This window comes from Malonomonas rubra, from assembly GCF_003247215.1.
Taxonomy (GTDB): Bacteria; Desulfobacterota; Desulfuromonadia; order Desulfuromonadales; family Geopsychrobacteraceae; genus Malonomonas; species Malonomonas rubra_A.
Genome location: NZ_QKAP01000056.1, coordinates 1 through 57671, shown reverse-complemented (window position 1 = coordinate 57671; position 57671 = coordinate 1). Strand labels below are relative to the sequence as shown.

General features: G+C 51.9%; 45 protein-coding genes and 2 pseudogenes (1 of these 47 running past the window's edge). 39 read left to right on the top strand and 8 right to left on the bottom strand.

From position 1 onward, the window contains the following. The 23 genes from Q7J88_RS05225 to coaBC all read left to right on the top strand — a co-directional run. Positions 1 to 2: a 2-nt sliver of a DUF512 domain-containing protein gene (locus Q7J88_RS05225; protein ID WP_303721096.1), read on the top strand. The gene continues 1312 nt to the left of window position 1, outside the view; just 2 of its 1314 coding nucleotides fall inside the window; its start codon lies off the left edge, out of view; the stop codon is cut by the window's left edge — 2 of its three bases fall inside, at positions 1 to 2. Positions 3 to 17: 15 nt separating this feature from the next. Beyond that, on the top strand, positions 18 to 2465 hold the full coding sequence (locus tag Q7J88_RS05220) for a heavy metal translocating P-type ATPase (RefSeq protein ID WP_303721095.1): 2448 nt from the start codon (positions 18 to 20) through the stop codon (positions 2463 to 2465). Beyond that, positions 2465 to 2929, top strand: coding sequence for a TIGR00725 family protein (locus Q7J88_RS05215; RefSeq protein WP_303721094.1), 465 nt, complete (start codon positions 2465 to 2467; stop codon positions 2927 to 2929). The genes Q7J88_RS05220 and Q7J88_RS05215 overlap by 1 nt, the downstream gene beginning before the upstream one ends. Next, on the top strand, positions 2929 to 4002 hold the full coding sequence (locus Q7J88_RS05210) for a bifunctional oligoribonuclease/PAP phosphatase NrnA (RefSeq protein WP_303721093.1): 1074 nt from the start codon (positions 2929 to 2931) through the stop codon (positions 4000 to 4002). The genes Q7J88_RS05215 and Q7J88_RS05210 overlap by 1 nt, the downstream gene beginning before the upstream one ends. 71 nt (positions 4003 to 4073) lie before the next feature. Continuing rightward, positions 4074 to 5156 (top strand): N-acetylmuramoyl-L-alanine amidase, encoded by a 1083-nt coding sequence (locus Q7J88_RS05205; protein WP_303721092.1) that lies wholly within the window; start codon positions 4074 to 4076, stop codon positions 5154 to 5156. Next, on the top strand, positions 5153 to 5890 hold the full coding sequence (rph, locus tag Q7J88_RS05200) for a ribonuclease PH (protein WP_303721091.1): 738 nt from the start codon (positions 5153 to 5155) through the stop codon (positions 5888 to 5890). The genes Q7J88_RS05205 and rph overlap by 4 nt, the downstream gene beginning before the upstream one ends. Then, positions 5887 to 6489 (top strand): XTP/dITP diphosphatase, encoded by a 603-nt coding sequence (locus Q7J88_RS05195; RefSeq protein WP_303721090.1) that lies wholly within the window; start codon positions 5887 to 5889, stop codon positions 6487 to 6489. The genes rph and Q7J88_RS05195 overlap by 4 nt, the downstream gene beginning before the upstream one ends. 74 nt (positions 6490 to 6563) lie before the next feature. Beyond that, complete coding sequence (ndk, locus tag Q7J88_RS05190; RefSeq protein WP_303721089.1) at positions 6564 to 6977, top strand: nucleoside-diphosphate kinase; 414 nt, start codon at positions 6564 to 6566, stop codon at positions 6975 to 6977. Positions 6978 to 7069: 92 nt separating this feature from the next. Then, positions 7070 to 8098, top strand: coding sequence for a 23S rRNA (adenine(2503)-C(2))-methyltransferase RlmN (rlmN, locus tag Q7J88_RS05185; RefSeq protein ID WP_303721088.1), 1029 nt, complete (start codon positions 7070 to 7072; stop codon positions 8096 to 8098). A 38-nt stretch (positions 8099 to 8136) separates the two neighbouring features. After that, positions 8137 to 9009, top strand: coding sequence for an S-methyl-5'-thioadenosine phosphorylase (gene mtnP / locus Q7J88_RS05180; protein WP_303721087.1), 873 nt, complete (start codon positions 8137 to 8139; stop codon positions 9007 to 9009). A gap of 16 nt (positions 9010 to 9025) precedes the next feature. After that, a complete protein-coding gene (locus Q7J88_RS05175; RefSeq protein WP_303721086.1) occupies positions 9026 to 9937 on the top strand; it encodes a PfkB family carbohydrate kinase in 912 nt (303 codons plus the stop codon). Positions 9938 to 9974: 37 nt separating this feature from the next. After that, positions 9975 to 10481 carry a hypothetical protein gene (locus Q7J88_RS05170; RefSeq protein WP_303721085.1) on the top strand — a complete coding sequence of 169 codons (507 nt, stop codon included), beginning with the start codon at positions 9975 to 9977 and terminating at the stop codon, positions 10479 to 10481. 21 nt (positions 10482 to 10502) lie between these two features. Next, positions 10503 to 11312 carry a lipopolysaccharide assembly protein LapB gene (locus Q7J88_RS05165; RefSeq protein ID WP_303721084.1) on the top strand — a complete coding sequence of 270 codons (810 nt, stop codon included), beginning with the start codon at positions 10503 to 10505 and terminating at the stop codon, positions 11310 to 11312. Continuing rightward, positions 11309 to 11602: an MJ0042-type zinc finger domain-containing protein gene (locus Q7J88_RS05160; RefSeq protein WP_303721083.1), complete on the top strand. Its 294-nt coding sequence runs from the start codon at positions 11309 to 11311 to the stop codon at positions 11600 to 11602. The genes Q7J88_RS05165 and Q7J88_RS05160 overlap by 4 nt, the downstream gene beginning before the upstream one ends. Then, positions 11596 to 11823: a response regulator gene (locus Q7J88_RS05155; RefSeq protein ID WP_303721082.1), complete on the top strand. Its 228-nt coding sequence runs from the start codon at positions 11596 to 11598 to the stop codon at positions 11821 to 11823. Before Q7J88_RS05160 ends, Q7J88_RS05155 begins: the two co-directional genes overlap by 7 nt. Further along, positions 11820 to 12635: a purine-nucleoside phosphorylase gene (locus Q7J88_RS05150; protein ID WP_303721081.1), complete on the top strand. Its 816-nt coding sequence runs from the start codon at positions 11820 to 11822 to the stop codon at positions 12633 to 12635. Before Q7J88_RS05155 ends, Q7J88_RS05150 begins: the two co-directional genes overlap by 4 nt. Before the next feature lie 97 nt (positions 12636 to 12732). Next, the gene (locus Q7J88_RS05145; RefSeq protein ID WP_303721080.1) at positions 12733 to 13113 is read left to right on the top strand and encodes a response regulator; all 381 of its coding nucleotides are present in this window, start codon (positions 12733 to 12735) and stop codon (positions 13111 to 13113) included. Between the two features lie 28 nt (positions 13114 to 13141). Then, positions 13142 to 13597, top strand: coding sequence for a universal stress protein (locus Q7J88_RS05140; protein WP_303721079.1), 456 nt, complete (start codon positions 13142 to 13144; stop codon positions 13595 to 13597). A 136-nt stretch (positions 13598 to 13733) separates the two neighbouring features. Further along, positions 13734 to 14936 carry a hybrid sensor histidine kinase/response regulator gene (locus Q7J88_RS05135; RefSeq protein WP_303721078.1) on the top strand — a complete coding sequence of 401 codons (1203 nt, stop codon included), beginning with the start codon at positions 13734 to 13736 and terminating at the stop codon, positions 14934 to 14936. Positions 14937 to 14938: 2 nt separating this feature from the next. Continuing rightward, positions 14939 to 16519: an NAD(P)/FAD-dependent oxidoreductase gene (locus tag Q7J88_RS05130; RefSeq protein WP_303721077.1), complete on the top strand. Its 1581-nt coding sequence runs from the start codon at positions 14939 to 14941 to the stop codon at positions 16517 to 16519. A gap of 12 nt (positions 16520 to 16531) precedes the next feature. Further along, positions 16532 to 17665 (top strand): 3'-5' exoribonuclease YhaM family protein, encoded by a 1134-nt coding sequence (locus tag Q7J88_RS05125; RefSeq protein ID WP_303721076.1) that lies wholly within the window; start codon positions 16532 to 16534, stop codon positions 17663 to 17665. Continuing rightward, positions 17662 to 18282, top strand: coding sequence for an MBL fold metallo-hydrolase (locus Q7J88_RS05120; protein ID WP_303721075.1), 621 nt, complete (start codon positions 17662 to 17664; stop codon positions 18280 to 18282). The genes Q7J88_RS05125 and Q7J88_RS05120 overlap by 4 nt, the downstream gene beginning before the upstream one ends. 13 nt (positions 18283 to 18295) lie before the next feature. Next, positions 18296 to 19498, top strand: coding sequence for a bifunctional phosphopantothenoylcysteine decarboxylase/phosphopantothenate--cysteine ligase CoaBC (gene coaBC, locus Q7J88_RS05115; protein ID WP_303721074.1), 1203 nt, complete (start codon positions 18296 to 18298; stop codon positions 19496 to 19498). On the opposite strand, the gene Q7J88_RS05110 is transcribed toward coaBC, so the two are convergent. Continuing rightward, complete coding sequence (locus Q7J88_RS05110) at positions 19485 to 20393, bottom strand: zinc dependent phospholipase C family protein (RefSeq protein ID WP_303721073.1); 909 nt, start codon at positions 20391 to 20393, stop codon at positions 19485 to 19487. The two genes, coaBC and Q7J88_RS05110, sit on opposite strands and share 14 nt — an antisense overlap. Positions 20394 to 20443: 50 nt before the next feature. Here Q7J88_RS05110 and Q7J88_RS05105 point away from each other — a divergent pair, with 50 nt between their 5' ends. Next, positions 20444 to 21175 carry a uracil-DNA glycosylase family protein gene (locus Q7J88_RS05105; RefSeq protein ID WP_303721072.1) on the top strand — a complete coding sequence of 244 codons (732 nt, stop codon included), beginning with the start codon at positions 20444 to 20446 and terminating at the stop codon, positions 21173 to 21175. Between the two features lie 553 nt (positions 21176 to 21728). Here Q7J88_RS05105 and Q7J88_RS05100 read toward each other — a convergent pair. The 3 genes from Q7J88_RS05100 to Q7J88_RS05090 form a co-directional block, all read right to left on the bottom strand. Next, a complete protein-coding gene (locus Q7J88_RS05100; protein WP_303721071.1) occupies positions 21729 to 22658 on the bottom strand; it encodes an MBL fold metallo-hydrolase in 930 nt (309 codons plus the stop codon). Then, the gene (locus tag Q7J88_RS05095; RefSeq protein WP_303721070.1) at positions 22655 to 23095 is read right to left on the bottom strand and encodes an SseB family protein; all 441 of its coding nucleotides are present in this window, start codon (positions 23093 to 23095) and stop codon (positions 22655 to 22657) included. The genes Q7J88_RS05100 and Q7J88_RS05095 overlap by 4 nt, the downstream gene beginning before the upstream one ends. Positions 23096 to 23188: 93 nt before the next feature. Then, positions 23189 to 23563: a hypothetical protein gene (locus tag Q7J88_RS05090; protein WP_303721069.1), complete on the bottom strand. Its 375-nt coding sequence runs from the start codon at positions 23561 to 23563 to the stop codon at positions 23189 to 23191. Between the two features lie 119 nt (positions 23564 to 23682). Here Q7J88_RS05090 and Q7J88_RS05085 point away from each other — a divergent pair, with 119 nt between their 5' ends. The 9 genes and pseudogenes from Q7J88_RS05085 to Q7J88_RS05045 all read left to right on the top strand — a co-directional run. Continuing rightward, positions 23683 to 24810, top strand: a complete 1128-nt coding sequence (locus tag Q7J88_RS05085) for an exonuclease SbcCD subunit D (RefSeq protein ID WP_303721068.1) — start codon at positions 23683 to 23685, stop codon at positions 24808 to 24810. Then, positions 24810 to 27722 carry an SMC family ATPase gene (locus Q7J88_RS05080; RefSeq protein WP_303721067.1) on the top strand — a complete coding sequence of 971 codons (2913 nt, stop codon included), beginning with the start codon at positions 24810 to 24812 and terminating at the stop codon, positions 27720 to 27722. The genes Q7J88_RS05085 and Q7J88_RS05080 overlap by 1 nt, the downstream gene beginning before the upstream one ends. Positions 27723 to 27860: 138 nt before the next feature. Then, on the top strand, positions 27861 to 30071 hold the full coding sequence (gene katG / locus Q7J88_RS05075) for a catalase/peroxidase HPI (protein ID WP_303721066.1): 2211 nt from the start codon (positions 27861 to 27863) through the stop codon (positions 30069 to 30071). 212 nt (positions 30072 to 30283) lie between these two features. Further along, positions 30284 to 31894 (top strand): FAD-dependent oxidoreductase, encoded by a 1611-nt coding sequence (locus Q7J88_RS05070; protein WP_303721065.1) that lies wholly within the window; start codon positions 30284 to 30286, stop codon positions 31892 to 31894. A 62-nt stretch (positions 31895 to 31956) separates the two neighbouring features. Then, positions 31957 to 34617, top strand: a complete 2661-nt coding sequence (locus tag Q7J88_RS05065; RefSeq protein WP_303721064.1) for a PD-(D/E)XK nuclease family protein — start codon at positions 31957 to 31959, stop codon at positions 34615 to 34617. Continuing rightward, positions 34614 to 37931 (top strand): exodeoxyribonuclease V subunit beta, encoded by a 3318-nt coding sequence (locus Q7J88_RS05060; RefSeq protein WP_303721063.1) that lies wholly within the window; start codon positions 34614 to 34616, stop codon positions 37929 to 37931. The genes Q7J88_RS05065 and Q7J88_RS05060 overlap by 4 nt, the downstream gene beginning before the upstream one ends. A gap of 41 nt (positions 37932 to 37972) precedes the next feature. Next, entirely contained in the window at positions 37973 to 38455 is a 483-nt protein-coding gene (locus Q7J88_RS05055; protein ID WP_303721062.1) for a GFA family protein, read from the top strand. An 18-nt stretch (positions 38456 to 38473) separates the two neighbouring features. Next, the gene (locus Q7J88_RS05050) at positions 38474 to 39238 is read left to right on the top strand and encodes an ATP-binding protein (protein WP_303721061.1); all 765 of its coding nucleotides are present in this window, start codon (positions 38474 to 38476) and stop codon (positions 39236 to 39238) included. A gap of 210 nt (positions 39239 to 39448) precedes the next feature. Then, positions 39449 to 39637 (top strand): annotated as a pseudogene (locus Q7J88_RS05045) (glutaredoxin family protein); the annotation flags it as partial. 53 nt (positions 39638 to 39690) lie between these two features. Here Q7J88_RS05045 and Q7J88_RS05040 read toward each other — a convergent pair. Then, complete coding sequence (locus Q7J88_RS05040) at positions 39691 to 40176, bottom strand: RimK/LysX family protein (protein WP_303721060.1); 486 nt, start codon at positions 40174 to 40176, stop codon at positions 39691 to 39693. 558 nt (positions 40177 to 40734) lie between these two features. Between Q7J88_RS05040 and Q7J88_RS05035 the strand changes: the two genes are divergently transcribed. The 4 genes from Q7J88_RS05035 (at position 40735) to typA (ending at position 49538) form a co-directional block, all read left to right on the top strand. Continuing rightward, complete coding sequence (locus tag Q7J88_RS05035) at positions 40735 to 43101, top strand: AsmA family protein (RefSeq protein WP_303721059.1); 2367 nt, start codon at positions 40735 to 40737, stop codon at positions 43099 to 43101. 275 nt (positions 43102 to 43376) lie between these two features. Continuing rightward, on the top strand, positions 43377 to 45062 hold the full coding sequence (locus Q7J88_RS05030; RefSeq protein ID WP_303721058.1) for a Na/Pi cotransporter family protein: 1686 nt from the start codon (positions 43377 to 43379) through the stop codon (positions 45060 to 45062). Between the two features lie 233 nt (positions 45063 to 45295). Further along, on the top strand, positions 45296 to 47551 hold the full coding sequence (locus Q7J88_RS05025; RefSeq protein ID WP_303721057.1) for an inorganic phosphate transporter: 2256 nt from the start codon (positions 45296 to 45298) through the stop codon (positions 47549 to 47551). 175 nt (positions 47552 to 47726) lie between these two features. Continuing rightward, positions 47727 to 49538 carry a translational GTPase TypA gene (typA, locus tag Q7J88_RS05020; protein ID WP_303721056.1) on the top strand — a complete coding sequence of 604 codons (1812 nt, stop codon included), beginning with the start codon at positions 47727 to 47729 and terminating at the stop codon, positions 49536 to 49538. A gap of 81 nt (positions 49539 to 49619) precedes the next feature. On the opposite strand, the gene Q7J88_RS05015 is transcribed toward typA, so the two are convergent. Together Q7J88_RS05015 and Q7J88_RS05010 are read right to left on the bottom strand one after the other, a co-directional pair. Further along, on the bottom strand, positions 49620 to 50999 hold the full coding sequence (locus Q7J88_RS05015) for a sigma-54 dependent transcriptional regulator (protein WP_303721055.1): 1380 nt from the start codon (positions 50997 to 50999) through the stop codon (positions 49620 to 49622). 252 nt (positions 51000 to 51251) lie between these two features. After that, complete coding sequence (locus tag Q7J88_RS05010; protein ID WP_303721054.1) at positions 51252 to 52007, bottom strand: M48 family metallopeptidase; 756 nt, start codon at positions 52005 to 52007, stop codon at positions 51252 to 51254. Positions 52008 to 52796: 789 nt separating this feature from the next. Between Q7J88_RS05010 and Q7J88_RS05005 the strand changes: the two genes are divergently transcribed. Both Q7J88_RS05005 and Q7J88_RS05000 read left to right on the top strand, forming a co-directional pair. Then, a complete protein-coding gene (locus tag Q7J88_RS05005) occupies positions 52797 to 53363 on the top strand; it encodes a DUF2799 domain-containing protein (protein ID WP_303721053.1) in 567 nt (188 codons plus the stop codon). Between the two features lie 662 nt (positions 53364 to 54025). Further along, the gene (locus Q7J88_RS05000) at positions 54026 to 57478 is read left to right on the top strand and encodes a pyruvate carboxylase (protein WP_303721052.1); all 3453 of its coding nucleotides are present in this window, start codon (positions 54026 to 54028) and stop codon (positions 57476 to 57478) included. Positions 57479 to 57489: 11 nt separating this feature from the next. Here Q7J88_RS05000 and Q7J88_RS04995 read toward each other — a convergent pair. Further along, a pseudogene (locus Q7J88_RS04995) lies at positions 57490 to 57671 on the bottom strand (hypothetical protein); the annotation flags it as partial.

The window sequence follows — 57671 nt, the reverse complement described above, 5'->3', positions numbered from 1 at the left end:
GAAACGGAATGAAGATTATGCCCGAAGAAATACCAGTTTTAGGCATGAAATGCCAGAAATGCGTAGCCCGGGTCACCGGTCTGATCGAAGCTTTTTCGCAGGTAGAAAAGGTCTCTGTCTCGCTTGAGGAGAAGCGGGCGAAAATTTACTTCAACTCCAAAGCGCCTGGTCTCGAGCCGATCCTTGCCGCTTTACACGAGGCCGGATTTTCAACCGAAGCACCACAGATGGTGGCTGAAACCAGTAGTGTACCAGAGGGTATCGAAATCAGCGGACAAACCGAATCATTGCGTTTCTCCATTCAGGGGATGAGCTGCGCCTCTTGTGCGTCGACCATCGAAAAACGATTACTTGAATTGCCCGGGATCGGCCGCGCGGTTGTTAATCTGGCCGGCAATTTCGGGCAGGTTGAGTTCGACTCGACCCTGCTGACAAAAGAAAAAGTTTTTTCCGCTGTCGATGCTGCTGGTTACAAGGCGCTGGCTGAAAAACCGGAAGATTCAGCTGATCCCGATTCCCGTCGGGAGTTGATCAACCTACTGATTGCAGTCAGTTGTGCGCTACCGATCATGTTGCTGATGTTTTTCCCGATGTTCGGCTCGGCGACTTTGCTTGTAAACGCGCTGTTGGCGTCGATCGCGCAGTTTACTGCCGGTATTGGATTTTACACCAGCGCCTGGAAGTCGTTGCGAAATCGATCCGCCAACATGGATGTGCTGGTGTCGCTCGGGATCACTGCGGCTTACGGCTACTCGCTATTAGCGGTATTTGGTCTACTCGGTGCCGGAGCCACGGTTTTCTTCGAAACCAGCGCCATGCTAATCATGTTTATTCGCTTCGGCAAGTGGTTGGAAGCGAGGGCGAAAGGGAGGGCAGGTGCTGCCTTGAAACAGCTGTTGAAGTTGCAGGCCGACCGGGCCGTACTTCTGGATGCTGGACAGGAGCGGGAGGTCGCCGCCAGTGAGGTCAAGCCGGGGGATCTGCTGTTGGTTCGGGCCGGGGAAAAGATCCCGGTCGATGGCGAAGTTGTTGAGGGGACTGCCGCGGTTGACGAAGCGATGATCAGCGGTGAAGCGGTTCCGGTCAACAAGGAGCCTGGCTCTGAGGTGACCGGGGCGACCATCAACAGGACTGGGCGGCTGGTGATTCGTGCTACGCGGGTTGGCGAAGCCACAGTTCTGGCACAGATTGTCCGGCTGGTCGAAGAAGCACAAGGCGACAAAGCGCCGATCCAGCGAATTGCTGACCGGGTTTCCAACTATTTTGTCCCGACGGTGGTGGTGGTCTCACTGTTGACCTTCGTTAGTTGGTACTTGTTGGTGCAAAGCGGTTTTCTGTTTGCTTTTCAGATGGCAATAGCGGTTCTGGTGATTGCCTGCCCTTGTGCGCTAGGGTTGGCAACGCCGACGGCAATCATGGTGGGAAGTTCGGTCGGTCTGGAGCGTGGAATCCTGTTTAAAAAAGCTTCGGTGCTAGAGCAGATTTCTAAATTGCAGATGCTTCTGCTCGACAAGACCGGGACCTTGACCAGCGGTGATTTTCAGTTGGCGGAAATTGTCTGCTATCACGGGTGGAAAGCTGACGAGGTGCTGCAAGCGGCAGCTAGACTGGAAGAGGCAAGTCACCATCCGTTGGCCAAAAGCATTGTCGCTGAGGCCCGACACCGCAACCTGCAATGGGCTGTGCAGCACGATGTCGAAGAGGTCGGCGGCCAAGGAGTCAAGGCGGATGTTGATGGTCGGAGCGCTCTTTGCGGACAGTCCAAACTGCTACTCGATGCCGGGGTTGATCTGTCGTCTGCCGCTGCTGATGTCGAGCGGCTCGCCGCGGCGGGCAATTCGCTGGTGTTTCTCGCCTTTGAAAAACAGTTGGTGGGGGTGGTCGGCTTGACCGACGTGATCAAACCGAATGCGGATAAGATTATTTCCCGCCTGCAGAAGCTCAACATCGATTCGGTACTGCTGACTGGTGACCGACAGGTCGCTGCTGACGCGGTTGCGAAAAAAATCGGCATCGAGCAGGTCGAAGCAGAAGTTCTGCCCGAACAGAAGCTGGAAGTGGTGCGCAAGTATCAGCAGCAAGGCATATTGGTCGGTATGGTCGGTGACGGCATCAATGATGCTCCCGCGCTGGCACAGGCGGATATCGGCATCGCCATCGGCAGTGGTACTGATGTGGCGAAAGAGACCGGCGACCTGATTCTGGTCGGCGGCGATCTCTTCGATATCGAGCGGGGGATCCGACTGGGGAGGCAAACGTTGCTTAAAATCAAACAGAATCTGTTCTGGGCGTTTTTCTACAATATCCTGGGGATTCCTCTTGCGGCGGGTCTGTTTTATCCTCTGTTCGGTCTTTATCTTAAACCAGAGTTCGCCGGACTGGCGATGGCATTTTCCAGTGTTTCGGTCGTGGCGAACAGCCTGCTGTTACGAAACATGAAATCACGCCTTGAGGAATTGGGCTGATGAAAAAGAGGGTCATCGGTGTCATCGGGGCGGGTCAGGTCAGTGCAGCGGGAGCTGAGCAGGCGTATCGGGTTGGTCGCTTGATCGCCGAAAACGGTTGCGTTCTTGTTTGTGGCGGTTTGGGCGGTGTCATGGCAGCGGCGGCTAAGGGATGCTCCGAGGCTGGGGGCGATGTGCTCGGTATTTTACCGGGCGCGACGGCAGAGAGTGCCAACCCCTATGTTAACCTGCCGATCGTGACCAATATGGGGCATGCGCGCAATGTGATTATTGCGCATACCGCTGATGTTTTGATCGCGATTGAAGGTGAGTATGGAACTTTGTCGGAGATGGCAATCAGTTTGAAATTGGGTAAGAGGGTTGTGCAATTGGAAGGCCGTTTCCGTTTTGATGAGGCGGTTGTTGCTGATTCTGCGGAGGAGGCGGTTGCCTTGGCGATGAAATCTTTTGGAGGGTTGGATTGATGGTGAACGAAGCACAGGCGGAAGCACCGAGCTGCCCGCTTTTCTCGAAAGAAGGGGATTCTGTTGCCGAACTGATCGAATGGATCCGGGGGCGGGGTAAGGTGGTGATCGTGACCCACGACAATCCCGATCCCGACTCGATTGCCGCTGCTGTAGGATTACGGCATCTGCTGCTTGTGAAAACCGGACAGGACGCCGTTATCACCTATGGCGGCATCGTAGGACGTGGTGAAAATCGCAGCATGGTTCAGTTGCTGGAAATCCCGCTGGTGCCGATCGCCAAGCTCGACCTGAGTCAATTTGCAGTTTTCTGTATGGTCGACACCCAGCCGAATACCGGCAACAATTCTTTCCCGGTGGGACTACCGGTTCATCTGGTGATCGATCACCATCCGGCGAAATCTGATCTTTCAGCAGTCTGCTGGGTTGATATCCGCAGTAACTATGGCGCTTCGGCGACGATATTATACGAGTACCTCTGTCAACAGGAGGTGTCGCTTAATACCAAGCTGGCAACCAGCCTGTTTTATGCAATCAAGTCAGAAACCCAGGACCTGGGACGTGAATGGTCCAAGGCCGACCGCGAAGCTTATCTTAAGTTGTTGCCGATCTCGAACAATCGGATCCTGTTCGATATCATCCATCCTCAAGTTCCACGCGAATATTTTTCGGCATTTTTGACCGCCATCGAGAACTCGACGCTTTACGGCCCGGTTCTAGTTTTCAACCTGCGCAAGATCGAGAATCCTGATCTGGTCGCCGAGTTGGCAGATTTTCTACTCCGGCAGCAGGGGGTCAAGTATGTTCTCGGAATGGGCTGGTTTGATGGGATGCAGATCCTCTCGATGCGGGCGCTGGCTCCCGATGCCAAACTGGGCCTGGTGATCCAGCAGATAGTTGACGGGCTCGGAACGGCTGGCGGGCACGGTATGATTGCGGGCGGGCAAATTCGTGAGATGGCCGTGGATGAACCGGCTCAGCAGGAGTTGGAGCGGTTGTTGACCCGGAGGTTGTTCAAAGCGCTGGAGCTGCCATCGGTCCCAGGGGAGCCGTTGATTACGGGAAACGAATAATGCTCGGTACTTTCGTTGACAGCAGCTTGACGGCTGGGGTATAACCGAGCGGTTTTCAATATGGAGTCATAATGCGTTTGCTGCTGATACTATTCATCTTTTCTTTTTTTGCTAATCCTCTGCTGGCTGCTGTCGACATCGCTCCGCGTGGAAAACAACCGGCGCGGATTCAAGATGTTTATCAGCAGGGTGGCGTCCCCTACATTGCCATTGAAGATGTCTTGGGTGCGGTCGGGTTGACCGGACATTGGAACTCCATAAAACATATCTTCCGAATTCGCAGTCCACGCGGCTGGGCGGAAATCTCACCGGCAAGCAGCTACCTCAAGCTGGGTGAAAATTATTATCCGTTACAGGAAAAGCCTCGCTTTATAGATGGCCGCCTGCGGGTAACCGACAATTTTGTTCTTAACCAGTTGCCGATGCTGGTCGGAAAACCGATCTACTTCCGGAACAATGACCCCGATGCCGATACCGTCGTTGAAGAAAAACCGAGCGGTATTGAGCAGCTGTTCTCTTTTTTGCTCAATAAGAAGAGCAAACAAAGCGGACCGCTGATCCGTGCCGTTGCCATCGACCCAGGGCATGGAGGGCTCGATACCGGGGTGATAGCCGAGTCCGGCTTCAAGGAGAAAGAGGTAAATCTGAAGGTCGCCCAGAAGCTGGCAAAGCAGATCAAAATGAAGCTTGGTATTCCGATCTACTTGAGTCGCGACGGCGATTACGAGTTGAACCTTGAGCAACGCCTGAAACCGGCCTCGCAGGAAGATGTTGATATCTGGTTGCTGCTGCATGCGGAAGCATCGATGTCTTCTGATGTCCATGGCGTCACCCTGTTTATTAGACCAGATGAAAAATCACATGTGAAGGATAAGGGAGCTGAAGCTGAACCCAGCGACAATGTTAGCCGGAAGCTTGCTGATCAATTGGCAACTGCCTTACGGCAAGCAGGCATCGTCGTGAACGGGATTTACGAATCCTCTCTTTTGTCTCTTGGGCGAGGGAGTTTGCCGACGGTTCAGGTTGAACTCGGTTTCCTGAGCCATCCTGAAGAGTTGGCGGAGCTTCGGGATGAGGAATATCAGGAAAAGTTGGCGCAAGCTCTGTATCGTGGGATCCACGACTACGCCGAATTGAAGAAGGAGAAGTTATGAGTTTAAGCGAAATCGAACGGACAGATGGTCGAAGTCAGAACCAGTTGAGGCCGATCAGTTTTCAGCGCCAGTTTACTCGATATGCCGAAGGTTCAGTGCTGGTCTGCTGCGGGGAGACCAAGGTGCTCTGCAACGCGTCGGTGGAAGAAAGGGTGCCACCTTTCATGCGTGGCGAAGGGCGCGGTTGGGTCACTGCCGAATACAGCATGCTGCCCCGTTCGACCCACACCCGCTCACCACGCGAAGCGGCCAAGGGGAAGCTGTCCGGCCGCACCCAGGAGATTCAACGACTTATCGGTCGGTCCCTGCGGGCGGTCACCGACCTCAAGGCGATGGGCGAGATCACCGTGCAGATCGACTGCGATGTACTGCAGGCCGATGGTGGCACACGCACTGCATCAATCACAGGGGCTTATGTCGCCCTTTTTGATGCCTTCGCTGGGCTGGTGCAAAAAGGTGTACTCAACAAAATTCCGCTCAAAGACAGTGTCGCCGCGATCAGCGTCGGGGTTGTCGAAGGGATCCCGCTGCTTGACCTCAATTATGATGAGGACTTCAAGGCCGAAGTCGATATGAACTTTGTAATTACCGGTTCCGGTAAGTTTGTCGAAGTGCAGGGAACGGCCGAGGAGGAGCCTTTTTCCGTCGAGGAACTTGACTCCTTGCGCGACCTGGCGCTTCAAGGCTGTACCCGGTTGACTGAAATGCAGCAGGAAGCGCTGGGGATAAAATGATAAAACTGCTGGTCGCGACCGGGAATCAAGGGAAGCTGAGGGAGATCCGGCGTTTGCTGGAAGGCAGCGGCGTTGAAGTTGTTGGGCTTGATCAATTTCCTGAAGCTCCTGATGTTGTTGAGGATGGAGACACCTTCGAGGCGAATGCCCGCAAAAAAGCGTTGGAGATGGCTCAGTTCAGTGGCTACCTGACGCTGGCTGACGACAGTGGTCTGACGGTTGCCGCTTTGCACGGGGCTCCGGGGGTGCATTCGGCCCGCTATGCCGGGGAGCAGGGCAATGACGCGGCCAACAATGCTAAATTGCTGGCGGAAATGTCAGATATTGCCGACGAAAAGCGGCAGGCGGAGTTCAATTGCGTGATGGCGCTGGCAGTCCCGGCGGGTGATTGCCAGGTTTTTGCCGGTAAGGTTTCCGGTTTGATCATGCGCGGTGAAAGAGGCGACGGTGGTTTTGGTTACGATCCCCTGTTTATGGTGCCTGAGTATGGCAAGACCATGGCCGAGCTACCGCTCGATATCAAGAACCGTATCAGCCACCGTGGTGCCGCGTTAAAACAGGTGCTCCCTGTTCTGCAGCAGATGGCCGAACAAGCTTGACAGCATCCCGGTGCAATGCTACAAAGCGCACGCAATTTTTAAACTAACAACTCAAAATATTGGAGGAATTCGTCATGGAAAGAACATTCGCCATCATAAAGCCCGATGCATTCGCTGCTGGCCACGCCGGTAAGATCTTGGCTCGTATTTACGCCGAAGGTTTCAAGGTTATCGGCTTGAAGAAGCTCTACATGAGCAAGGTTGAGGCTGAAGGTTTCTACGCTGTGCATAAAGAGCGTCCTTTCTTCGGCGAGTTGACCGACTTTATGAGCAGTGGCCCCTGCATTGTAATGGCTCTGGAAGCTGAAGGTGCTATCCTCAAGTGGCGTGACCTGATGGGCGCTACCAACCCGGCTGAGGCCGATGAAGGCACCCTGCGCAAGGAGTTCGGTGCTTCCATAGGCGAAAACGCCACCCACGGTTCTGATGCACCGGAGACAGCTGCGTTCGAACTCGGATACTTCTTCAACGGGTTGGAACTGCTATAAAAATAGCTTGAAAAGCGCTTGTTTCAAGCAAAGCCCTTCGGTACAATCCGGGGGGCTTTTTTCGTAATTGTTTCAAGAACAAAGAGGCTTAATTGAGGAGTGATAAAGTCGATCTTAAGGGTCTGACGTTGGATCAGTTGCAGCAGTTCTTGGTCGATCTCGGTACGCAGAAATTTCGCGCCAAACAGATCATGAAATGGATCTACCAGCGCGGCGTCACCGATTTCGAACAGATGACCGACCAGGGGAAATCCTTACGGCAGCAGCTGGCTGGACATGCGGTTATCTCCAGCTGGCAGCCGGAGGCAGTCGAGGCGAGCAGCGATGGAACTAGGAAGTACCTGTTCCGGTTGGACGATGGTGAATCGGTCGAGGCGGTGCGCATCCCGATGGAGACCGAGAAGGACACCCTCTGCATCTCGACCCAAGTCGGCTGTGCCATGCAGTGCCAGTTCTGCCTGACCGGAACCTTCGGCCTGACCCGGAACCTGACCCCGGCGGAGATTGTCAACCAGGTTTGCGGCGTCCTACCGGATGGGCCGATCGCCAATATCGTGTTGATGGGGATGGGGGAGCCCCTACACAACTTGGACAATGTTGTCACGGCTCTGAAAATCCTTTGTCTGGATGATGGACTCGGCTTTGGCAGCCGGCGGATCACCTTGTCGACCAGCGGCCTAATTCCGGAGATGGGTAAACTCAGCGAGATGATCAAGGTCAACCTTGCAGTCTCTCTCAACGCAACTACAGATGAAGTCCGCGACCGGTTAATGCCGATCAATAAGAAATATCCATTGAAAGAACTGATGGCCGCCTGTCGAGACTACCCGCTTGGACCGCGACAGAAGATCACCTTTGAATACATTCTGATCAAAGGGGTCAACGATTCACTGGCGGATGCCAAGCGCTTGGTCAAGCTGCTACACGGGATCAAGGCGAAGGTTAACCTGATCCCGTTCAACGAACATGCTAGCTCGGAGTTCAAATGCCCGGATGAAGAGACGATCCGCGAATTCCAGACCTACCTGCTTGACCGGCAGATCGTGGCGATGCGTCGTGCCAGCAAGGGCCAGGACATTTCGGCGGCCTGCGGACAGTTGAAGGGAAAGCTGGACAAGTAAGTTAAACAGATAAATCAACCACAAAATTGGAGAACAGTATGAGTCAACCGGTTATTGGTGTGATCGGCGGTAGCGGCCTTTACGAGGTCGAAGGACTAAACGACATCAAGGAAGTGACAATCGAGACCCCCTTCGGGGCGCCTTCCGATGCCTATATCACCGGCGAACTCGGCGGGGCGAAGATGGTGTTTTTGCCGCGCCATGGACGAGGTCACCGCTACCTGCCGTCGGAAGTTAACTACCGGGCCAATATCTACGGCATGAAGAAACTCGGGGTCGAGCAGATCATCTCGGTCTCGGCGGTCGGCAGCATGAAGGAGGAGATTGTTCCTGGTCACATAGTTATCCCCGATCAGTTCTTCGACCGCACCCAGGGCAAGCGCGCCTCGACCTTCTTCGGGAACGGTGTGGTCGGCCATGTCCAGTTCGCCGACCCGATCTGTGGCGGACTTGCGGATATCCTGGTGGCTGCGGCAAATGAGGTTGGTGCTACGGTGCACAAGGGCGGTACTTATATCTGCATCGAGGGACCGAACTTCTCGACCCGTGCCGAATCGAACATCTTCCGCAGCTGGGGGGTCGATATCATCGGCATGACCAATATCCCTGAGTCCCGTTTGGCGCGCGAAGCGGAGATTTGCTACGGCACTGTCGCCTTGGCGACCGATTATGACTGCTGGCATGAAGGCCATGATGATGTTACCGTCGAGGCGGTGCTGGCGATCATCAAACAGAATGTCGCCACCGCCCGGCAGATTATCAAGGCGGCCGCCGCCAAGATTGTTGCCGAGCGCCAGCAGCGCGACTGTGAGTGCATTACTGCGCTGCAATTTGCGATCATGACCGATAAGAATCTGATCTCGGATGAAACTAAGCAGGCACTTGAGCCGCTTATCGGCAAATATTTTTGATAAAGGAAAAAATGAAATGAGCATTCTGGTTGTCGGCAGCGTTGCATTCGATTCGATCAAGACTCCCTTCGGTGAAGTGGATGAGGTTTTGGGTGGTTCCGCTTGCTATTTTTCCACTTCGGCCAGTTTCTTCACCGATGTCAGCCTGGTGGCTGTGATTGGTGATGACTTTTCGCAGGAGCACATCGACTTTCTGGCCAGTCGCAATATCGACTTGGACGGTCTGCAGAAAAGTGCGGGGAAGACTTTTCGTTGGAAAGGAAAATATGAGTACGACCTTAACGAGGCGCACACGCTTGAAACTCATCTGAATGTCTTCGAGTTGTTTCAGCCGGAGTTGCCGGAAAACTATCGGGATGCCGAGTATGTCTTTCTCGCCAACATCGATCCGGAACTACAGTTGGAAGTTTTGCAGCAGGTAAAGAATCCGAAGCTGGTTGCCTGCGATACGATGAACTTCTGGATTGAAGGAAAGAAGCAGGAACTGATCAAGACCCTCGGCAAGGTAGACATGTTGGTGATCAACGAGGCTGAAGTGCGGCAGCTAGCCGATGAGCCAAACCTGGTCAAAGCAGCCGATATAGTCCGCGGTTTCGGACCGAAAACACTGGTTGTGAAGCGAGGAGAGTACGGCGTACTGATGTTCAGCGAAGGGTCGATTTTTTCTGCCCCGGCTTATCCGCTCGAAGAGGTTTTCGATCCGACCGGTGCCGGGGATACTTTTGCTGGCGGTTTCGTCGGTTATCTGGCCGCGACCCGCAATCTGGAGGAGCACAACCTGCGCAAAGCAATTGTTTTCGGCACCGTCATGGCCTCTTTCACGGTAGAGAAGTTTAGCCTTGACCGGTTACGTGAAATAGACTACGCCGAAATTGAAAATCGCTATAAACGGATAAAATTATTGACCGATTTTGCCAATCTTGATTAAAAGCGGTTATACTTCGGGATGAAGGAGGCTTACATACATGTTTGTTGAGCACAAACAATTGCAGTTTCTTAATGTCCCCGCGTCCAAGGTTGCGCGTCTGAATACTTCCGGATGCAATGTGCAGATGGCTTTTTCAGGCTATCCCCCACAGATGTGTGGCTCTTACCTGGTTTCCATCACCAGCAAGAACAAAGTCTTGGTTCTCGTTGCTTTCTATCTTTCGGAAAGTCACAAGTCGATATTTTTCGTGCCGAAGAAAGGTGAGGTGCCGGTAGAAGACGCAGAAGAAACCTTTGAGGAGGGCTTTGTCTTCGCCGAAAGCATGGGCTTTGTACTCAGCGAATCCGACTACCATATGCTCTCTACAAAGGATCAACAGAAACTTTGGGCCTCCTTGCCTATCTGCCAGAAGCTGGAACCGCCTGCCGAAGCAGGGGGGAAGGACAAGTCTGCCGTGGATGGCAGCGCTGGGGTGGTTGATCCACTGGATGAATACCGCGAGCGCAGTTTGAAGAGCTTGGGGCGTTTTCTTTCTTCAATGTAATTGAGTTTTCGGAGGATGCAGATGTTCTGCGTACGCAACTTTTTATTGCTGTTGTTGATTGTCACCTTGTCCGCCTGTGTGCCGGCTGGACCGTCGATTAAAGAAAAAAAAGCCCAGCAGGCAGATGTTCACTATAAGCTGGGGATGTCCTATCTGAAGGGAAAAGACCCCACAATGGCGCTAAAGGAGCTGTTGATAGCGGTCGAGAATGGTCCAGACAATGCTGCAATCCACGCCGCCCTAGCCCAGGCCTATCAATCGAAGCGGGCTTATTCTCAGGCAGAGCAACACTACATTAAGGCGCTGGTCTTTTCCGATAACGAACCGCTGTATCAGAATAATTTAGCTTCCCTTTATCTCGAGATAAAGCAGTGGGACAAAGCGATAGATCTTTTTGGCAAAGCAGCCAGCAACCTCCTGTTTTCACAAGCACACATTTCATTAACCGGTAAGGGCTATGCTTATTTCATGAAGCAAGATTATCCTGCTGCTTTGAAGCAATATAAAGAAGCGATTATCATGGCGCCACGTTATCCGGTTGCGTACTTCCGGGAAAGTGAGGCCTATGCCGCGATGGAGCAGAATGAATTGGCAATCGACGCTCTGAAAAAGGCTGTAGAGATCGCTCCCGGTTTTACGCTGGCACTTTACCAGCTCGGAGTTATGGAACTTAAGGCGCAGCAGTTGGTTGACGCCAGCAATAGGTTTGCTCGGATCATCGAACTTGAGCCCGCTTCCGAGCTGGGCAAGAAAGCGGAGGAAATGTTGCGTTCCTTGGAAACAGATGAGTCTGCCAATGTGGAAGAGGACAAAGCGGGGTCGACAGAATGAGTATTCAATGCACTAAGTGCAAGTCACGTTACCATTCCAAATCCTTCCCGGAAAACAGAACTTTGGCGCAGGTGAAGTGCCAGAAGTGTGAACACCGGTTTACGATTAGCAACGATTCCGCTGGCGGTGAGGAGGACGCTAGCGTCCTGCAGACCATCTTGATGGTTGATGATGCGCGTTTCTTCCGGGAACTGATGACTGACCTTCTCAAAGAGCGCAATGTCAGGATGCTGAAGGCGGATAGTGCGGCTGAGGCTTCAAGTAGTTTGCAGGAGTACGCGGTTTGTTGATTAGCGATATTAACCTGCCTGATAAGAACGGTCTCGATCTGATCCGTGAGATTCGTTCTACAGAGAAATATACCGATTTGGTAATCCTTTGTGTCAGTGGTGTGTATCGAAAAGATTATGGTGCAAAGATGGCGATCCGTGCTGGTGCCGACGATTTCATCAGTAAATCGTTCCAGCCGCCTGAGTTAACCGAGCGGATCGATAAGTTGTTGAAGAAATGATGCTGCTGGATGACTTGACGGTATCAGTTCTTCAGGCTCGTGAATGGTTGGGCGGCTGTACTCCTGAGCTTGCCATCGTGCTCGGGTCCGGTTTGAGTTCGATCCTTGACCAGTTGGAAGATTCCAGCCAGCTTGCTTACACGGAACTGGACGGTTTTGTTGCCACTGGGGTTGTCGGACATGCTGGTTGTCTGCACGTTGGGACTTTGTATGGGACAACTGCCCTGTTGTTTCAGGGGCGTTACCACTGCTACGAGGGGTACAGTGCCTGGCAGGTGACTGCGCAGGTGAGGCTGGCTGCGGCGCTCGGTTGTCGGAAGCTGTTGCTGACCAACGCGGCCGGTGGAATTGATGATGCGGTATCGCCTGGCGACTTTATGCTGGTGACAGATCATATCAATATGGCTGGGGAAAGCCCGTTGCGCGGTCGGCCGGAACTTGAATTCATCGATCTTGGACAGCTCTACCAGTATCATTTTTTTCCTCAACTAAGACAGCAACTGGCTGATCAGGGAGTTAAACTGCACGCTGGTGTTCTCGCTTGGATGATGGGTCCGAACTACGAAACCCCGGCGGAAATCAGGATGCTGTCGATGTTGGGTGCCGCGGCGGTGTCGATGTCGACCATCCCCGAAGCAATCGTGGCGCGTCAGTTAGGGATGGAGGTCACCGCTGTTTCCTATATTTCCAATCTGGCTGCGGGAAAAACTTCTGCTGGTCTCGATCATCAGGATGTCCTCGAAAGCGGTAAAAGCGCCGGCTCCTCACTCCAGCGTTTACTATCCGCACTCTTTCATTGTTGGCTCGGTTGATTTCATATTAAAATCAGTAGTTTATCTTTGTTTTGCTCGGCTTGACAGGGTCTGAATAGCTGATAAACTTTATATGAATTGTAACGACAGGATAGATATGGAACATGTACTTATTGTCGATGATGAAGAAAATGCACGCATCGGCTTGAAAAAATTATTAGCTCTCGAAGGTTTTCAGGTCGATGCCGTAGAGAATGGTTTTGAAGCTCTCGAATACCTTGCGAACCATCCAGTCGATCTAGTGATTACCGATATCAACATGCCGGAAATGAATGGGTTGGTGTTTTTGCGCGAGTTGAACCGTTCTTACCCGACGGTCAACGTGATTATGGTGACTGCCTACGGTGGCGTGGAATCTTATCTGGAGGCGATGAACTTGGGAGCTTTTGAGTATCTTAACAAACCCGTTCGACTGGAGGAGCTAAAAGCGGTCATGGAGCGCATTTTTAACCGCAATCTGCAGCAAGCTAATTTATAGGTCTTATCTACATGGACGGGAGGAGTCTATGAGAAATTTTTCAAACATTCTGGTGGCGGTCGACTTCTCCGATAGCTCTGATAACGCTTTTCAGTTGGCGTTGTCAATGGCACAAAAGTTTTCCGCTCATCTGGTGATCCTACATGTCATCAATGAACCGGTTGATTTGCGTGGTTTTTATGTGCCCCATATCTCTTACGAAAAGCTAGAGGAAGAGATCGCCGAGGGTGCGGAAAAAATGATGCAGAGTTTCTGTCGCATGCATATAGACGATTTTACCGACTATGAAACCAGGATTGTTCCCGGGATGCCTTTTGAGAAGATTTTGGAACAGGCTGATAAAGCAGATGCAGAACTGATCGTACTCGGCACACACGGGCGCACTGGTTTAGACCATGTTCTTTTTGGCAGTACTGCGGAGAAAGTAGTCCGCAAGTCTAAACTTCCGGTTTTGACTGTGCGGTTGGAAGAAGACCTGAAATAAAATCTGGTCTCGAATCTGAAAACTGAAAAACAGCCTGTAGGGCTGTTTTTCAGTTTCGGCTACCCTTGTCAAAGAACCTCTACAGGAGTATCCTATCCTGTCGCGGATTACATCAATTGTTAAGTGGTAAAGAAGCATGTCTACAAATCAAAGCCGTTATGCCGGTGAAAAAATTCTTCTGGCCGACGATGAAGAAGTTATCCTTGATTTGACCTCACTTTTGCTGCGCAAGCGTGGATTTGAGGTGTTGTTGGCACATAATGGAGCGGAATGCGTCAACCAGGTTGCGGAGCATCAACCGGCACTTGTGCTGCTTGATTACATGATGCCAGTGATGAACGGACTTGATGCTCTTAAACAGATCAAGATCAATTATCCCGATACCTATGTCATCATGTTTACCGGTAAGGGGAGTGAAGAGGTCGCCGTCGAGTTGATGAAGGCCGGTGCCAGCGATTACCTGCAAAAGCCGTTTTCCAATAAAAATCTGCAAGAGCGCGTCGACTCCATTCTGACCATTCGTAATGTGGAATTGGAAAATCATCGCCTACTTCAGGAACGGGAATTTCTGCAACGGGAAATCGAGGAATGGAATCGGGAGTTGGAACAGCGGGTAGTGAAAAAAAGCCGCGAATTGGAAAGAGCGCACCAGGAAATTATCCAATCAGAGAAGCTTGCTACTCTGGGTCATATCTCCGCCGGGATGGCCCATGAAATCCGCAATCCACTCAATTCAATCAACCTGTTTGCGCAGATTCTGTTGTCGGCCACTGAGCTGGATGAGGAAAACCGGAATTACGTTGAAAAAATCACACAGGAAGTAGAGCGAATCGACAAAATTCTGTTACAGATGCTGGCTGCTAGCAAAGGGGAAGGGAAAAAACATAGTCGGGTCGATCTGATAAAGGTGATTAAAAAGGTGCTTGAGGATTCAAAAGTGCAGATCGAAGCGCAAGGAATTGAAGTTGTCTGCGACTTGGACAGTACGGCACCAATGATCAAGGCCGATCCGGTTGAAGTTGAACAGATTTTCACCAACCTGATCGGCAATGCTTTGTTTGAAATGTCTGACGGGGGTCGGTTGGGAATCGTTCTGACCAGCAATGCGGAGCATCTGGTGGTGAAAGTCTCTGATACCGGAAACGGAATCCCAGTGGAAAATCTTTCTCGCCTGTTCGATCCTTTCTTTACCACCAAGGAGAAGGGAACCGGTTTTGGTTTGTCTGTTGTGCTGCGAATTGTCAAAGGGTGTGGCGGCAAAATCAATGTAGAAAGCAAGATGGGGGAGGGAGCGACTTTCATTGTTGAACTCCCCTATCTTCCGGCTTCCATCCACTGAACATGATTCTCCGCTTACGTGAGGTTCCGCTTCGTCTCGGTGAAAAGGAAGAGGAACTGCCGAACAAGATTTCGGAAATTCTCAATATCTCCCCCCAGTCGATCCGTTCGTGGCAGATTTTACGTAAAGGGATAGATGCTCGGCGTAAACCGAACGTGCTCAGGGTCTATACGGTCGATTTCACACTAAATGACCCGGCTGCTGTGCTGGCAAATAACAGCGAAAACAAAAACCTATGCGAAGTTGCAAAAACGGTCCCAAAGAAATCAATCCGGTTACAGAAGCCGATCAAGGTTTTAGTCGTTGGAATGGGCCCAGCTGGACTGTTTGCCGCTTTACAGTTGGCAGAATCTGGTGCTGAAGTAGTTCTGGTCGAGCGGGGGAAACCGGTACCCGAACGGTTGTTGGATGTACAACGTTTCCAGCAGCTGCGACAGTTTGAGCCGGAAAGTAACATCCAGTTTGGCGAAGGGGGGGCCGGAACCTTTTCCGACGGCAAGCTGACCAGCCGGCTGAACCATCCTTTGACCAGAATGGTGCTCGAAACGCTGGTCCGTTTCGGCGCGCCGGAGGAGATTCTCTGGCAGGCGAAGCCGCATGTGGGTTCTGATCGGTTACGGGCTGTGTTGGTGAATTTTCGCCAGTATCTGCAACGAATAGGGGTGGTGATCAGATTCTCCACCAAGCTCACCGGTATTCGTCGTGAACAACATCGAACCAACGCAGCGGAGTTTAATGGCGGCGAACTGCTGGAAACCGAACATATCATTCTGGCCCTCGGACACAGTGCCCGCGACACGTACCAAATGCTAGCTGATGAACAGGTGATGATGGAACAAAAACCGTTTGCAGTAGGTTTGCGGGTTGAACACCCTCTTGAGTTGATTAACAGTATTCAGTACGGTATGAAGAGACATCCGCAGTTACCTGCCGCAGAATACAGTTTGACTTGGAACAACAAACAGACTGGCCGCGGCGTTTACTCTTTCTGCATGTGTCCAGGCGGTGTGGTGGTGAACGCGGCTTCGGAAACTGGTGGCATTGTAGTCAATGGGATGAGCAATTTTCAGCGTAATGCGGAAATGTCGAACAGTGCGCTGGTGGTTTCAGTCTGCACGGATGATTTTGGTGCCGCCGACCCCATGGCGGGGGTGCGTTTTCAACGCAACTGGGAGCAGTGTGCGTTTACAATTGCCGGTGGCGACTGGAGTGCGCCAGCGCAGCCGTTGTGTGAATTTTTGTACGGTGAAGGAGGACAGCTGCATTCCTCCTGCCAACCATCGGTTCAAGCCGCCGACCTGAACGCATGCTTGCCGGAATTTGTCAGCAGCGAACTGCGAAGTGCGTTGCCGTATTTTGATCGTCAGATGAAAGGGTTCATCTGCGAAGACGCAACTTTGATCGGTGTGGAGACTCGAACTTCGGCGCCGCTGAGGATTCTGCGCACTGCCGGGTTTGAGTCCCAGAGTCATCCCGGGCTCTATCCGGCAGGCGAAGGCGCAGGTTATGCTGGAGGTATTATGAGCGCTGCGGTCGATGGCCTGAAAGTCGCCAACGCGATCCTAGAAAAACAGGTAGTCTGAAAAGAGGATGTTTTGAAGCAGATATATGTCGAGCAAATTCGAGAACGTGATCAACTGGAGTCGATCTTTCTGGTGCGGGACAAAATCACCGCGATGGCCAAGAACGGCAAACCTTATATGACGTTGAAGCTGATGGACCGAACCGGTGAAGTTGAAGGGCGGATCTGGGATCGCGTCGACCAGCTGTCCAGTTGTTTCGAAAAGGATGATTTCGTTCAGGTTGTTGCCAAGGCGAGCGTTTATCTGGGGAAGATGCAGATCGTCGTGCAGGATCTGCGGAAAATAGACGATTCGGTTGTCGATTTGGCTGATTTTCTGCCGGTTTCATCTCGCGATCAGCAGGAGATGCGCAGGGAACTGGAAAATTTGCTGATGACTCTTGTAGATCCCCATATTGATGGGCTGTTGCGTTCCTTCTTTGATGATCAAGAATTCTACCATCGGTACAGTCTCGCGCCAGCGGCCAAGGGGATGCATCATGTGTATCTTGGAGGTCTTTTGGAGCACTCTCTTGCGGTCGCCGCTTTAGCGTCCGATATGGCCAAGCGTTACCCGCAGGTCAATCGGGATCTGCTGATTGCTGGGGCGCTGCTGCATGATGTCGGCAAGGTCGAGGAGCTTTCCTATCAGCGTTCCTTTGACTATACCGATGAAGGGAAGTTGCTCGGCCATATCATCATCGGTGTCCAGATGATCGAGGAACATGTTCGTCAGATTGCTGGTTTTCCACCGCAACTGGCGGTCTTGTTGAAGCATCTGCTGCTGTCGCATCATGGGCAGTACGAGTTCGGTTCACCGAAACGACCGAAGTTTATTGAGGCGGTGATTTTAAGCTTTATCGATGACATCGATTCAAAGATCAACGGTATCCAGACTCATATCGAAAAAGAGCCGAACCGGGATGGTAACTGGACTTCATACCATCGACTGTACGATCGTTATTTTTACAAGGGAGAGCAACCGTTGCTGCAGGCGGAACCCCCTGAGGAAAGACCTCGCGAGCCTGTTGAACAGCGAGGCAAAGAGCGGAATCGGCCGGAGAAAAAACGTTATGACAAGCCGTTGGGGGCGACCCTGGGAGAGCAGTTGAAAGACAAAAATCTCGACCTGTTTGCGGCGTTTACCGATAAAGGAAATAATTCATGATTTTAGAAAGCTTGCCGACCGGGCCGTTACAGGTCAACTGTTACATTGTTGGTTGTGAAACGACGCGCAAAGCGGTTGTTGTCGATCCGGGCGGCGACGTCGAGCAGATTCTGGCACTGGTGAAAAAGCTCAACCTGCAGGTGCAGTTGATCATCAATACGCACGGGCATTTCGACCATGTCGGCGGGAATCGTCAATTGATCGAAGCGACCGGGGCGGAATTGTTGCTGCACGAAAAGGATAAAGACCTGCTCGCTATGGCTGCGCAGCATGCGGCTGTCTATGGCCTGCCGACGAAACTTTCCCCGGAGCCAAATCGGCTTTTGGTAGGAGGCGAGATGATTACCGTGGGGGAGCTGGTATTCAAGGTTCTGCATACTCCCGGGCACTCGCCGGGAGGAATCTGTCTACTGATCGAAGACCAGGTGATCGTCGGGGACACCCTGTTTGCCGGCTCGATCGGTCGCACCGACCTGCCGGGGGGAAATCATCAGCAACTGATTGAAAGTATTCAGGCACATTTGCTGCCGTTGCCCGATGCAACTGTCGCGCATCCCGGTCATGGTCCGGCAACGACCATTGGGCGGGAGAAGCTTTACAATCCCTTCTTGACTTGATGGGGTAGGTCGGATGTTGGAAAATAAAACAGTCATCCTGGGAGTCAGTGGCGGTATCGCCGTGTATAAGGCGGTTGAACTGTTGCGCTTGCTGACCAAAGCTGGTGCGACGGTGCATGTGGTGATGAGCAAAAATGCTCAGGAATTTGTAACTCCGCTCACCTTTCAGACTCTCTCGGGGAATCCGGTTCACACCGAACTGTTTAACCTTTATCAGGAACAGGAAATCGGTCATATCTCCCTAGCTGATCGGGCCGATTTGTTTATTCTGGCGCCGGCGACCGCCAATCTGATTGGCAAGATCGCCAACGGGCTGGCGGATGACCTGCTGAGCACCAGCGTCATGGCAACCAAGGCCCCAGTGCTGGTGGTCCCGGCAATGAACAGCAACATGTATGAAAACCCGCTTTATCAGCAGAATGAAAAAAAGCTGGCAGAGGCCGGTTATCAGGTGATGGAACCGGCGACAGGGGAACTGGCTTGCGGTTGGCTGGGGAAAGGGAAGTTGCCTGAACCTGAGCTGATCTTTGCCGCCGCAGATGCGATGCTGACGGCAAAGGATCTTTCTGGCTGTCGTGTGCTGGTGACCGCCGGGCCGACCCGCGAAGAACTAGATCCAATCCGTTATCTGACCAACTATTCGTCAGGCAAAATGGGATATGCCGTGGCGGCTGCCGCCGCTGCCCGTGGTGCTTCCGTAACCTTGGTCTCCGGGCCGACCAGCTTGCAAACCCCTTATGGGGTCGAGGTTGTTCCGGTCCGCTCTGCTGAACAGATGCGGGCTGCTGTGCTGGAGTGTTTTGCCGAGTCTGACGTAGTGATCAAAGCCGCAGCGGTTGCCGATTATCGCCCGGCGCGGCGGGGAGAGAACAAGATCAAAAAAACGGCCGATGAAATGACGATCGAACTGGAAAAGAATCCGGACATTCTCTCCGAACTTGGCACCCGGAAACAGGAACAGGTACTGGTCGGCTTCGCTGCGGAAACGGAAAGCCTGTTGGTGCATGCGACGGAAAAACTGCAAAAGAAGGGACTGGATATGATCGTCGCCAATGATGTCACCGCGGAAGGCGCCGGGTTCGATGTCGACACCAACCTGGTCCGTTTTCTTTTTGCCGACGGAAAGGTTGAGGAACTTGATCTGATGAGGAAGGAGCAGGTTGCCAATCGGCTGCTCGATCAGGTCGCAGAGCTATGGCAGGCTAAACGACAGTAAACAGCGGCAGCAACTCGTCCGGGTCGGTGATCCCTACTTTAAAGCGGTTTTTCAGTTCGGCAAGAATCAGTTCGGCATCTTCCTGACGCAGTTTGCCGTCCAGCCAGAGTAGGTTCAGGTTTTTACGGATCAGCTTTGCTGCGGTTAAGGCACGGTCGCCGGTTGGGTCAGCATTCCAGTAAGGGCTGCTTTCATCACTGAGAATACTTGTGATCGCTTCCACGCCGAGCAGCAGATATTCGCTATGCTCTGTGTCGTTGAGCTGATATTTGGAGTGACTGGCCATGGTCTTCAACACCTTGTGCCAGCGCTGTAGGCGGCTGACCAGCATCATCGAATTGAACAACTGCTTGTTGGTGCCGAAGGAAAAAATGGTTTTCGAGACTACCCGGCTGAGCATCTGGTCAAGATGGCTGTTGTCGCGTTTGGATAGCTCTTCCGCCAGGTTCCACACATCATCGGCGATGCCGAACTCAGCGCGTATTTCCCAGTAGGCATGGTTGTGCAGGACGGTGTTGAAGGTGGTGGAAAGCTTTAGCGGCACGTAGTAATTGTGAGCGATTGTGTCGGCTGCCAGATGGGCCAGGTAGCCGTAGGCGCAGGCTTCCGTTTCATCCCCTTCCTGCTTGGCGTGTTCGAGAATCTTTATGCCGACCCGCCAGTTGTGGCAGTGCTCGAGGTAATGAGTGAATTTTTTCCCAAGGGTGATGTCGGCAGCGACACAGCCGTACAGAAAGGCCATCGGCTGAGCGGTAAGCAGGGCCTGTAGCGATGCCGGCAGCAAGTCGGGAGCCTTCAGAACAAAAGAACCGAGGCTCAGATGTACACCGACTCCCCAGGCGAAGGCATCCAGTGGGAAAAAACAGAAAATTACAAGTAAAACAACAAGGCGCATGGCGTTCCTTGAAACCTGGTAACAATAAGGAATAAATAGGTTTTTAACGTATGCCTGACAAATTATATCACGAAAGTTGTGAAGTTATCTCGCAAGGTCGCGCAGTTTTAGAGGATTTGCAGGATTGGGGATTCAAAACCGTCGCGCCGGTGCTTGAGGAAGATCTCCCGATCTGTCCCTTTCCGGGGTCGATGGCCAAGCAGCCGGCTGAATGTAGGGTCGAATCACTGGAAGAGCTTTCCTCTCGCTTGCAGGGGTGCAAGTTATGCGGGTTATGTGAGAAACGGCAGAATATCGTTTTCGGGGTCGGTAATCCTCAGGCGGAACTGGTGCTGGTTGGCGAAGCCCCGGGGCGGGAGGAGGATGAGAAAGGTTTTCCATTTGTTGGTGAAGCTGGCCGCCTGCTCGACCGGATTCTGTTTGCCATGAAGCTGACCCGGCAGGATGTTTATATCTGCAACGTGATCAAATGCCGGCCACCCAGCAATCGAGACCCGCAGCCAGAAGAAATAGCTGCCTGTGAGCAGTTTCTGAAGTTGCAGCTGGCTGCCATAAAGCCTCGCCTGATCATTGCATTGGGGCGCTTTGCCGCACAGGCCTTGTTGCAAACCAAGGAGCCGATCGGTCGGTTACGCGGTTACTGGCGTGAATACCAGGGGATTCCATTGATGCCGACCTATCACCCCGCCTATCTGTTACGTAATCCGGCTGGCAAACGTGAGGTCTGGGAAGATATGAAACAGGTGCTGGAGCGTTTGAAACATCCTGTTGCGGGAGAATGAAAAAAAGTCTCAGATAGGGTCTTTAAGCGAAGATATTGATATTGCTGCCGGGGAGCGGAGCGTCATATCTTTTGAGCTGATATTTCCCGAGCGCAGCAGCTGTATCTGTGTTGCCTAAGCTTGCGGTCTCAGCGTTACTTTTTTTCCGGTTCCAGCGTATTATCCAAGCTTGAGCGCTCCTGATTATACAGAGTGGCGCTATGGGTATAAAATTAGACATATTCAGCATCTATAACTTGCGGACCGCTGCTTCTTCTAGAGCTGTCCCTGGCTTCAGCTGGCTGAGGTCTGTTTTTTTCGGCTGCTGGGGAGATACTGGGGGTGGTGAACTTCTTCGCCGGAGCCGGTATGTTGGCGGATCGGATACGCACAACAAAGACCCATTACGCTCTTATTGTTTAAGAATTAATGGCTCTTCACACACTTAAAACTATAAAACTCTGCGCTTTTTATAGCAAGGTGCAAAAGCACAGGGACGGGCCGAGATGGAGTGCTGCCAACTGCTTTGCTACAAGCCTTGTCTTGATCGTTGTCAGATCCATATCAGTTACTATCAGTCGAGCTTGCGCAGCTCAAGCCGTTTTTCATCCGACAAGGCAGTAACGAATTCGCTCATACCGCGGAAGGAATTGCTGAGAAAATAGTTTTCCCGTGCACGGATATCATCATCAAGTTGGGCGATGTTTTGAAAGTTCGGATCGTTCTCCAGCAACCATTGAAGGAATTTCTCGATCTCTAGTTCTCTTTCAGATACAAAAAGTTCTGTGATACCTTTTACCCATAACTTTAACTGCCGCTGGCCAATTTTCAGGTAGTCTTCAGCCGGTTCGACCAAGCCGTAATGGGCGATAATCAAATAGCGTGGCTTAAGGTCGATCATTTTCTGGACTGAGGCGAGGGCGATTTCGAGGATGAATTTCGGTGGTGTTGCTGGGCGCATATAGATCCCTTCGGCAACCGGCGAGTGAACACCGGCCACCTCGCCGCCGAACAGCAAATCTTCGATCAGATAGCAGCAATGGTGTTGCGCGTGTCCCGGAGTCAGAAAACAACGGATACCGGTCGAATCGATTTTTTCCTCAAAAGCGATGCTCTCTTCCGGGATCGGAATGATCTCTCCATATGCTTCGGCCAATTTACCGAGTACTTTCTGTGAACCCTGCCACAGTTTTTCCGGTTCAATCAGATGTTTGATTCCCTGTGGGTGGCAGATCACTTTCGCTTGCGGATAAAACTTCAGCAACTCGCCGGTTCCCCCGGCGTGGTCAATGTGAATATGGGTAAGCAGGATGTAGTCAAGCTTTTTGACCTGCTGGGCCCGCAGCTCAGCGAGCAGTTTGGGGATGGTCGACAAGGGGCCCGGATCGACGACAAAGGTCAGGTTCTGGTCTTGGTCCTGGTACAGCCAGCAGCTGATAAATTTGCGAAAACCCTCTAGGGATGGCTGATCCAGATCGATGCAGGTTAATCTGTCGCGGATCATTTTTTTTCACTCTGTGGTTGTGCTTTCTCCTCGGGTTCATTTTCCTTGGCCTGACGGACGATATCCTTAAGCCAGGCAATCTCTTTCGGTTCGAACATTTTTTGGTGTTCGGTGCCGTAATTCATTGCCCAGTAGAGATTGGGCAATGACATCTCTGTAACGGCATGGCCCGGCAGGGCGACATACTTGACCTTTTCGTCCGCCCATTCGGTCAGGCGCTTGATGGTGTCGAACAGCATCAGATACTCTTTGCCATTTGCCTGCACCAACAGCGGCAGGGCGCCTTCGTCCCCTTCTTCGCTCTTCTGTTTTTCTTGTTTTTCTTCTTCTTCGATAATCGGCACAAAGAACAACGAGTTGAGGAACAGATCGTAATAGAGCGGTTGGGCTTTCGGATCTTGTACGCCGAGGGCTAGAGCATCGTCAAGTTTGGTCATTGCGAAACCTTTCAGGGAGATATATTTCGCCGTGATCATACGGGAGATGGTTTTTTTCAGCAAGGAAAGCTTTTGAACCGGTTGTCGTAGCAGTTATTGGTTGGGGATTTCGACCAGGTGCCAGCCTTTGGCTTTCATGCAGATCCGGAAAAAACGTTGGCGGTCGTAAAGCTTTTGTTGGGTGCGGTAAAAGTAATCATCCGTCCAATAGAACGGGCGACGATCGTGGTCGTAATATCTGTCGTAATACCTGGGATAAAGGGGGAAATAGAAATAGTTTCGGCGAAATACTTCCTCTCCGGCAATCTGATCACATTCCGCGATTGCCTGTTGCCTCGCTGCATCGCCGTAATTTTCCGGATGTTGCCATTCCCAGCGGTTAAGGCCTATACAACCGCTTAGCAGCAAAAGAATTGCCGGCAGTAGCAGCAGAAAACTGGGGTTGTGTTGTGACGTTGACTGTCTCATCTAATAATTATAACCGATTCTGAAAATTGCAGCTGTGACAGCAGGTCTTTTCTCTTGGCAGCCACTTGTTTCAGTTGTTATTTTGGCAGCCAATCAATCTTCAGACGTAGGATCTTTCGATGCGTTTTATCCATACTTCTGACTGGCACCTCGGACGCCAGTTCCATAATGTCTCCCTGCTCGAGGATCAACGGCATGTGTTGCGGCAGATCGTCGCAACTGTTGCCGAGCGTCAGGTCGATGCGGTCATCGTAGCTGGTGATATCTACGATCGTTCGGTGCCGCCGGCCACCGCCGTCGAATTACTCGATGAGGTTGTCTACCTGATCTGTGATGAACTGCAGGTTCCGATGATCATGATATCCGGTAATCATGACGGTCCGGAGCGGCTCGGCTTCGGCGCTCGCCAGATGGCCGCAGGGCGGTTGCATGTGGTCGGCCCGTTGTGGGAGGAACCGCAGCCAATCATCCTCCAGGATGTCGCCTTTTATCCGATCCCCTATTGCGATCCGCCGACGGTACGTAATCGGTACAATGTCGAAGTCAGCTCGCATGACCAGGCGATGGCGCACCTGCTGCAGCTCGTTCGCGCAAATAACTCCAGACAACGACCCTGTGTACCGATTGCGCACTGCTTCCTGGCCGGTGGAGAGGTTTCCGAATCGGAGCGACCGCTCTCCCTTGGCGGTGCCGGGCAAGTTTCCGTGGAGCATTTTCAGGACTTCGCTTATGTGGCCCTCGGCCATCTACATGGCCCGCAGTGCAAAGGGGGCGAACAGATCCGCTATTCCGGTTCGCCGCTTAAATATTCTTTTTCCGAACAGATGCAGAAAAAATCGCTCACTCTGGTTGAGTTGGATGAGACGGGTCTGGCGAGGATCGAGAAAATCCCCCTGCAACCTTTGCACGACATGCGGATTCTGGAAGGGCCCTTGGAAGAGTTGCTGCAGGCGGGGAAAACAGACCCCCACGCAGAGGATTATCTGCTGATCCGGTTGAGCGACACCCATGCCATCCTCGATCTGATGAACAAACTGCGCCAGGTTTACCCGAACCTGCTGCATATCGAACGGCCGGGACTGATGACACAAGGGGAGCCGCTGACTGCGAATCGGGAGCGGTTGAAGAAAGGGGAACAGGCGATGTTCAGCGATTTCTATACCCAGGTAAGCGGGGAAGTCTTGACCGCCGAGCAGGACGAAATTGTTACCGCCAGCCTTGAGCGGCTACATCTGGAGGAGCGCTGATGCGTCCGCTGCAACTGTTCATCACAGCCTTTGGCCCATTTGCCGGAACAGAGCAGATCGATTTTACCCGGCTGGGAGAAAACCCGCTGTTTCTGATCAACGGTCCGACCGGTTCCGGGAAAACTACCATCCTCGACGCGATCTGTTTTGCCCTTTACGGTAGAACCACTGGCGATGAACGGGACGGCAGCCAGATGCGCTGTGATCTGGCCGAAATGAACTTGCTGACCGAAGTGTTGCTGACTTTTGAATTTTCCGGCCGGAGGTTCCTCATTCGCCGCGTTCCCGAACAACAGCGTCCTAAAGCCCGGGGGGAGGGGACCACAACCCAATCACCAGAGGCGCAACTTTACGAACAACTCGGCAGCGGTGAGGAGAAACTGCTGGTATCGAGTAAAGTCACCGAGGCGACTGCTTTTATCGAAGATTTGACCGGGCTTTCCGTCGATCAGTTTCGACAGGTGATGGTGCTGCCGCAGGGAAAATTTAGGCAGCTGCTGCTGGCCGAATCGGCCGAACGGGAGAAGATCTTCAGTCAGCTATTCCAGACTCGTATCTACAAACGGTTGGAAGAGAGTCTTAAGGAACAATCCGCTGAAATTCGCCGCCAGCGGGATGATCTGCAGAAACTGCAACAAGGAATTCTGGAAGCCGCCGACGTAACAGAACCGGAAAATTTGAAGTGGCAGCTGCAGGAAGTCAAACTACAGCTCGAACAGGCTAAAAAGAATAAAGAGGATAAAGAAAAGGGGTACGGTGAAGCTGGAAAATCTCTGGAGCAAGGGCGACGGTTGCAGCAGGATTTTGATCGCTTGGCTTCCATTGAAGAGGATTTGCAGCGCTTGCTGAAGCAAAAAGCTGAGGTCGATATTTGCCGTGAACGCCTACAGTTGGCGGAACGGGCTGGCAAATTACAGCCGCTGTTTTTTAATGCCGAGCGCTGCGAACAGCAGTTGCAGAGGGCGGTAACGGACGTCAAAACTGCGGAGCAGCAGAAACAGCTAACCGCAGAACGTTTGCGGGTTGCAGAGCAGAAGCTCACAACGTCGAAACAGTGGCAGAGCGAGTTGGAGCTGAAAAAACAGCAGCAGACGCAGCTGGCAAGCTACCACAGCCGTGCCCGGCAACTTAGCGAAGCGCGCAACAAATTGACAGCAGCTCAGCAGCAGGTTGCGATTGCCGAATTGCAGGTCGAGTGTCGTCAGCTGTTTGATCGGCAGCAACTGTGTCGGCAATTGGGCGATTTGCAGCGGCAATGCACTCGGCAGGTTAAACTTTTGGAAAACAAGAAGCAGCAGGGGGCCGAGTTAAACGAGCGTTGCCAGCAGCTCGAACAGCAGCTCAAACGCCTTGAACTTGCGTGGCATCAGGGGCAGGCGGCGATCCTGGCGGGCGAATTGGTCGACGGCGAAGCCTGCCCGGTCTGTGGTAGCAGGGAGCATCCCCACCCGGCAAGTAGTGAAGCGCTTCTGCCGAGCCAGCGGCAGGTGGAACAGGAACGCAACAATTATCAGCAGGCGCAGAATGAGTATCTGGCCACCCGCGAGGACTACGCCATTGAGTTGGCGAAATTGCGTGAGCTACAGGCGGAATACGAACGGATGAGCCGAGATGTGCCGGAAGGTCTGTCGCAACAGCAGACCGATTTTAGCGAGCAGTATCGTGATGTGCAGCAACGTGCGAATCGCTTTTCTATCCCCTTGCCGACAGAACAGCAGAGCTTGGCTCTCGATGCCGTTGCCTTGCAAAACGATTTTGAGTCATTCAAAGTGAAGTTGTTAAACGCCGAAACAAAGGTCGCCACAGCTGAGCTGGAACTCCCCGCGGAATATCGGTCGCCCGGAACTCTGGAGCAGGCGGAGGTCGCCATACAGCAGGAGATCGAACAGCTGCAAGTGCGGATCGAGCAAGCTACGTTGGAACAGCAACAAGCCTTGGGGGAGGCAAAAAGAGCAGAAGGGACGGCAGAAGAAGCAGAAAAGCAGCGCCAGAAATCGGCCGATGAGCAGGCTGCTGCTTTCGCGACCTGTCGTTCGGCTTTGGCTGAGAGTGTATTTTTAGATGAAAAAGTGTTCAAAGACGCATTGCTTGCGGAAGGGGATGCTCTGCAGCTGAAAGAGCAGATTGATAGCTATGAAACTGCTTTACAGCAGCTCACAGGCCGCCAACAGCAACTGCAGGAGACTCTGCGTGATCAACACATTCCCAATTTGGTTTCGCTGGAGCAGCAATTGCGTCGCGTCGAGGAAGAAAGTGGCGTTGCTTTGGCAGAATGGCAACGGCTCGACAAGCGGTTCAGTCTGCTTGATACCACTGCAAAGAAGCTGGCCGATGCAGCTGACCAGCAAGCGGATCTCGACCGGCAGTATGCCGTAGTGGGTACCTTAAGTGACGTCGCTAACGGTCAGACCGGCAACAAGATCAGTCTGCAGCGTTTTGTGCTCAGTGTGCTACTCGAAGATGTGCTGATCGAGGCAAGCCAGCGACTCAGTTTGATGAGCAAGGGACGGTATCGACTGCTCCGTAAAGAGGACCGCTCCAAAGGGAATAAGGCCTCCGGGCTCGAGTTGGAAGTCGAGGATGCTTACACGGGAAAGGTTCGCTCCGTGACAACCCTCTCCGGTGGGGAAAGCTTTCTGGCGGCGCTCTCCCTTGCACTCGGCCTGTCAGAGGTGGTTCAGGCGTACGCTGGCGGAATCCGTCTCGACACTCTGTTCATTGATGAAGGTTTTGGCAGCCTTGACCCCGAATCCCTCGATTTGGCGGTGCGGACGCTAATTGATCTGCAGTCCAGTGGGCGTATGATCGGTGTGATTTCCCATGTTGCCGAATTGAAAGAGCAGCTGCCGCTCCGTATCGATGTGTTGAGTGACCGACTCGGTAGCCGGACTCGTTTGATTACTGCTTGTTGACCTGAGAGCGCTACTTCTTTGCTTGCGACCATCTTGTAGATAATAATTATTACTAACTGCGCTAAGACTTTTTCCTCTGATCGGCTATACTCATTAAAAGCAAAGTTGTTAATACTTACATCAATAGGGGGTTGCTTTATGGGTGAAAGTGGTAAATGTCCGGTTACGGGCAAAAGCAGCAGACAAATCGCCGGTGGTGGAACCTCGAACCGTGACTGGTGGCCGAATCAGCTGAATCTACATATTCTCCATCAGCACTCTTCCAAGTCCAACCCGATGGGCAAAGAGTTCAACTACGCCGAGGAATTCAAGACCCTCAACCTTAACGCGGTAAAAGATGACCTCTACAAGCTGATGACCGACTCACAGGACTGGTGGCCGGCCGACTATGGTCACTACGGTGGGCTGATGATCCGCATGGCCTGGCACAGCGCAGGGACCTATCGAATGGGGGACGGGCGCGGCGGAGGCGGGACCGGTAATCAACGTTTCGCTCCCCTCAACAGCTGGCCGGACAATGTTAACCTTGACAAGGCGCGGCGTCTGCTCTGGCCGATCAAGCAGAAATACGGCCGCAAGATCTCCTGGGCCGATTTGATGATTCTTGCCGGCAACTGCGCGCTGGAGTCGATGGGCTTCAAAACCTTCGGCTTTGGTGGTGGTCGTGCGGATATCTGGGAGCCGGAAGAAGATATTTACTGGGGCTCAGAGAAGGAATGGCTGGCGACGAGTGATAAACCGGATAGCCGATATTCCGGTGAGCGGGATCTGGATAATCCGCTGGCAGCCGTGCAGATGGGCTTGATTTATGTCAATCCGGAAGGTCCGGATGGAAACCCGGACCCGGTTGCCTCTGGCCATGACGTGCGCGAGACTTTCGGGCGCATGGCGATGAACGACGAAGAGACTGTCGCCCTGGTTGCCGGTGGGCACACCTTCGGCAAATGCCATGGTGCCGGTGACCCCTCTCATGTCGGCCCCGATCCGGAATCAGCCGGTTTAGAAGAGCTGGGGCTTGGATGGATAAGCAGCTACGGCAGCGGTAACGGGGGCGACACGATCAGTAGTGGAATCGAGGGGGCTTGGAAACCGAACCCGACCCAGTTCGATATGGGCTATCTGAAGGTGCTGTTCAAGTACGAGTGGGAAAAGGTTAAGAGTCCTGCCGGCGCTTGGCAGTGGTTGGCCAAGGACGTAGAAGAAGAGGACATGGTGGTCGATGCCCACGATCCGACCAAGAAGCACCGGCCTATGATGACCACCGCGGATCTCTCACTGCGGTTCGATCCAATCTACGAGCCGATCGCTCGGCACTACCTGGCCAATTCCGAGGATTTCGCTGACGCCTTTGCTCGCGCCTGGTTCAAACTGACCCATCGAGATATGGGGCCGAAGGCCCGGTATCTAGGTCCGGAAGTTCCGGAAGAAGACCTGATTTGGCAGGATCCTGTTCCGTCGGTTGATCATAAGCTGATCGACGAGCAAGACATTGTAGCTCTTAAAGAGAGGATCCTAGCCGCGGGAGTATCGATCGCTCAGCTGATAGTGACTGCTTGGTCGTCTGCATCGACCTTCCGTGGTTCCGACATGCGCGGGGGCGCCAACGGTGCCCGCATCCGTCTGGCGCCACAACAAGATTGGGAAGTGAACGAGCCGCAGCAGCTGGCTAAGGTGCTGAAAACCTATGAGGAGATTCAACAGGCATTTAACGCCGCCCAAGCCGATGGCAAGAAGGTCTCGCTCGCTGATCTGATTGTTCTCGGCGGCTGCGCCGCAATAGAGCAGGCTGCCAAAGCGGCTGGTCATGATGTCAGAGTCCCCTTTACGCCGGGTCGCACCGATGCCACTCTGGAGCAGACTGATGTGGCATCTTTCGCTGTTCTCGAACCGGCGGCTGACGGCTTCCGTAACTACCAAAAAGCCAAGTATGCCGTCTCGGCAGAGGAATTGCTGATCGACCAGGCTCAGCTACTGACCCTGACTGCGCCGGAGATGGCGGTGCTGATAGGCGGTATGCGCGTTTTGAACGCCAACTTTGAACAGTCCAAACATGGTGTTTTTACCGTGCGCCCGGAGATGCTCACCAATGATTTTTTCGTCAACCTGCTTGATATGAACACCGCTTGGAAGCCGACTTCCGAAGATGGCGACATCTTTGAAGGGCGGGACCGCAAAACCGGTGAGCTGAAATGGACCGGGACCCGCGTTGATCTGATCTTCGGCGCGAATTCCCAACTCCGTGCCCTGGCGGAGGTTTATGCCTGTACGGATTCGCAGCAGAAGTTCATCCAAGATTTTGTTGCAGCGTGGGACAAGGTGATGAACCTGGACCGTTTCGATCTTGCCTGAGCGGGCTGAAAAGAATCATGGAGATTTTTCTTGCTCGATAAATACTGATCTGGGTGGCGTTTCAAATCAATTGAAACGCCGCCTTTTTCTTGAACCCTTCCTTTTTCGCAGCTGCTTTTCTACTTCCCAATAGGAAAGAAAATTACTGTCGATTCATAATGGCTGTGAGTATACTGGAGGGCAATATATCAACCTGAGTCAACTTTCTTGTCATGAACCGTAGCGAAAACCTGCAAAAAATAAAACAACTTCCGGGTTGCGACCTGCTGGTCATTGGAGGTGGGGCGACCGGTTGCGGGATTGCCCTTGATGCCGCCAGTCGGGGGATTTCGGTGGTGCTGGCGGAGCAGAACGACTTTGCCGAAGGAACCAGCGGTCGCAGTAGCAAGCTGGTACACGGCGGGGTTCGTTACCTGGAAATGGCGGTCAAACAGTTCGATCGTGGCCAGTACCAGCTGGTCAAGGAAGGGCTGCACGAACGGTTCTATTTTTTGCGGAACGCGCCGCACCTTTCGCATCCGTTACCTTTGATCTCGCCTGTCTATCGCTGGACCCAGTTGCCTTATGTCTGGTTCGGACTGAAGCTTTACGACCGGCTTTCAGGTCAGCACAGCCTGGGGCCGAGCGGTTTCAGCAACCTGTCGAAAACCTTGCAGGAATTCCCGTTGTTGCAAAAAAAAGATCTGAAAGGCGGCATCCGCTATTATGATGGCCAATTTAACGATAGCCGGATGGCCCTAGCGCTAGCTCTCAGTGCGGCCGAGCATGGCGCGTTAATCGCCAACCATCTGGCGGTTGTCGATTTGCCGAAAGCTGCGGGAAAACTGGTGGGAGCAGTGTTTGAGGATCGAATTTCAGGGGAGCGCTTTTCGTTGCAGGCCAAAGCCGTTGTCAATGCTACCGGTCCTTTTGTGGATAAATTGCGGCTGCTGGATGATCCCAACGCTCAAGCGTTGTTGCTGGTCAGCTCCGGGGTTCATATTATGCTTGACGAAAGCTATCCGCCACCGCAGGCCGGTTTGTTGTTGAGTGAAACGGAAGATGGCCGGGTGCTGTTTGTGCTGCCTTGGCAGGGGCGCTGCATGGTCGGGACTACTGACCAGCATGCGGAATTGAGCGAGCATCCACCAGTTAGACAGGATGACATCGATTACCTGCTGCGACATTTGCAGAAGGTGATCGATCCTCCGCCGAGCAGCGCCAATGTCAGCGCCAGTTGGGTTGGATTGCGGCCGCTGGTTCAGAATCCGAAGGCGCATGACAGCGCCCGGATTCTGCGCGATTTTACCATCGAAGAATCGGTGAGTGGACTCTACAGTATCGCTGGTGGCAAGTGGACCAGTTATCGCCGGATGGCGGAAAAGCTGGTTGATCGGGTTGTGGAGGGCAGATCCTTTATAGCTGGGCACTGCAAGACGAAGGCCTTGCCGGTAACCGGGGCAGAGAACTGGCAGCCGAACGGTTGGTGGCTGCTGGTTGATAATTTTTCACTATCCGAGCCGGTTGCCCGTTATTTGCATCAAAGCTATGGTTGCCATGCTGAACGGATCGCCCACCTTGCCGCTGAAAGATATGGACAACCGCTGGCGACGGGTTTCCCCTGTCTGGAGGCGGAAGTTATTCATGCCTGCCAATTCGAGTTGGCCGAACGGGCGATCGACATTCTGGCGCGGCGCTTACCATTGGCGCTGATCGATCAACGCCTCGCACAACAGGCTGTGCCTCGGGTGCTGGAATTGATGAGTATGGAGAAGCGTTGGAGTTCTCAGCGCCTTGCCGAGGAAAAAAGTCTTATCGAGAAGCGCCTGACGGTTGCTTTGTGACGTTTCCTGTCAATCCGGTGTTGTAATGCTATGAAAAACAGTTTCTGCCAAGGGGGATTCGCTTGCACAACCTCTCATCGTTAATTTCTTCCGCACGTTCAGGAGCCCTGATCCTGACGGCCAACGAACGGCTGTTCCGCCATCTGCGCAGTTGTTTTGACCTGGCGATGCAGCAGTCCGGAGCAAAAATCTGGGGGACTCCGGAAATCATCAGTTATCAGGGCTGGCTTAGTCGTTGTCTGGCCGAACTCGGAGATAGCTGGCGGTTGCTCAACAAGAATGCCGCGTTGCGCCTGTGGGAGCAGTTGATCGAAGATTCGAGTCGCGGCACCGGGTTAGAACTGCTGCAAGTTAGCAAGACGGCGGAAAGGGCCTACGAAGCCTATCAACTTCTGCAAGAATACGATGTCTCGCTCGCTGGCTTCTATTTGACCGAAGATCAGCAGGTTTTTTCCCGTTGGCACGAACAATTCAAACTTACCTGCCAGCAGCAGGAATGGCTTGATCGCAGCGAATTGCCGGCTTATATCTGTGCCGCGCTAAAGACAGGTCGCCTGGTGCCGGCGCAGCAGATTCTGCTGGTCGGGTTCGATCAATTGCCGCCAGGAGCGGAACGCCTCACCGCGACCTGTCGCGAAATCGGGATTTCGTGCGAGCCGGCCTCCTTGTCCAGTGAGGTGGCAGAAAAAATGCTGTGTTATGCCGCGCAGGATGAAGATCACGAAATCGAGCAGGCTGCGCGCTGGGCACGGCGCTTGCTCGACGAAGGGGCAGCGTCGGTCGGCGTGGTCGTCTTCGACCTGCAGGCCAAGCGGCGCAAAATCGAGCGTATTTTCCGCGATCAGATCGACCCTGCAGCAACGCCCTTGCTCTACGACGAGGAGGCGAACTTTACCCTTTCGCTCGGCGGCCCGCTGGCAGAGCAGGGTGTAGTACATGCAGCCTGCGAGTTTTTGTCGGTCGGGAGACAATTGCCTCTCGAAGAAGTTTCATTTCTGTTGCTAACCCCTTACCTGGGCGGTAGTCAGCAAGAACTAGACAGCCGCGCCCAGTTGGATGCGCGCATCCGTTCTTTTCGTCAGATACAGATCAGTCTTTCGGGACTTGAGAGTCTTGCCGAGCAAAACGACCAGTTGAAACAGCTGCAGAAAATCTGTCGAGTTTTCGATACTGCCACGAAAGATCACCAACACCGCTTGCCGGGCGCATGGGCGGAGCAGTTTGCCATGCAGCTTCGGGAACTCGGTTGGCCGGGAGATCGCACCATGGCAAGCAGCGAGTATCAGGCGATCAAGGTCTGGCGTGAGAAGCTTTTGCCAGCGCTGGCTTCACTCGATCCGGTATCGAAACCGATTAGCCGGGGGCAGGCGCTCGGCTGGCTGCGACGGTTGGCCGCTGACATCGATTTTCAGCTTGAGTCGCCGACCGGGCCTTTGCAACTGGTTGGACAACTCGAATCAGCTGGTCTGCACTTCGATCATCTCTGGGTAATGGGATTGAGCGAGAACGTCTTACCGGCTGCAGCGCGGCCGAATCCTTTTTTGCCCTACCAACTGCAAAAGCAGCAGGGGATGCCTCACGCTGATGCTGAGCGGGAGTTGCTGTTTGCCGAGCAGGTTGTTGAACGCTTGCAGACTGCAGCGCCAGAAGTGATCTTCAGTTATCCGACCCGCGACGGTGATTGCGAGCTGCGCCCAAGCCCGCTTCTACCGGAACAGGCGATAGCTACAGAGGTTGCGGTTGCCGAGCGTCAGGATGCCTTGTCCTGGCTGTTGCAAGCGCCTTGCAAACTGCAGCAGAGAGAAGACCTTAGCGGTCCGCCATTAACGGATGGGAAAGGGAGTGGCGGCACCGGGATCTTGAAGGACCAGGCGCACTGTCCGTTTCGGGCGTTCGTTCACCACCGCTTGCGTGGGCGCGAGTTGGAGACGGCATCCGCCGGATTCGATGCCATGACCCGTGGTGATCTGGTGCACCTAGTGCTGGAGCGGCTCTGGCAACGGCTGCGAGATCAGCAGGCATTGTTGGGACTGGATGAAATCGGTCAGACAGTACTTTTGGAGACAGTAGTCGAAAGTTCCGTTGACGAGTATTTTTCCACTCGAACCCTGCCGTCAGCGCAGTTGCTGGCCTTGGAGAAAGAACGGTTGGTGCTGTTGCTTGGCGACTGGCTTGATTCGGTTGAGCGCAACCGCGATCCGTTCCGCGTTGTTGAGATGGAACAGGAGCATATCGAGCAACTCGGGCCGTTGCAGATTCGAACCAAAATCGATCGGGTCGATGAACTGGCCGATGGCAGCAAGGTTGTGATCGATTACAAAACCGGTCGTGATCTGAAGACAGAAGATCTGCTCTGCGAGCCGTTGCTGGAACCGCAGTTGCCGATTTACGCCGTGGCGCAGCACGGAGCGGAAGCCGACGGTGTCGCGTTTGCCCAGGTGCGCCGTAGCGAGTCGCGGCTGCTCGGTGTGGTGAAAGAGAAGGGGCTACTCGGGCGGGTCAAGGCGCTGGCTGATTTTCCGCAGGCGACAGAGCGGAACCTGGATAGCTGGCAGGCTCTGCTTGACGATTGGCGGCGGCAACTGGAAAAACTCGCCAGCGATTTTGTTGCTGGGCAGGCCGAAGTTCGGCCGTACAATATCAAGCGCAGTTGTCAATATTGCGATCTGCCCGGCCTGTGTCGGATCGGCGAAGTGGCTTCATCAGAAGGGGGGGACGCATGATTGCCGATGCCAGTCAGCGCGAGTTGGCGATCGATGTGAGCGGTTCCTGCATCGTCCAGGCTCCGGCCGGGTCGGGTAAAACCGAGCTGCTGATTCAGCGGTTTCTTGCCCTGTTGGCTCAGGTGGAGCGCCCGAATCAGATTCTAGCCATCACCTTTACCCGCAAGGCAGCGGCCGAGATGCGACACCGCTTGCTGGAAGCTTTGAGCGCGGCGAAGAATACTCCCTGCCCGGAGAAAGCGCACGAAGCGAAAACCTGGCAACTGGCGACCGCTGCTCTGGAGAAGCAGGGGGAAAACTTGCTGCGTAACCCGGCACAGTTGACCATCCAGACCATCGACAGTTTCAACACGAGCCTGGTTCGAAAGATGCCCTGGCTGTCTCGATTCGGTTCCGTCCCGGAAGTGACTGAGGATGCCGAAGCACTCTATCGACTGGCGGCTGAGCAGCTTTTGCAACGGCTCGATATAGATTGTCCGGAAAGGGATGCCCTGCGGCGTTTGTTGGGACACCTTGATAATCAGGTCGGATACCTTCAGACGATGCTGGTAGACATGCTGAAAAAACGCGACCAGTGGCTGCGTTATCTGCTGTCGGAAGAGTATGATCCGCGCACAGCTTTGGAAGCTGGCATTAATCGATTGATTGCCGACCAGCTGCTTCGTCTGAGGCGGTTATTTCCGAGCGAACTGACTGCTGAATTTTTGTTTTGCGCTGAATACGCGGCCGGTCAGCTGAACGACGTAAATTTGGCAGACTTGAGCCAGTTGCCGGGGACTGAAAAGGATGATCTGGAAAATTGGCAGCTGATTGCCCGGTTCCTTCTAACGGCTGAAGGTAAGCTGCGAAAAACGGTGACGGTGAAAAACGGTTTCCCCAGCGGAAAAGAGTACAAGGACGATAAGCAGCGGATGCTCGACCTTTTATCTGGGTTGTCGGCCGTTCCCGGTTTGGCTGAACAGCTCAAACAGGTTTGGGAGTTGCCTGCGCGCGCTTATACGGAGAATCAATGGCAGATCCTGCAGTGCCTGATCGAGTTGCTCCCCAGATTGGTGGCGGAACTCTGGCTGGTGTTTCGTGCCCAAGGGAAAGCCGACTTTGCCGCGATCGCCTTGCAGGCCAAGGCAGCGCTCGGTGATGCGGAAGACCCTACGGAGCTGTTGCTACAGACCGACAATGATCTACGGCATATTCTTGTCGACGAATTTCAGGATACTTCGTGGTTGCAGTACGAACTGCTCGATTTGCTGACCTCCGGGTGGATCGCGGGCGACGGGCGAACCCTGTTTCTAGTCGGTGACCCGATGCAGTCGATCTATCGTTTCCGCGAGGCAGAGGTCGGATTGTTTCTCGATACTTTCAAGGGGCGCTTGGGGGCTGCAGGGCCACTGCTGAAACCGCTGCAACTGACCTGTAACTTCCGCTCGCAGCAGGGGATTGTTGACTGGGTCAATGAGACCTTTGAACAGCTTTTCCCTGCGCAGGTTGATATTGCCACAGGCGCGGTACCATTGGCGAAAGCGGATGCGGTACACCCGCTGTTGGAGGAAGCTGCCTGTACGTTGTTTCCGTTCGATGGTCGCGACGATCAGGCGGAGGCGGATCAGGTGCTGCAATTAATACAGCAGGCGCGCCGTGAAGATCCGCAACAGAAAATAGCCATCTTGGTCCGCGGCCGCAATCATCTGCAGTCGATCCTGCCTCTGCTGCGGCAACACGGGGAGAAGTACCAGGCACAGGATATCGATCAACTAGGGGCGCGCCCTGTGGTTCTCGATCTGTTGGGCCTCTGCAAGGCCGTGCTGCAACGTGCTGATCGGCTGTCCTGGTTGTCGGTGCTGCGGGCGCCCTGGTGCGGGCTGAGCTTGAACGATTTAAATGCACTGGTCGAAGGTGCCGGTTATGCCACGATCCCCGGTTTGCTGTCGAACCAACAGCGCCTGACGAATTTGTCAGATGATGGTCAGGCGGCCATCGCCAGAATCTGGCCTGTGCTGCAGCGGGCCATTTCGCGGCGGGGGCGTTTACCGTTGCGCGCGTTAATGGAAGGAACCTGGCTGGTTCTTGGCGGCCCTGCCTGTTATGCCGCAGAGTCGGTGCAAGATGCCGAGTTGTTTTTCGGTTTGCTGGAGTCGCTGGAACAGGGCGGTGAACTTGAATCGGTCGATCTGCTGGAGGAGGGGTTGCAGAAGTTGTTCGCTGCTCCGGATGGCGAAGCGGATGGCCGGCTACAGGTAATGACGATCCATAAAGCGAAGGGCTTGCAGTTTGACACGGTGATTCTCCCCGGGCTCGGCAAAACCACAGGCCGCATCGAAAGTCCGCTGCTGAGGTGGCAGCAGCACCCGCGGCACGGACTGTTGTTGGCACCGGTCGCGGCGCGAGGCAGCGGCGAAAAAGATCCGACCTATCAACTGATTGGTAGCCTGGAAAACGACAAACAGGAGCTGGAAGCTGTTCGTTTGCTATATGTTGCTACGACCCGGGCGGTCTCCCGGTTATACCTGTTGGGCCACGCCAAGCGCGACAAAGATGATCGTCTGCAGCCTGTTCGCGGGTCGCTGCTGGAAAAGCTTTGGCCGGTTGTCGGGGCCGATTTTGTCGCCAATGCCATAAGTCGCAAAAAAGAAGCACCTCAATTCATGCCACCGCTTTTGCGAAGCTTGCCTGCTGATTGGCGGCTGCCGCAGCTTTCGGGGGTAACATTGGTATCGGGAATACAGCAGAAAATAGCTTCGCAGAAGGAGGATGATGACGGGCGGGAGCTGGTCTTCAGCGGCTGGGAAAACGAGTCGAAGAGGCATGTTGGAACGCTGGTGCATCAGTACCTTGAACAGATCGCCCGCTTCGGGGGCGAGAGTTGGCGGCGACGTGCTAGCGAAGAGAAGCAGCGGGTCATCAGTCGTCAGCTCAGTTCACTCGGGGTGCCGAATTCGGAATTGCCTGTGGGGATCGATACGGTGTCGGCAGCGGTGGAAGCAACTCTGGCTAGTGAGCGGGGACAATGGATACTGGCAGCTCATCCAGAGCATGCGTGTGAGTTGGCGTTGACCGGGGTTGTCGATGATGAGCTGGTGCATGCGGTTATCGATCGGACTTTTGTTTTTGCCGGTGAACGGTGGATCATCGACTACAAGACCAGCTCGCCAAATACTGGTGAGACGAAGGCTGTATTTGTCAGGCGGCAACAGAAACAATATGCAGGGCAGATGCGGATGTACTCGCGCTTACTGAGGCTACAAACTACAGATCTGCCGATCCGGACAGCGCTCTATTTCCCCTTGCTGGATGGCTGGTGCGAGTTGAATGGCTGATGGTATAGTGATGGCATAAATATGGACCCGGAGGTTTGAGGATGAGTGGTTTGTACGAAATCAGCGGTCGTTGCCACTGTGGCAATATCGAGTACGCATTTATTTCACCAGTCCCGAAGATGGAACTGCCGATCAAAAGCTGTGACTGCTCTTTCTGTATCAAGCAGGGAGCCTGCTATACTTCTCATCCGCACGGCAAGCTGGAGGTGTCGGTCAAGGATCGCAGCAAGATCAATCGCTACCAGTTTGGCAGCGAGTCCGCGGATGTTTTTCTCTGTTCACAATGCGGGGTGTTCCCCTTTATCGTCAGCCAGATCGATGATCAACTGTATGCAGTGTTAAATGCCAACAGCATTAATGGCTTGAAGATTGACCAGGCGAAGGTGGTGCCGATTGAACACGTAGAAAATCAATCGACCGAGGAGCGTGCTGAACGTTGGAAGAAAAACTGGATTTCGAAGGTTGAAATCACCTACAAGAATCAGGTTGTGAATCCGGCACTACTAGAGATTCCGGTAGCATAATCTTATCAGGTGAGTTAGATGCAATTGGATTGGAATACCACTACTGCTGCAATCTGGCGGCAGCGTAAAGAATATTTGCGGCCGGTAAGGAACGTCGATCAGATTGGTTTGGCTGAGCTGCTCGGTATCGATAGGCAAAAACAACAACTGGTGACAAACACCGAACGGTTTCTGGCGTGCAAACCGGCAAATAATGTCTTGCTCTGGGGCGCACGAGGGACTGGTAAGTCTTCCTTGGTTAAAGCTATCTTCAATGCTTACGTGGTGCAGGGCTTGCGTCTGATTGAGGTTGACAAGGACGACCTGATCTACCTGCCTGAGATTGTCGATGAAATCCGTGATCTACCGCAACGCTTTATCGTCTTTTGTGACGATTTATCTTTTTCCGACGAAGAAAAGAATTATAAACACTTAAAAAGTGTCCTCGAAGGGTCGATAGAGATGGCACCAGACAATGTGCTGATCTATGCGACTTCGAACCGACGTCACTTATTGCCGGAAAAAATGCGGGATAATCTCGATAGTCAGGTTGTGGATGGTGAGCTTCACTACGCCGATGCGGTTGAAGAACAGATTTCACTTTCCGATCGATTCGGACTCTGGCTGGCTTTTTATCCTGGCAATATGGATCAATATCTGCGGATTGTCGACAGCTTGTTTGCCGATTACCAAGGGGAGCGTGACGAGCTACACGAGGCTGCGCGTTTGTTTGCTCTTTCGCGGGCCACTCATAGCGGCCGGACGGCCCGACAGTTTTATAAGGCTTTTGTGGAAACTAAATGAGAAGCGGCATTGTGCCGGATTATTAAACATGTACCTATGGAGTGAGATGTGGTGAAGTTTTTTTTCAGACTTGTCCTGTTGTGTTGCCTGCTTTCCAGCGTTTTATCCGTTCCGCAACCTGCGGATGCTGAAACCAAAGTTTACCGGAAAACTCAGCAGAGTGAAGTTGTTGCTGAGCTTTTCGTCACCAGTTGGTGACCCTACTGTGACAAGGCCAAAAGTTTTTTGGCCCAAAAAGGAGTAAGTTTCAAGGTCTACGATATTGAAGTAGATCCCGCTGCTGCCAAACGGAAAGAAGAACTAGATTCCGGTCGTGGTGTGCCCTTTGCCATTATTAATGGAATAAAGATCAGCGGATGGTCGAAGCATTTGTATGAATCGGCGCTGGATGATGAATAAAAAAAAGCCGACCCTAGCAGGGGGCGGCTTTTGGATCATGCAAACTGGCAGGATCAAGCGCCATGCGAAGCCACTTGGCTTCTAAAGTTTCCTAGGATCTGTCCGGTCAGGTAGCTTTTCTGAGGATTGATCCGAACCAGACTTTTAATGGTCTTTGGCGCCAAATGCAGTCGGAATAAAGAGTCCTCGTTTTTAACTAGGGTCAGTTCGATATTTTTTTTCATCGAGCCGATCCGCATTTCCGTTTCAATGACATAGCACCATTTACGTTCGCCGTTCTCTGTATTGACCAAGCGTCTAGTCTTTACCGGTACCACGGAATAGACTTCAACTTCATCCGATTTCTGGATAGGGTGGACGCCAAAACTGATCATCAGATCTTCACCCTCTTTGAATGTTGAATAGTCGAAGACATTCAGGATTGATTGACGCGCTTCGTTAACGATTTCAGCTTCGATGGCTGGAATTTTCAGCGTTGGGAAGGAAACCCATTCGCACCATCCGACGTCAATCAGTAGAGAGTTCTTGTTTTTTTTCATAATTCAAACACCCCCGAGTATTTGGGTTATTTAATGCTTAGAATTTTATCGACACCCGGGCGAAAAGTAAAATATTCTAATATTAGAATCGATATGCAGTTTTCCCATTGTATTTCTAGTGACTTCCGCTTTGCAGGCACATTGTTTAAAACGGTGGAAATGGCTATGTTTGTGCAAGTTTTAAGGTTAGGCTGGCACTCCGTCCCTTGATTAGCCTAATGTGAACCCGGCTCTGTGCAAACAACCAGCCGCATAGTTTATAGCTAGGTCTGTTTTTCCAGAGAAGATCGAAACGATTTGTTTTGCTTTTTCTCCGCAATCAGGGCAATCGACTTCGGTCGTTCTGGAGTTGCATATTTCTTCTGTTAGTTTTTACAGGCACTACAACGAAATTCATAGATCGGCACAGGGGGCTCCTTTGGATTGGCGATATATATATAAATGGCCATATATACAATGTGAAGCTGCATTAACTGTGATAGAGTGTTAACCTTGTAAATTCGAAATCTGGCTAGCTGTATTTAATTCGAAGAAATTTTTCGGCCTCGGGAGTGAATCATGTCGAAAACCGCAAAAATAGCAATGGCCGTAGGGATAACAATCGTTTTTCTGCTGGTGTCGCTCTCGATACTTGTCAAGGTTGTTGTTACCCCTGAGAGAGTGAGAGGAGCCCTGCTGCCTCTGGTTGAGGATTCATTACAGAGGAAAGTTGAAGTGGGAGGGATCGATATCGGAATTTTTTCCGGTGTTTCGCTTTATGACCTGCGCGTACAGAAAAAAGATACTCCCGATGATTTTATCTCGATAAAGCTATTAGCCTTGCATTATAAACTGTTGCCGCTGTTCAGGGGGGAACTGGTTATTGACCAGATTCTACTGGAAGAGCCACGCATCGAAATTATACGAACTGCAGCGAACGAGTTTAATTTCTCCGATTTGCTTCCAACGGGGGGCAACAAACCCGCTACCGAAACGAAGACGGAAAAGGTTTCCACCGGAACCTCCCCACTCGGTCTGCTTGTGAATCAGGTTTCGATCAAAGGTGGGGAACTTGTTTTCATCGATCGCTTAAATAACAGTAGGTCTCCCTACCGGTACCTCTTCAATCAATTCAATTTTGAAGCGAGCCGGATAACTCTGAACGGGCCGTTCCCGGTTGAATTCTCAACAATGTTGGATGGCAGTCAGATAACCTTGTCCGGCAATTATGATATCGCCGAGCAGGCAGGTGATCTTGATTTGCAATTGTCCAAACTCGACCTCGTTAAGTTCGCTCCTTATTACCGGCAGTCGCTCCCTGGGAAGTTGGGTTCAGCGGTTTTAAACCTGAATCTGGAAGTTCAACTGAAAAAGGAAACTGTTGAGTCGAAGGGGAAAATTTTACTTGATAATCTCGATCTGGTTTTGGATGAGCTTCCCGAAGCAGCTCTCAAACAAGGCAAGCTGGAACTCGATTATGCCTTGAATTACCAGTTAAACCGGCAGAAACTTGCCGTGTCCACATTGCTGGTTAACTTCAATGACGCCGTTATTGGCGCGGAAGGTACGGTCGAACTTGCCGGCAAGGAACCAAATCTTGCCTTAGCGCTTCTGTTTGACAAACTTGATCTGACTACTTTGGTTGATGCTTTGCCCGATGGCCTGAATAAGGATATCCGTAACTTCCGTCTGGCCGGTGCGATCGATGGTCGTATCGAGTTCTCCGGTCCTGCCAGCGCTGGTGCGAAGTTACTTAAAACTGCCGATATCGAGTTGGTGGATGTCAAGGCGAATCTGGACAAGTTGCGATTCGGTGTTAGCGGACCGATCAAACTAGCTGATCAGCGGGTGGAAGCCAAACAGATGATTTTGGATCTGGCCGGACAGAAGGCGTACCTGGAATTTTCCGCGGAAAATCTATTCGGTGATCTGGTTAGCGGAAACTTTCGTCTTGCTGCCGACCAGCTTGACCTTAATCCGCTGTTGCCAAAGGAATCAGAGGTTCCGCAAGCTTCATCTCCCAAACAGGCAAAGGTGAAGCAGGAACAGACTCTGGCAGAAGACATTGGGCCATTCAATATTCCAGTGGATATGCGCGGGACTTTGCGTGTTGGAAAGCTGATTTACCGCAAGCTTGATCTGGAAAATGTTTCTGCAGATGTCATTTTAAAAGATAATCATTTGCAGATTGAACCTTTACGTGGCGGGGTAGCTGGTGGCGACTTCACATTCAACAGTGATGTCGATCTGGGAGTCCAAGGACTCAAATATCAGGGTCAGGCAAGCTTTGACCAGTCAAACTTGATGACGCTGGTTTCCGGTCTTGTCCCGCAGGCCAAACAGACGGTGAGCGGCTTGTTGCAATTGCAGAACAATTTTTCCGGTCGTGGCACCATCCCGGATAATGTTCTGAAGTCCTTGCAGGTAAAAGGGGTGTTGAAGCTACGGCAGGGTCAGGTTACCGGTTCTCCTTTGCTGGAACAGTTGGCGATGTTCCTCGATCTTCCCGATTTGAAAATCCTGAGTTTTGATGCCCTTGAAAGTAATTACGATCTACGTAATGGGTTGACCAAATTGTCGGCACAACTAGACAGCTCCAAGGCGAAATTAAAGCCGGAGGGCACAATCAGCGTTGAGGGCGGTTTGGATCTTAAATTGGATGCCCGTCTGTCTCCCGACTTAATGAACCGTATCGGTGTTAAAACCGGTTTGCAAAAGGAGTTGAGCGACAAGGATGGTTGGGGGATGTTGCCTCTGACGATCAAGGGGACTCTGAGTAGTCCGAAAATCGGTTTAGATTCCAAGGTGTTGCAGGAGCGGGCGACCTCAAAAGTAAAGCAGGAAGCGACCAAGCGCTTGCTGGAAAAAGTAGTGCCTGCAGATGAGGAAAAAACACCGGTCAAGCAGTTGCTCGAAGGGACTCTGAATCGCTTACTCGGCAATTGATTTTGATGTGACTTCGAAATGGCGATTGAATTGCTCAATAATATCGGACTGATATCCATACCGGCAGATTAAAAAAGGTTGAGTCGCTTTTTTTTGTTAACACAATCCTAACATTTCCCTTATACTCGCGTCGTTCGCACGGGTAAATTCGCCACTAGCTGGAGAGTTGCGTGTATGAGTATTTGAAATCAAAATACAGCCGGACAGACGTTTACGTCTGTCCGGCTTTTTACGGGAAAAGACACAAAACTGTAGAAAACTTTTAGGAATTAAAAATGATTGAACCTTTTAAAATGGGATATACCGCCGTTGGTGGTTTGGGCGTTTTTATTCTCGGAATGAAATATCTGTCCGATAGCTTACAGATGCTGTCGGGCGGGATGATCCGCAAAGCGATCTCTTCAGTTACCACTAATCGCTTTCTGGCAGTTTTGGTCGGACTGTTTGTTACTACCTTTGTTCAGTCATCCTCAATTACCACGGTAATGGTTGTCGGTCTGGTCAATGCCGGACTGATGCAGTTGACTCAGGCGATCGGAGTTATCCTTGGAGCTAATATCGGTACAACCATCACCGGCTGGATTCTGGCTGTCAAGGTTGGCAAGTATGGTCTATTGCTGATTGCCATCGGTATTTTCCCGATGCTCTTTTCCAAAAATGATCGGGTTTCTGCCATTAGCAAGGTCCTCGTCGCTCTGGGGATGATCTTTTTCGGGTTGGAGATCATGAGCGGTGCCTTCAAACCGCTGCGCAACGACGAAGGCTTCATGAATCTGATGCTGGCCCTTGATGCTCAGACCCTGCTCAGTATCCTGGGGTGCGTCGCTATTGGTTGTTTGATGACTATGATTATCCAGAGCAGTTCAGCGATGCTCGGGATCACTATCGCACTCGCCCTGACGGGAGCTATTCCACTATATACGGCGATTGCACTGGTTATGGGGGAAAACATCGGTACCACTATCACCGCCCAGTTCGCTGCTATCGGTGGCACCATTTCCGCACGGCGAGCGGCGATGGCGCACAGTGTATTCAATGTCCTTGGGGTGTTGATTATCATTTCGCTTTTCCCCTTTTATGTTGCAATGATCGAGAAGTTTGTTCCCGGAGCATCCGGCTTTGTTGATGCCGAAGGGAATCGTCCCTACATCGCTGCTCATATAGCTATGGCACACACTTTCTTCAATGTTACCGCCACCCTGGTTATGCTGCCGTTTCTCAATTATCTATCCAGACTGGTGATCAGACTGGTTCCGGAGCGGGAAGAGAAAAGTAAGCGGGGCTTCAAATATATCGGTGCTCCAGGAACCATGCCGGTAGCGATGGGAATCTCAATGGTCTACGAAGAGCTCAAGCGGATGCAGGGGCGCGTGCGTAAGACTTTGAAACACTCTGGTAGTTATCTTCAGCCGGAACTGAAAAAAAGGAGTAAGTTTTTCCGTAAGGTGGAATCACTCGAGGAAGAAACCGATATTATGCAGCATGAGATTACCACTTTTGTGGTCACCCTGATGCAAGCCGGTAACGCGAGCAAGGAACAGTCGGACCGGGCTTACGCCTATGTTCGAGCTGCAGACGAGCTGGAGTCGATTGCTGACTATGCTGCTTCGCTTTGCTCCTACATGAAGCGACTAGATAAGTATGAACAGAATTTCAGTCAAGATGCCTGGCGCGATCTGCATCGGTTCCATCATGAGGTATTTGCCTTTTTCTCTCACGTCTGCCAGGCCTTCAACAACGAAGACGCTACCAGTACGCGTGAAATCTACGACAAGGCGAACCGGCTCAACGATTTGGCTGACGAAATTCGCAAGTCTCACCTCGACCGGATGAAGCAGGGATCCTGTGGGGCGCTGCCTGCCTTGACCTTCAGTGACATGGCGGTGGCTCTGCGACGTATCAAGAACCACACGGTCAATCTGCATGAGGCTCTTTTCGATGAGCCGGTGTACGGAGCATGAGAAGAAAAATTTTTCGGAAAACAGGTTTTACTCATGCGCTAATACAATCCTAACAATCCGCTTATATTAGTTAGCGCACGAAGCGGATTTGTTAGTCAACGGAGCCTGCAAAGAATGTTTTTTCGAAATGCAATCAAAACCGGACAGCCATTGGTGTTGCCCGGTTTTTTGCGGAAAGTTATAACAGAATTGTCGGCTCACCTAATGTCTGAAAAAAGGATACTCATACGATTATGAATACAGAGCTGTTTTTTGTTGCGGTTTGCATCCTCGGTCTGGTCGCTCTTTTCGACATCATGGTCGGAGTAAGTAATGATGCAGTCAACTTCCTCACCCCCTCGATCGGTTCGCGTGTTGCTCCGCGAGCGGTAATCATGGCTGTCGCTTGCCTAGGTATTATGGCTGGAGTGACCTTTTCTAGTGGTATGATGGAGGTGGCGCGCAAGGGGATTTTCCATCCTCAGTTGTTCACCATGCCGGAGCTGCTAACCATCTTTCTCGCTGTTATGATCTCCGATATCATCCTGCTAGATATGTTCAATACCTACGGTTTACCGACATCGACCACCGTTTCGGTGGTCTTCGAATTACTCGGTGCTGCAGTGGCCGTATCTGTACTCAAAATCGTCCAGGCCGGTGACAGCCTGGTCACCCTCATCAACTACATCAATACCGCCAAGGCGATTACCATCATCATGGGGATTCTGCTTTCGGTGGCAGTTTCGTTTGTTTTTGGTGCGTTGGTGCAGTTTCTCACCCGCCTGCTCTTTACGTTTGATTACCAGCAGCGTTTCAAGCGTTACGGTGCCCTGTGGGGTGGTCTTGCGATGTCGTCGATCACCTATTTTATTCTCGTCAAGGGTGCCAAGGGAGCGGCGTTTATGAGTAAGGCAAACGTCGCCTGGATCAAGGATCACTGGTTGCTGATGGTGGTAATTATTTTTGTTATATCGGCCATCGTGCTGGCGATACTTCAGGTGATGAGTGTAAACATTCTCAAGCCGATCGTTTTGATCGGAACCTTTGCTTTGGCGATGGCCTTTGCGGCCAACGATCTGGTTAACTTTATCGGTGTGCCGCTGGCCGGACTGCACGCCTACGCCTCGGCCATGGCCACCGACGCACCGCTGACCGTGACTATGGGTGCTCTGGCCGAGAAAGTTCCAGCCGAGACCACATACCTATTGATCGCCGGGGTCATTATGGTTCTGACCATAGTGCTTTCGCGCAAGGCGAGGACCGTTACGGAAACCTCTCTCAATCTCAGTGCCCAAGAGGAAGGACAGGAGCGCTTCGAGTCGATCTTCCTGTCGCGGGCAATCGTACGTTTGGTGATCAACACCCTGGAGATGGGCAAAGGTATTTTTCCTGAGAGCATCCGCGGCGTGGTACGCCGCCGCCTCGACCCTGCCCTTGCTCCGAAAGTCGCGGTGGTTGAGGGACGTCCAACCTTCGACTTGCTGCGCGCGTCTGTCAACCTGATGGTAGCCAGCGCGGTGGTCTCCTATGCTACGGCTAACAAGCTCCCTCTTTCGACCACCTACGTGACCTTCATGGTCGCCATGGGGTCCTCTTTTGCCGATAAAGCCTGGGGGCGCGAGAGTGCCGTCTACCGAGTGACCGGCGTGCTGACCGTAGTCGGCGGCTGGTTCATGACAGCTGTGATTGCCTTCACCTTTGCCAGCCTGTTTGCGACGCTGATCTTTTTCCTGAAGGGTTTCGGGGTATTGTTTCTGGTGGTCTTTGCCGCGTTCCTGATTAACAAGACCCACCGAAAACATCGTGCTATGCAGGAGGAGTCACAAAAAAGCGAGGTCTTCAACCTCGAGAGTGTCACCGACCCGCGCGAGTGTATCGAGACGACCTTCGCGCACATGAGCTTCCTGCTTAAGGAGATTCACCACTCGCTCGACAAGGCGCTTGAGGGGCTGTTTAAGCAGAACTTCGACATTGTCGGGGTGGAACGTAAGAAGCTGACGAAGACCCAGCAATGGTCGAATATTATTATTGCCAATGTCTTTAAGGCGATGCGCCTGCTTGACCAAAAAGGTGTGGTGGTTTCGCACAAGTATCCGCAGACCATACGTCGTTTGCAGAAGCTCTCTGATGGGCATCGCGATATCGTGCTGCGTGCGTATACCCATATCGGTAACCATCACAAGGGACTGCTGCCTGAGCAGGTCGAGGAACTGGAGCAGGTGCGCCGTAAGCTCGGCGTGATCCTCAGCGAGGTCGAATCGACCTTCGACCACATGCAGACCAGCAACATAGAGAGGCTGCGCGAGTTGGATGCCGACCTGCGTGCTTACGCCAGCGAGTTGAACGACCGCCAAGTGCCGCGCATCAAGGAAATTACCTCCAAAACCCGCCTGAGTATTCTCTACTACGCGATTGTCGGCAACGCCATGATGCTTTCCAAGCAGAACCTTGAGTTGCTCGAAATCTTCGAGGAGTCGTTCGGACAGTTGGAACAGGGTGAGGCTAAATAGTCCAGAACCCAGCTATTTTGATTGCGCAAGCTCCTCCGGAACTTCCTCCGGGGGAGCTTTATTTGCTTTTGGTAAAAAAGACACCCCGCTCGAGGTATTTGCTTGGCACGCCGGTGGCTTTCTGGCATAATCGCGCGTCTTTTAGAAAAACAACGCAATTTAAAAGGTTTAACTGATGTCGGAAAAAATTCGTAATATCGCTATCATCGCTCACGTTGACCATGGCAAGACCACGCTGGTCGATGCCATGCTGATCCAATCCGGGGTGTTCCGGGAAAACCAGGCGATCACCGAACGGGTGATGGACAGTAACGATCTGGAAAAGGAGCGTGGGATCACCATCCTCTCGAAGAACCTTTCGGTGCAGCACGGTGATCTGAAGATCAACATCGTCGATACTCCGGGGCACGCTGACTTCGGCGGAGAGGTCGAGCGGATTCTGAAGATGGTCGACTCGGTGCTGCTGCTGGTTGATGCATTCGATGGGCCGATGCCGCAGACCCGGTTCGTATTGAAAAAATCTCTCGACCTGGGACTGAAGCCGATCGTCGTCATCAATAAAATTGACCGCCCAGGTTCGCGCCCGGCAGAGGTGGTTGACATGGTTTTCGACCTGTTCTGCGAATTGAACGCCAACGAGGACCAGCTTGATTTTCCGATTGTCTATGCTAGCGCCAAGAATGGCTACGCAAAGAACGAACTGGAGGACGAATCGGACAACCTGGAGCCATTGTTCCAGATGGTTCGCGAAAAAGTTGACCCGCCTCAGGTTGACGTCGATGCGCCGTTCCAGTTGCTGGTCACCAATATCGCCTACAACAAGTTCATCGGTCGAATCGCTACGGGCAAGATTTTTAACGGCAAAGTCAAGTCGGGTGAGACCGTGGCCTGGATTGACAAGGACGGCAACATAAAAAATGGCCGGATTACCAAGTTGTTAGGCTATCAGGGATTGCAGCAGATCGAGATTGAGGAGGCTTTTGCCGGAGATATCGTTACCATCGCCGGGTTCGAGGAACTTGGGATAGGCGAAACCTTGGCCTGCGCCGAGAATCCGGTAGCTCTACCTTACGTGGCAATCGATGAGCCGACCCTGTCAATGAATTTTATGGTCAGCAACTCACCGTTTGCTGGGCGCGAAGGAAAGTTTGTCACCTCGCGCAACATCCGTGATCGGCTGATGAAGGAACTTCGCACCAATGTCTCATTGCGTGTTGAAGATACGGACAATACAGATACCTTCAAGGTTTCTGGCCGTGGCGAACTGCATTTGTCGATCCTGATCGAAAACATGCGCCGTGAAGGATTTGAGATGTCGGTTTCCAAGCCGGAGGTCATTTATCGTGAGATTGATGGCACCCGTTGTGAGCCGATGGAATACTTGACCATTGATGTCCCCGAAGAATACCAGGGAACGGTGATTGAGAGACTTGGCACCCGCAAGGCGGAGATGGTATCGATGACGCCGATGGATGGCACCAACCGGATTGAGTTTATTATCCCGGCCCGCGGTTTGATCGGTTTCCGGACAGAATTTCTCACCGAGACTCGTGGCACCGGTGTGATGAATCACACCTTTCACGAGTATGCGCCCTATAAGGGACCGATTGTTGGTCGCAAGAACGGAGTGTTGATTTCCATCGAACCGGGTGAATCAATCGCTTATTCACTGTTCAACCTGCAGGATCGGGGCATTCTCTTTATCGGACCTGGGGTAGAGGTCTACGAAGGGATGATCATCGGCCAACACGCTAAAGAAAACGACTTAGTGGTCAACTGCTGTAAAGGGAAGAAACTGACCAACGTCCGCGCATCAGGCAGTGACGATGCGATCCGCCTCACTCCGCCGACGATCCTTTCCCTGGAACAGGCGCTTGAATATATCGATGATGACGAACTGGTCGAAGTGACACCGAAGTCGATCCGCCTGCGCAAGAAATATCTCGATGCGAACGAACGGAAAAAAATGGAGAAACAAGCCAAATAAAGCTTGCTATGCTGAGTTTCTCGTCAGGTATCCACTCCTTATTTATAAGAAAGGCCGTTCCCAGGAGAGCGGCCTTTCTCTTTACACTCCTATTTTCAGGCGTTTGATTTTTTCTACCAGCGTAGTGCGATTAATCCCCAACAGATCAGCTGCCTTGGCTTTGACCCCTTTGCCGATATCCATTGCCTGTAGAATCATCTCTTTTTCGATTTCTGCGATTACTTGTGGCATGTCGATTCCCGTTTCCGTTACTTGCGGCGCAGAGGTTGACTTTTCCCTGCTAGCGCTGCCGATGTCGGACGGTAGGTCGTTGCAGGTAATTAGATTGCCATCCGTCAGGGCGATCGTGCGCTCGATCACATTTTCCATTTCGCGCACATTGCCCGGCCAGTCGTAGGCTTCGATAGACTGGAGCGCTTGATGGTCGAGGGCCATCAGCGGCCGATTCATCTCCTTGCAAATTTTGGTTAGAAAGTGTTTTGCCAGCAGGGTGATGTCACCGCGGCGATCTTTCAGAGCCGGTAGAACAATTGGGATGACATTGAGACGGTAATAGAGGTCTTCGCGGAAATTTCCGATCTTAACCTGTTCGGCCAGATCGGCGTTGGTCGCAGATATCAGTCGGACATCAAGCCTAATTTTTTTACTCGAACCGACACGTTCGAACTCATGCTCCTGTAGGACCCGGAGCAGTTTCATCTGCAGTTGCAGCGGCATGTTGCCAATTTCGTCAAGGAAGATGGTGCCACCGTTGGCGATTTCAAATTTCCCCGGTTTGTCTGAGACTGCACTGGTGAAAGAACCTTTGGTGTGGCCAAACAGTTCCGATTCGAGAAGGTCGGCAGGAATGGCGCCGCAGTTAATGGCGACAAAGGGCTTGTCTTTGCGGGAGCTGTTGAAATGAATCGCTTTAGCGACCAGTTCTTTACCCGTGCCGGATGCGCCGAGGATCAGGATGGTTGAGTCGGTGCTGACAACTTTTTCCATCCGGGAAAAAACCTGTTGCATCGCTTGGCTGCTGCCGATGATGTTGTCGAATTTATATTTATGGCGAAGTTGCTGCTTAAGGTACTGATTTTCAATAACCAGTTTGCTCTTTTCCAGCGCTTTGGCGACCTGAAGCTTCAGTCGTTCAAAGTTGAAGGGCTTGCTGATGTAATCGAAAGCCCCTTCTTTCATCGCTTCGACAGCGGTTTCCGCCGAAGCGTTTCCGGTAATCAGGATAACACAGGTTTGAGGAGAGTCTTCCTTGACCCGTTTGAGAATATCGATACCGCTGACACCGGGCAAAAACAGGTCGCTGATGATCAGTTCAAAGTTCTGCTTATTCAGAATTGATAAGGCTTTTTCACCAGAATGGCAGCTTTCAACACGATATCCTGCACGGGAAAGAAGAAGTGAAAGGGCTTGGCAACTTTCCTGTTCGTCGTCGATCAACAGAATCTGGGAAGATTGTGGCATGTTGGCCTCCAAGAAAGAGGTTCGTCATTTCATTGACGCATGCTAGCATGGGCTGGATTCAGTCACAAGTATTAAAGGGTTAGGTTAAATCCACCACCTGTTGTTAAGCAAAGACATCCACTGATTATCATACAATCCAGTCCGCCCATTCTGAACGAAAAACCGCCACCCCATATCGGAGTGGCGGTTTTAAAAATTATGAGTTTTGAAATATGTGATACCAATTATCCTGACATTGTCGACTAAATGCCGTTAGAGCTTCGCAATAGCGGCGTCGATATTTTTTATCCGCTTGGGGTTCGACGGATGGCTACTTAAAAAACCGCCTCCTTCGCCGTACAAACTTTCGAGTGTCTGAATAGCCGCCTTCATGGTATAGGGATCTTTATTGATTCGGTGTAACGCCTTGACCGCATAAGTATCTGCTTCAAGCTCATCGGTTTGGGAAAAATGTGCCTCAATCGCCTGCTTGCCAATCTGCCCCAATTGGGATGAGGTCAGAGAACCAATATAGCCGCCGACAGACGCAGCCGCCTTGAAAGCAGTGTCTGAAAGGATCTGCTCTCGCATCTGCTGATAGCTATGTTTCAACTTGACGTGTCCCAATTCGTGACAGATGACAGCCAGCACCTGATCGTCAGGCATTTTGTCCATTAAGCCGGAGTAGACGCGTACGGTACCGTCAGCCATGGCAAAGGCGTTGACGTCCGAAGCCAAATAGACCTTAAAATTGAGAGTGAGACCATCATAGTTCTGCAGCCCCTGAGCCAGTCGATTAAGTCGCTGAGAGTAGGGATCTTCTACTCCGGCCACCTGTGTCTTCTTATCCATCTCGGACGCAGCCAGAGATGCTGTCTGCTTGACGCTGTCTTCCGACAGCATGGTTGCCTGTAGTACTCCGCCTCCCACTTCCATGGCTTTGTTCATGTCCAGTCCGCCTTCGGCAGCACAACCAGCAAGGATAAAAACAAAGAATAGAACCAGCGAAAATTGCATGTAGTTTTTCATACCCACCTCTCCTTGAAATTAAAAAACTAATCAATTCTACCATAGTATATGAGCTGTCTCAGTGATCGCTTAACATAGCTTTGGATTGACTTGGTGCGGATACTACAAGTCACGAGAATGTCTTCGCCTAAAGCTCCTTACAAATCATATCAAAACTGATCCTTTCGCTCTGCTGTAATTTCATCGGCTTAGCGGAAGGGGCAGTTTTCGGCTCAAAATATCGGGGCCCATGAGATTAAATCACCCAATTTGGGACACCTCTAATCTTAAGAAAATCATTGAAGACAACACTCGTGTGCGTAAATTAGGGGTAGAACCCTGCGGTCGTTGAGGGCTTTTAGGCTTCTGAGGCTATTCAACGTGTTCAAACTTCTACGGTACAGCCAAGCCATCAACAGGTTCCAGGTCGCTTTCAAGATGATCAAAGAAAAACTCATTCTATTCTCTGTGTCGGCGTCGCTTGTCTTATTCTTGACAGCAGCAGGTATCTAATTTTTCGAAAATTGAAGGGGCAGATTCAAAAATTTTCGTATTCAAAATTTCAATACAAATATCATTGTCTGATAGCAACCCACTCAACCTGAAGAGTAAAAGTATAGGTATGAACATATTGCTAATCATTTGATCAACTCAAACCTGGTTAGTAAGAGAATTGATTATTAAGAGCTTTGACTTTGCAATGCCACCTGCATTAATATCGTCTCATCAAGAGACTGCGAGGACACCATGAGATATCCTGTAATAACCTTAATCTTAATTGCCCTTTTCTTTCTGTCAGGCTGCGCGACCATGAATCGCTCAGAATGTCTGAATGCTGACTGGCAAATCATTGGCATGGAAGATGGGACTAGAGGTCGGAGGCTAGCATATATTGGCAAGCACCGTGAAGCCTGTGCAGAATACAACGTGGCCCCAAGCCTGGAACAATATCAGCAGGGCCACTCGCAAGGACTAAAGCAATATTGTACCTACAACAATGGTTTTGGACTCGGTCAACATGGCAAATACTTTAACGACGTATGTCCTCCTGAGTTGATTGGTGACTATCAAATCGGTTATCAGAGAGGTAGAGAGATTTATTCCTTGAATCGTTCCATCAAGAAGCACGAAGCTTTTATCAATGAAACCCACACATTGCTGGAAGAACTGCATGAAGAGGCTCACCACAAAGAAAATCTAATTATCCATGCAAAAACGAGCAACATTGACCGCCTAATCCTTGTCAAAGAAAGGCTCGAACTGCAAACAGAAATAACCGATTGTGAAGTTGAGCTTGCCCAGCTCGAAGAAGAGCGGAACTCTATGGTTAACGAGAGAAATTTACTAAGGAAAAGATATCAAGTATTCTCTCAATAAAAATCCTTCAAGGCTCGGCAAATTTTCCCCGGCAATTGCTTCGTATTATAACTGAATGCGGCCACCCCTTATGATGTGAAGCCTGTCACACTGTTTTTCTAATCGAGATGGCCATGAAGCCCCGGTCATTGCCGGGGCTTATTTAAGTCACGATGAGATGGTCTCCCCCCGTTTCCTTTGTCGGCATAGATGCGCCATGATGGGTGCAGCACTTTTATGGCGATAAAGTGTAAACAACGCGCTGAGATCTAATACCTTAGGACTCCTGAGACTTCACTACCCAATCATAATCACTGGACTCGTTTAAGCAAGAAGTGATGGATGGTATTCATCAGAATAAGCAAATAAATTAGATATTTCTTGTCATTTTTTTTCTTCGCCACAAAACATATCTGTTAATTATTCATCCCTCTGTAATTTGCTGAATTTACATAGCTTATTGGTAAGACCAACTGCCCAAGTCTTTTTTTTGACCAGATTTGTTAAAAATAGAACGCTATTCTAACTTGACACGGAGTGCTTTTTTCTGCTTCTATGTCGAAGCAACAAATCTGTAACCTTACGAAATCACTACAATAATTTAGTTTCAGTGAAATTTTTTTAGCGATCTCAAAAAATCACAAATTTGTAAGTTGTTAACAACTTTTGGAGAGGATTTAGACATGGGTGTAACGAAGTTCAAAAAAATCATGGCGGCAAATAGGGGGGAAATTGCCATTCGAATTTTCCGTGCATGTACTGAGCTAGGCATTTCTACGGTTGCAATCTATTCGGAAGAAGATCGTCTTTCATTGCATCGCTACAAGGCAGATGAAGCCTATCAGATCGGCAAGGGGAAGGGGCCGATCGATGCATATCTGGCAATCGATGAGATCATCGACTTAGCGCGCAAGAAAAATGTAGATGCTATCCATCCCGGTTATGGTTTTTTGTCGGAAAATGCTGAGTTTGCTGAAGCCTGCGAGCGGGCTGGCATCACCTTTATCGGTCCCACCCCAGATATCCAGCGGCGTCTGGGTGACAAGGTTTCCGGTCGTCAGGTTGCTATTGAAGCAGGTGTGCCGATCGTTCCCGGTACCGAAAAACCGATTCAGACTGATGAAGAAGCACTCATCTTTGCGAAGTCCTGCGGTTATCCGATTATCGTCAAGGCAAGCGCCGGGGGTGGTGGTCGCGGTATGCGAGTGGTAAATAACCAGAAAGAGTTGCTTGAAGGAATTCGTAGCGCTGCTTCCGAGGCGCAGGCTGCTTTTGGCGATTCGACCGTGTTTTTGGAAAAATATATAGAGAATCCGAAACACGTTGAGGTGCAGATTCTTGGAGACACTCACGGAAATCTGGTTCACTTCTATGAGCGGGACTGCTCGATACAACGTCGCCATCAAAAAGTGATCGAGATCGCTCCTTCACTCTACTTGACCCAAAAAAAACGAGAGGAACTGTGTGACTACGCTCTGAAGATAGCCAAGTCGGTCAATTATCGCAACGCCGGTACCGTAGAGTTCTTGATGGATAAGGAAGAAAATTTCTATTTCATCGAGGTTAACCCACGTATCCAGGTCGAGCACACAGTGACCGAACTGGTGACCATGCGCAATCTGGTGCAGGCGCAGATTAGAATTGCCGAGGGCTACAGGCTTTCAGACCCCGAGATTGGTATCAAATCGCAGAAAGATATTGAGCTGCGTGGTTATGCAATTCAGTCGAGGATTACCACAGAAGATCCAGCAATGAGCTTCGCACCCGATTTCGGAACCATCAAGGCCTACCGTACTGCCGCTGGTTTCGGTGTCCGGCTTGACGCAGCCGCTGGTTATGCTGGCGCACTCATCACTCCACACTACGATTCGTTGCTGGTTAAGGTGTCGACTTGGGGCTTGCACTTCGACGAAGCCGCCCGAACCATGCACCGAGCACTGCAGGAGTTTCGAATTAGAGGCGTGAAGACCAATATTGGGTTTCTGGAGAAGGTGATTACCCATCCCACGTTCCTTGATGGGAGGTGCGATACATCATTCCTGGACAATCACCCGGAAGTCTTTGATCTGAAGGTCAAGAAGGACCGTGCTAATAAAATTCTCAATTTTATCGGACACACCACGGTCAATGGTTATCCTGGCATTGCTCCAGAGAAGAGGTTGCACTACAAGGATTTACGCGAAGCAGTAGTCCCGGAAATCCCCTATGGAAAGCCGCATCCGCGTGGTACCCGTGACATTCTACGCGAAAAGGGGGCTAAGGGACTTGCCGAGTGGACCCGTCAACAGAAACATCTGCTGTTGACCGATACAACAATGCGGGATGCTCATCAGTCGTTGATGGCGACCCGTTTCAGGACCTACGATCTGGATCGTATCGCCGAAGCGACCGCGCACCTTGGGGGGGGGCTCTGGTCATTGGAAATGTGGGGCGGCGCGACCTACGATGTTTCGATGCGCTTTTTGCGCGAAGACCCTTGGGATCGTCTTGAGCGTCTGCGGGAGAAAATACCGAATGTCCTTTTCCAGATGCTGTTGCGCGGTTCCAACGCCGTCGGTTACACCAACTATCCTGACAACGTTGTTCAGGAGTTCGTTGCCAAAGCTGCCGATAAGGGGATCGATGTCTTCCGGGTTTTCGATTCACTCAACTGGACAACCGGTATGAAGGTGGCGATGGAAGCCGTTCAGAAAGGTGGTGCGATCTGTGAGGCGGCGATCTGTTACACTGGCGACATTCTTGATCCGAAGCGTGACAAGTATCCGCTCAAATACTATGTCAATATGGCGAAGGAACTGGAGACGATGGGTGCCGACGTATTGGCGATCAAGGATATGGCTGGACTACTCAAGCCATTTGCTGCTGAGAAACTGGTCAAGGCGCTGAAGAGCGAAACCGGATTGCCAATTCATCTGCACACCCATGACACTTCGAGTAACGGCGTTGCCATGTTGATGATGGCTGCGCAGGCCGGTTGCGACGTGGTCGATGCGGCGCTCTCTTCAGTTTCCGGCCTGACCGCACAGCCGAATATGAACGCGCTGTTAGCAACGCTCGAAGGTACTATCTGGGACCCGAAACTGGACATGGACGGCCTACAGAAACTGGCCAACTACTGGGAAACCTGCCGGACCTACTATGCGCCGTTCGAGTCGGAGCTGCGTAGCGGTACTGCCCAGGTTTACCATCATGAAATTCCGGGTGGACAGTACTCCAACTACAAGCCTCAGGTTGAGGGACTTGGGCTTGGTCATCGCTGGGAAGAGTGTAAGGAAATGTATCGCAAGGTCAACGATATGTTCGGTGATCTGGTCAAGGTAACGCCCTCATCGAAAATTGTTGGTGATATGGCGATGTTCATGATTCAGAACAACCTGGAACCGGAGGATGTCTATGAGCGGGGCGAAGATTTGGTCTTTCCGCAGGGGGTCGTTGATTTCTTTAAAGGGATGATCGGCCAACCATACGGCGGTTTTCCTGAGAAACTGCAGAAAATTATCCTGAAGGGCGAGCAACCACTCACCTGCCGGCCTGGCGAACTGCTTGAGCCAGTCGATTTCCCAGCCAAGAAAGCTGATCTGGAAAAGAAGCTCGGCCATCAGGTTCGTGACGAGGATGTTCTCTCAGCGGTGCTCTACCCTGGTGTTTACGAGGAGTATGATCGTTTCCGTCAGGAATATAGCGACACCTCCTTTTTGCCGACTCCGGTTTTCTTCTACGGACTCGATATCGGTGACGAGGTGACCATCGACATCGAAGCGGGTAAGACCTTGATCGTCAAGCTCAACGCGATTGGTCGAGTTCGTGAAGACGGTACTCGGAATATCTACTTCGAGCTGAACGGCGAACCGCGGACCGCGGTGGTAAAGGATGACTCAGTGGCGACGGAAGAGACGAGTCACATTAAAGCCGACCCAGATAACGGTCATGAGGTAGGCGCGCCGATGCCGGGCAAGATCTTTAAGCTGAATGTTGCCGTTGGCGACGAGGTGAAAGAAGGTGATGTGCTGCTGGTGACCGAGGCGATGAAGATGGAAACCAACGTTAAAGCGAAGAAAGATGGCAAAATCAAGCAAGTGGTCTTTGGCGAAGGTGCTCAGATTGATCAAGGGGATCTGCTGCTGGTTTTTGAGTAGCCAATAGCATCTCACAGAGTCAAAAAAGCCGGATTGCTTATGATCCGGCTTTTTTGTTGTTTGCCCAGCGGAGCTGGCAAACCCGGCTTGCTGAAAGAAGCAAGCGTCGCCCCGATCAGGGGGAAGACAATCCGAATCGCAAGGGCGTTGCTGGCAACGGCAGGGTCTGAAGGAAGCGATAGGAAGTGAGCTG

Coding starts and splice junctions, on each gene's coding strand:
- rph (WP_303721091.1), top strand. CDS start 5,153: ATGAGTTTAAGCGAAATCGAACGGACAGATGGTCGAAGTCAGAACCAG.
- Q7J88_RS05140 (WP_303721079.1), top strand. CDS start 13,142: ATGAGAAATTTTTCAAACATTCTGGTGGCGGTCGACTTCTCCGATAGC.
- Q7J88_RS05090 (WP_303721069.1), bottom strand. CDS start 23,563: ATGAGACAGTCAACGTCACAACACAACCCCAGTTTTCTGCTGCTACTG.
- mtnP (WP_303721087.1), top strand. CDS start 8,137: ATGAGTCAACCGGTTATTGGTGTGATCGGCGGTAGCGGCCTTTACGAG.
- Q7J88_RS05015 (WP_303721055.1), bottom strand. CDS start 50,999: ATGCCACAATCTTCCCAGATTCTGTTGATCGACGACGAACAGGAAAGT.
- Q7J88_RS05080 (WP_303721067.1), top strand. CDS start 24,810: ATGCGTCCGCTGCAACTGTTCATCACAGCCTTTGGCCCATTTGCCGGA.
- Q7J88_RS05135 (WP_303721078.1), top strand. CDS start 13,734: ATGTCTACAAATCAAAGCCGTTATGCCGGTGAAAAAATTCTTCTGGCC.
- Q7J88_RS05085 (WP_303721068.1), top strand. CDS start 23,683: ATGCGTTTTATCCATACTTCTGACTGGCACCTCGGACGCCAGTTCCAT.
- Q7J88_RS05120 (WP_303721075.1), top strand. CDS start 17,662: ATGATTTTAGAAAGCTTGCCGACCGGGCCGTTACAGGTCAACTGTTAC.
- Q7J88_RS05165 (WP_303721084.1), top strand. CDS start 10,503: ATGTTCTGCGTACGCAACTTTTTATTGCTGTTGTTGATTGTCACCTTG.
- Q7J88_RS05175 (WP_303721086.1), top strand. CDS start 9,026: ATGAGCATTCTGGTTGTCGGCAGCGTTGCATTCGATTCGATCAAGACT.
- Q7J88_RS05220 (WP_303721095.1), top strand. CDS start 18: ATGCCCGAAGAAATACCAGTTTTAGGCATGAAATGCCAGAAATGCGTA.
- Q7J88_RS05050 (WP_303721061.1), top strand. CDS start 38,474: ATGCAATTGGATTGGAATACCACTACTGCTGCAATCTGGCGGCAGCGT.
- katG (WP_303721066.1), top strand. CDS start 27,861: ATGGGTGAAAGTGGTAAATGTCCGGTTACGGGCAAAAGCAGCAGACAA.
- Q7J88_RS05030 (WP_303721058.1), top strand. CDS start 43,377: ATGATTGAACCTTTTAAAATGGGATATACCGCCGTTGGTGGTTTGGGC.
- typA (WP_303721056.1), top strand. CDS start 47,727: ATGTCGGAAAAAATTCGTAATATCGCTATCATCGCTCACGTTGACCAT.
- ndk (WP_303721089.1), top strand. CDS start 6,564: ATGGAAAGAACATTCGCCATCATAAAGCCCGATGCATTCGCTGCTGGC.
- Q7J88_RS05195 (WP_303721090.1), top strand. CDS start 5,887: ATGATAAAACTGCTGGTCGCGACCGGGAATCAAGGGAAGCTGAGGGAG.
- Q7J88_RS05110 (WP_303721073.1), bottom strand. CDS start 20,393: ATGCGCCTTGTTGTTTTACTTGTAATTTTCTGTTTTTTCCCACTGGAT.
- Q7J88_RS05105 (WP_303721072.1), top strand. CDS start 20,444: ATGCCTGACAAATTATATCACGAAAGTTGTGAAGTTATCTCGCAAGGT.
- Q7J88_RS05040 (WP_303721060.1), bottom strand. CDS start 40,176: ATGAAAAAAAACAAGAACTCTCTACTGATTGACGTCGGATGGTGCGAA.
- Q7J88_RS05150 (WP_303721081.1), top strand. CDS start 11,820: ATGATGCTGCTGGATGACTTGACGGTATCAGTTCTTCAGGCTCGTGAA.
- Q7J88_RS05100 (WP_303721071.1), bottom strand. CDS start 22,658: ATGATCCGCGACAGATTAACCTGCATCGATCTGGATCAGCCATCCCTA.
- Q7J88_RS05010 (WP_303721054.1), bottom strand. CDS start 52,007: ATGAAAAACTACATGCAATTTTCGCTGGTTCTATTCTTTGTTTTTATC.
- coaBC (WP_303721074.1), top strand. CDS start 18,296: ATGTTGGAAAATAAAACAGTCATCCTGGGAGTCAGTGGCGGTATCGCC.
- Q7J88_RS05215 (WP_303721094.1), top strand. CDS start 2,465: ATGAAAAAGAGGGTCATCGGTGTCATCGGGGCGGGTCAGGTCAGTGCA.
- Q7J88_RS05170 (WP_303721085.1), top strand. CDS start 9,975: ATGTTTGTTGAGCACAAACAATTGCAGTTTCTTAATGTCCCCGCGTCC.
- Q7J88_RS05210 (WP_303721093.1), top strand. CDS start 2,929: ATGGTGAACGAAGCACAGGCGGAAGCACCGAGCTGCCCGCTTTTCTCG.
- Q7J88_RS05160 (WP_303721083.1), top strand. CDS start 11,309: ATGAGTATTCAATGCACTAAGTGCAAGTCACGTTACCATTCCAAATCC.
- Q7J88_RS05035 (WP_303721059.1), top strand. CDS start 40,735: ATGTCGAAAACCGCAAAAATAGCAATGGCCGTAGGGATAACAATCGTT.
- Q7J88_RS05025 (WP_303721057.1), top strand. CDS start 45,296: ATGAATACAGAGCTGTTTTTTGTTGCGGTTTGCATCCTCGGTCTGGTC.
- Q7J88_RS05070 (WP_303721065.1), top strand. CDS start 30,284: ATGAACCGTAGCGAAAACCTGCAAAAAATAAAACAACTTCCGGGTTGC.
- Q7J88_RS05130 (WP_303721077.1), top strand. CDS start 14,939: ATGATTCTCCGCTTACGTGAGGTTCCGCTTCGTCTCGGTGAAAAGGAA.
- Q7J88_RS05060 (WP_303721063.1), top strand. CDS start 34,614: ATGATTGCCGATGCCAGTCAGCGCGAGTTGGCGATCGATGTGAGCGGT.
- Q7J88_RS05005 (WP_303721053.1), top strand. CDS start 52,797: ATGAATCGCTCAGAATGTCTGAATGCTGACTGGCAAATCATTGGCATG.
- Q7J88_RS05000 (WP_303721052.1), top strand. CDS start 54,026: ATGGGTGTAACGAAGTTCAAAAAAATCATGGCGGCAAATAGGGGGGAA.
- Q7J88_RS05095 (WP_303721070.1), bottom strand. CDS start 23,095: ATGACCAAACTTGACGATGCTCTAGCCCTCGGCGTACAAGATCCGAAA.
- Q7J88_RS05205 (WP_303721092.1), top strand. CDS start 4,074: ATGCGTTTGCTGCTGATACTATTCATCTTTTCTTTTTTTGCTAATCCT.
- Q7J88_RS05145 (WP_303721080.1), top strand. CDS start 12,733: ATGGAACATGTACTTATTGTCGATGATGAAGAAAATGCACGCATCGGC.
- Q7J88_RS05055 (WP_303721062.1), top strand. CDS start 37,973: ATGAGTGGTTTGTACGAAATCAGCGGTCGTTGCCACTGTGGCAATATC.